60 protein-coding genes, 1 tRNA gene and 1 riboswitch (2 of these 62 running past the window's edge) are annotated in these 53390 nt (G+C 64.2%); of the genes, 33 read left to right on the forward strand and 28 right to left on the reverse strand.

Features of this window, described 5'->3' with window-relative positions; translation table 11 throughout:
* Positions 1-96, forward strand: the 3' portion of a protein-coding gene (locus V2I08_RS04770; protein ID WP_349634059.1) for a hypothetical protein. 207 nt of this gene lie to the left of the window's left edge; the window shows 96 of its 303 coding nt (coding positions 208-303); its start codon lies beyond the left edge, outside the window; it ends in the stop codon at positions 94-96.
* A 115-nt stretch (positions 97-211) separates the two neighbouring features.
* The gene (locus tag V2I08_RS04775; protein ID WP_349634060.1) at positions 212-664 is read left to right on the forward strand and encodes a MarR family transcriptional regulator; all 453 of its coding nucleotides are present in this window, start codon (positions 212-214) and stop codon (positions 662-664) included.
* A gap of 258 nt (positions 665-922) precedes the next feature.
* Here the strand turns inward: V2I08_RS04775 and pal are convergent, their stop codons facing one another.
* The 6 genes from pal to V2I08_RS04805 form a co-directional block, all read right to left on the reverse strand.
* A complete protein-coding gene (gene pal, locus V2I08_RS04780; RefSeq protein WP_349634061.1) occupies positions 923-1435 on the reverse strand; it encodes a peptidoglycan-associated lipoprotein Pal in 513 nt (170 codons plus the stop codon).
* A gap of 117 nt (positions 1436-1552) precedes the next feature.
* Positions 1553-2887, reverse strand: a complete 1335-nt coding sequence (gene tolB / locus V2I08_RS04785) for a Tol-Pal system beta propeller repeat protein TolB (RefSeq protein WP_349634062.1) — start codon at positions 2885-2887, stop codon at positions 1553-1555.
* The gene (locus tag V2I08_RS04790; protein ID WP_349634063.1) at positions 2884-3915 is read right to left on the reverse strand and encodes a cell envelope biogenesis protein TolA; all 1032 of its coding nucleotides are present in this window, start codon (positions 3913-3915) and stop codon (positions 2884-2886) included. The genes tolB and V2I08_RS04790 overlap by 4 nt, the downstream gene beginning before the upstream one ends.
* 19 nt (positions 3916-3934) lie before the next feature.
* Positions 3935-4390 (reverse strand): protein TolR, encoded by a 456-nt coding sequence (gene tolR, locus V2I08_RS04795; RefSeq protein WP_349634126.1) that lies wholly within the window; start codon positions 4388-4390, stop codon positions 3935-3937.
* A gap of 121 nt (positions 4391-4511) precedes the next feature.
* Positions 4512-5219, reverse strand: coding sequence for a protein TolQ (tolQ, locus tag V2I08_RS04800; protein WP_043152101.1), 708 nt, complete (start codon positions 5217-5219; stop codon positions 4512-4514).
* On the reverse strand, positions 5216-5686 hold the full coding sequence (locus V2I08_RS04805; protein ID WP_349634064.1) for a YbgC/FadM family acyl-CoA thioesterase: 471 nt from the start codon (positions 5684-5686) through the stop codon (positions 5216-5218). Before V2I08_RS04805 ends, tolQ begins: the two co-directional genes overlap by 4 nt.
* A gap of 169 nt (positions 5687-5855) precedes the next feature.
* On the opposite strand from V2I08_RS04805, the gene V2I08_RS04810 reads away from it, so the two are divergent.
* Positions 5856-6734 carry a 3-hydroxyacyl-CoA dehydrogenase NAD-binding domain-containing protein gene (locus V2I08_RS04810; protein ID WP_349634065.1) on the forward strand — a complete coding sequence of 293 codons (879 nt, stop codon included), beginning with the start codon at positions 5856-5858 and terminating at the stop codon, positions 6732-6734.
* Between the two features lie 199 nt (positions 6735-6933).
* Here V2I08_RS04810 and pspF read toward each other — a convergent pair whose 3' ends face one another.
* Positions 6934-7968: a phage shock protein operon transcriptional activator gene (gene pspF, locus V2I08_RS04815; protein WP_349634066.1), complete on the reverse strand. Its 1035-nt coding sequence runs from the start codon at positions 7966-7968 to the stop codon at positions 6934-6936.
* 185 nt (positions 7969-8153) lie between these two features.
* Here pspF and V2I08_RS04820 point away from each other — a divergent pair, with 185 nt between their 5' ends.
* From V2I08_RS04820 to metW, 10 genes are all read left to right on the forward strand, one after another.
* Positions 8154-8330 (forward strand): hypothetical protein, encoded by a 177-nt coding sequence (locus tag V2I08_RS04820; protein WP_349634067.1) that lies wholly within the window; start codon positions 8154-8156, stop codon positions 8328-8330.
* Positions 8331-8377: 47 nt separating this feature from the next.
* Positions 8378-9046: a phage shock protein PspA gene (gene pspA, locus V2I08_RS04825; protein WP_349634068.1), complete on the forward strand. Its 669-nt coding sequence runs from the start codon at positions 8378-8380 to the stop codon at positions 9044-9046.
* A gap of 4 nt (positions 9047-9050) precedes the next feature.
* A complete protein-coding gene (gene pspB / locus V2I08_RS04830; RefSeq protein WP_310224027.1) occupies positions 9051-9317 on the forward strand; it encodes an envelope stress response membrane protein PspB in 267 nt (88 codons plus the stop codon).
* 1 nt (position 9318) lies between these two features.
* Complete coding sequence (gene pspC, locus V2I08_RS04835) at positions 9319-9693, forward strand: envelope stress response membrane protein PspC (RefSeq protein WP_310224029.1); 375 nt, start codon at positions 9319-9321, stop codon at positions 9691-9693.
* A 30-nt stretch (positions 9694-9723) separates the two neighbouring features.
* Entirely contained in the window at positions 9724-10014 is a 291-nt protein-coding gene (locus V2I08_RS04840; RefSeq protein WP_310224031.1) for a hypothetical protein, read from the forward strand.
* A gap of 29 nt (positions 10015-10043) precedes the next feature.
* Entirely contained in the window at positions 10044-10355 is a 312-nt protein-coding gene (locus tag V2I08_RS04845) for a hypothetical protein (protein WP_349634069.1), read from the forward strand.
* Between the two features lie 38 nt (positions 10356-10393).
* Positions 10394-10645 (forward strand): hypothetical protein, encoded by a 252-nt coding sequence (locus tag V2I08_RS04850; RefSeq protein WP_349634070.1) that lies wholly within the window; start codon positions 10394-10396, stop codon positions 10643-10645.
* A 29-nt stretch (positions 10646-10674) separates the two neighbouring features.
* Complete coding sequence (locus V2I08_RS04855) at positions 10675-10908, forward strand: hypothetical protein (RefSeq protein WP_349634071.1); 234 nt, start codon at positions 10675-10677, stop codon at positions 10906-10908.
* 64 nt (positions 10909-10972) lie between these two features.
* Complete coding sequence (locus tag V2I08_RS04860; protein WP_349634072.1) at positions 10973-12109, forward strand: homoserine O-acetyltransferase; 1137 nt, start codon at positions 10973-10975, stop codon at positions 12107-12109.
* Positions 12106-12699 carry a methionine biosynthesis protein MetW gene (gene metW / locus V2I08_RS04865; protein WP_349634073.1) on the forward strand — a complete coding sequence of 198 codons (594 nt, stop codon included), beginning with the start codon at positions 12106-12108 and terminating at the stop codon, positions 12697-12699. The genes V2I08_RS04860 and metW overlap by 4 nt, the downstream gene beginning before the upstream one ends.
* Positions 12700-12705: 6 nt before the next feature.
* Here metW and V2I08_RS04870 read toward each other — a convergent pair whose 3' ends face one another.
* The gene (locus tag V2I08_RS04870; protein WP_349634074.1) at positions 12706-13863 is read right to left on the reverse strand and encodes a GGDEF domain-containing protein; all 1158 of its coding nucleotides are present in this window, start codon (positions 13861-13863) and stop codon (positions 12706-12708) included.
* 85 nt (positions 13864-13948) lie between these two features.
* Positions 13949-14833, reverse strand: a complete 885-nt coding sequence (locus V2I08_RS04875) for a LysR substrate-binding domain-containing protein (protein WP_349634075.1) — start codon at positions 14831-14833, stop codon at positions 13949-13951.
* 336 nt (positions 14834-15169) lie between these two features.
* On the opposite strand from V2I08_RS04875, the gene V2I08_RS04880 reads away from it, so the two are divergent.
* Positions 15170-17461 carry a CDC48 family AAA ATPase gene (locus V2I08_RS04880; protein ID WP_349634076.1) on the forward strand — a complete coding sequence of 764 codons (2292 nt, stop codon included), beginning with the start codon at positions 15170-15172 and terminating at the stop codon, positions 17459-17461.
* Between the two features lie 13 nt (positions 17462-17474).
* On the opposite strand, the gene V2I08_RS04885 is transcribed toward V2I08_RS04880, so the two are convergent.
* Complete coding sequence (locus V2I08_RS04885) at positions 17475-17615, reverse strand: hypothetical protein (protein ID WP_349634077.1); 141 nt, start codon at positions 17613-17615, stop codon at positions 17475-17477.
* Between V2I08_RS04885 and V2I08_RS04890 the strand changes: the two genes are divergently transcribed.
* Both V2I08_RS04890 and V2I08_RS04895 read left to right on the forward strand, forming a co-directional pair.
* Positions 17605-18240, forward strand: a complete 636-nt coding sequence (locus V2I08_RS04890) for a methyltransferase domain-containing protein (RefSeq protein ID WP_349634078.1) — start codon at positions 17605-17607, stop codon at positions 18238-18240. The genes V2I08_RS04885 and V2I08_RS04890 overlap by 11 nt on opposite strands.
* 73 nt (positions 18241-18313) lie before the next feature.
* Positions 18314-19579, forward strand: a complete 1266-nt coding sequence (locus V2I08_RS04895; protein WP_349634127.1) for a glutamate-5-semialdehyde dehydrogenase — start codon at positions 18314-18316, stop codon at positions 19577-19579.
* A 215-nt stretch (positions 19580-19794) separates the two neighbouring features.
* Here the strand turns inward: V2I08_RS04895 and kdsA are convergent, their stop codons facing one another.
* Together kdsA and V2I08_RS04905 are read right to left on the reverse strand one after the other, a co-directional pair.
* Positions 19795-20631, reverse strand: coding sequence for a 3-deoxy-8-phosphooctulonate synthase (kdsA, locus tag V2I08_RS04900; protein WP_405053621.1), 837 nt, complete (start codon positions 20629-20631; stop codon positions 19795-19797).
* Complete coding sequence (locus tag V2I08_RS04905) at positions 20628-20921, reverse strand: hypothetical protein (protein ID WP_349634080.1); 294 nt, start codon at positions 20919-20921, stop codon at positions 20628-20630. The genes kdsA and V2I08_RS04905 overlap by 4 nt, the downstream gene beginning before the upstream one ends.
* Positions 20922-20942: 21 nt before the next feature.
* Here V2I08_RS04905 and V2I08_RS04910 point away from each other — a divergent pair, with 21 nt between their 5' ends.
* On the forward strand, positions 20943-22076 hold the full coding sequence (locus V2I08_RS04910) for a hypothetical protein (protein WP_349634081.1): 1134 nt from the start codon (positions 20943-20945) through the stop codon (positions 22074-22076).
* Positions 22073-23449: a cytochrome P450 gene (locus V2I08_RS04915; protein ID WP_349634082.1), complete on the forward strand. Its 1377-nt coding sequence runs from the start codon at positions 22073-22075 to the stop codon at positions 23447-23449. Before V2I08_RS04910 ends, V2I08_RS04915 begins: the two co-directional genes overlap by 4 nt.
* Positions 23450-23456: 7 nt before the next feature.
* On the opposite strand, the gene V2I08_RS04920 is transcribed toward V2I08_RS04915, so the two are convergent.
* The 4 genes from V2I08_RS04920 to V2I08_RS04935 all read right to left on the reverse strand — a co-directional run bounded on the left by V2I08_RS04920 (position 23457) and on the right by V2I08_RS04935 (position 30531).
* Complete coding sequence (locus V2I08_RS04920; RefSeq protein WP_349634083.1) at positions 23457-24353, reverse strand: transglutaminase family protein; 897 nt, start codon at positions 24351-24353, stop codon at positions 23457-23459.
* Complete coding sequence (locus V2I08_RS04925) at positions 24350-26824, reverse strand: circularly permuted type 2 ATP-grasp protein (RefSeq protein WP_349634084.1); 2475 nt, start codon at positions 26822-26824, stop codon at positions 24350-24352. Before V2I08_RS04925 ends, V2I08_RS04920 begins: the two co-directional genes overlap by 4 nt.
* A complete protein-coding gene (locus tag V2I08_RS04930) occupies positions 26824-30186 on the reverse strand; it encodes a transglutaminase family protein (protein WP_349634085.1) in 3363 nt (1120 codons plus the stop codon). The genes V2I08_RS04925 and V2I08_RS04930 overlap by 1 nt, the downstream gene beginning before the upstream one ends.
* 63 nt (positions 30187-30249) lie before the next feature.
* A complete protein-coding gene (locus tag V2I08_RS04935) occupies positions 30250-30531 on the reverse strand; it encodes a hypothetical protein (protein ID WP_349634086.1) in 282 nt (93 codons plus the stop codon).
* A 36-nt stretch (positions 30532-30567) separates the two neighbouring features.
* A riboswitch (TPP riboswitch) is annotated at positions 30568-30677 on the forward strand.
* Positions 30678-30722: 45 nt separating this feature from the next.
* On the opposite strand from V2I08_RS04935, the gene thiC reads away from it, so the two are divergent.
* Positions 30723-32717, forward strand: a complete 1995-nt coding sequence (thiC, locus tag V2I08_RS04940; protein WP_349634087.1) for a phosphomethylpyrimidine synthase ThiC — start codon at positions 30723-30725, stop codon at positions 32715-32717.
* Positions 32718-33114: 397 nt separating this feature from the next.
* Here the strand turns inward: thiC and V2I08_RS04945 are convergent, their stop codons facing one another.
* The 3 genes from V2I08_RS04945 to V2I08_RS04955 form a co-directional block, all read right to left on the reverse strand.
* Entirely contained in the window at positions 33115-33528 is a 414-nt protein-coding gene (locus V2I08_RS04945) for a DUF2442 domain-containing protein (RefSeq protein ID WP_349634088.1), read from the reverse strand.
* Positions 33525-33773: a DUF4160 domain-containing protein gene (locus tag V2I08_RS04950; protein WP_349634089.1), complete on the reverse strand. Its 249-nt coding sequence runs from the start codon at positions 33771-33773 to the stop codon at positions 33525-33527. Before V2I08_RS04950 ends, V2I08_RS04945 begins: the two co-directional genes overlap by 4 nt.
* Positions 33774-33911: 138 nt before the next feature.
* On the reverse strand, positions 33912-34166 hold the full coding sequence (locus V2I08_RS04955) for a type II toxin-antitoxin system ParD family antitoxin (RefSeq protein ID WP_349634090.1): 255 nt from the start codon (positions 34164-34166) through the stop codon (positions 33912-33914).
* An 85-nt stretch (positions 34167-34251) separates the two neighbouring features.
* Here V2I08_RS04955 and V2I08_RS04960 point away from each other — a divergent pair, with 85 nt between their 5' ends.
* Together V2I08_RS04960 and V2I08_RS04965 are read left to right on the forward strand one after the other, a co-directional pair.
* The gene (locus tag V2I08_RS04960) at positions 34252-34479 is read left to right on the forward strand and encodes an AbrB/MazE/SpoVT family DNA-binding domain-containing protein (protein WP_081912942.1); all 228 of its coding nucleotides are present in this window, start codon (positions 34252-34254) and stop codon (positions 34477-34479) included.
* 6 nt (positions 34480-34485) lie between these two features.
* Positions 34486-34893: a type II toxin-antitoxin system death-on-curing family toxin gene (locus V2I08_RS04965; RefSeq protein ID WP_349634091.1), complete on the forward strand. Its 408-nt coding sequence runs from the start codon at positions 34486-34488 to the stop codon at positions 34891-34893.
* A gap of 12 nt (positions 34894-34905) precedes the next feature.
* Here V2I08_RS04965 and V2I08_RS04970 read toward each other — a convergent pair whose 3' ends face one another.
* Entirely contained in the window at positions 34906-35223 is a 318-nt protein-coding gene (locus V2I08_RS04970) for a hypothetical protein (protein ID WP_037476942.1), read from the reverse strand.
* 251 nt (positions 35224-35474) lie between these two features.
* Here V2I08_RS04970 and V2I08_RS04975 point away from each other — a divergent pair, with 251 nt between their 5' ends.
* Positions 35475-37319: an ABC transporter ATP-binding protein/permease gene (locus V2I08_RS04975; protein ID WP_349634092.1), complete on the forward strand. Its 1845-nt coding sequence runs from the start codon at positions 35475-35477 to the stop codon at positions 37317-37319.
* A 6-nt stretch (positions 37320-37325) separates the two neighbouring features.
* Here the strand turns inward: V2I08_RS04975 and V2I08_RS04980 are convergent, their stop codons facing one another.
* Both V2I08_RS04980 and V2I08_RS04985 read right to left on the reverse strand, forming a co-directional pair.
* Positions 37326-37721, reverse strand: coding sequence for an acyl-CoA thioesterase (locus V2I08_RS04980; protein WP_349634093.1), 396 nt, complete (start codon positions 37719-37721; stop codon positions 37326-37328).
* 102 nt (positions 37722-37823) lie between these two features.
* Positions 37824-39887 carry a S9 family peptidase gene (locus V2I08_RS04985; RefSeq protein ID WP_349634094.1) on the reverse strand — a complete coding sequence of 688 codons (2064 nt, stop codon included), beginning with the start codon at positions 39885-39887 and terminating at the stop codon, positions 37824-37826.
* 121 nt (positions 39888-40008) lie between these two features.
* Between V2I08_RS04985 and V2I08_RS04990 the strand changes: the two genes are divergently transcribed.
* Complete coding sequence (locus tag V2I08_RS04990) at positions 40009-41799, forward strand: aminopeptidase P family protein (protein WP_349634095.1); 1791 nt, start codon at positions 40009-40011, stop codon at positions 41797-41799.
* Here the strand turns inward: V2I08_RS04990 and V2I08_RS04995 are convergent.
* Positions 41796-41921, reverse strand: coding sequence for a hypothetical protein (locus tag V2I08_RS04995; protein ID WP_349634096.1), 126 nt, complete (start codon positions 41919-41921; stop codon positions 41796-41798). The two genes, V2I08_RS04990 and V2I08_RS04995, sit on opposite strands and share 4 nt — an antisense overlap.
* Positions 41922-42036: 115 nt before the next feature.
* On the opposite strand from V2I08_RS04995, the gene V2I08_RS05000 reads away from it, so the two are divergent.
* Positions 42037-42111 (forward strand) — tRNA-Thr (locus tag V2I08_RS05000).
* A 111-nt stretch (positions 42112-42222) separates the two neighbouring features.
* Here the strand turns inward: V2I08_RS05000 and V2I08_RS05005 are convergent.
* Complete coding sequence (locus V2I08_RS05005; RefSeq protein ID WP_349634097.1) at positions 42223-43113, reverse strand: LysR family transcriptional regulator; 891 nt, start codon at positions 43111-43113, stop codon at positions 42223-42225.
* A gap of 194 nt (positions 43114-43307) precedes the next feature.
* Here V2I08_RS05005 and bla point away from each other — a divergent pair, with 194 nt between their 5' ends.
* A complete protein-coding gene (gene bla, locus V2I08_RS05010) occupies positions 43308-44138 on the forward strand; it encodes a subclass B3 metallo-beta-lactamase (RefSeq protein ID WP_349634128.1) in 831 nt (276 codons plus the stop codon).
* Here the strand turns inward: bla and lepB are convergent, their stop codons facing one another.
* From lepB to pyrE, 4 genes are all read right to left on the reverse strand, one after another.
* A complete protein-coding gene (lepB, locus tag V2I08_RS05015; RefSeq protein WP_349634129.1) occupies positions 44139-45008 on the reverse strand; it encodes a signal peptidase I in 870 nt (289 codons plus the stop codon).
* Positions 45009-45025: 17 nt separating this feature from the next.
* Positions 45026-45427 carry a holo-ACP synthase gene (gene acpS / locus V2I08_RS05020; protein WP_349634098.1) on the reverse strand — a complete coding sequence of 134 codons (402 nt, stop codon included), beginning with the start codon at positions 45425-45427 and terminating at the stop codon, positions 45026-45028.
* Between the two features lie 160 nt (positions 45428-45587).
* Positions 45588-46325 (reverse strand): pyridoxine 5'-phosphate synthase, encoded by a 738-nt coding sequence (locus tag V2I08_RS05025; RefSeq protein WP_310226970.1) that lies wholly within the window; start codon positions 46323-46325, stop codon positions 45588-45590.
* 3 nt (positions 46326-46328) lie between these two features.
* Positions 46329-46910: an orotate phosphoribosyltransferase gene (gene pyrE, locus V2I08_RS05030; protein WP_310226968.1), complete on the reverse strand. Its 582-nt coding sequence runs from the start codon at positions 46908-46910 to the stop codon at positions 46329-46331.
* 284 nt (positions 46911-47194) lie between these two features.
* Between pyrE and coxB the strand changes: the two genes are divergently transcribed.
* The 8 genes from coxB to V2I08_RS05070 form a co-directional block, all read left to right on the forward strand.
* Positions 47195-48208, forward strand: a complete 1014-nt coding sequence (gene coxB / locus V2I08_RS05035) for a cytochrome c oxidase subunit II (RefSeq protein WP_349634099.1) — start codon at positions 47195-47197, stop codon at positions 48206-48208.
* Positions 48209-48223: 15 nt separating this feature from the next.
* The gene (gene ctaD, locus V2I08_RS05040) at positions 48224-49918 is read left to right on the forward strand and encodes a cytochrome c oxidase subunit I (protein WP_349634100.1); all 1695 of its coding nucleotides are present in this window, start codon (positions 48224-48226) and stop codon (positions 49916-49918) included.
* Positions 49919-50008: 90 nt separating this feature from the next.
* Entirely contained in the window at positions 50009-50917 is a 909-nt protein-coding gene (locus tag V2I08_RS05045; protein WP_349634101.1) for a heme o synthase, read from the forward strand.
* Positions 50914-51051 carry a hypothetical protein gene (locus tag V2I08_RS05050; protein WP_171899237.1) on the forward strand — a complete coding sequence of 46 codons (138 nt, stop codon included), beginning with the start codon at positions 50914-50916 and terminating at the stop codon, positions 51049-51051. Before V2I08_RS05045 ends, V2I08_RS05050 begins: the two co-directional genes overlap by 4 nt.
* Positions 51051-51626, forward strand: coding sequence for a cytochrome c oxidase assembly protein (locus tag V2I08_RS05055; protein ID WP_349634130.1), 576 nt, complete (start codon positions 51051-51053; stop codon positions 51624-51626). Before V2I08_RS05050 ends, V2I08_RS05055 begins: the two co-directional genes overlap by 1 nt.
* Positions 51627-51663: 37 nt before the next feature.
* Complete coding sequence (locus V2I08_RS05060; protein WP_349634102.1) at positions 51664-52491, forward strand: cytochrome c oxidase subunit 3; 828 nt, start codon at positions 51664-51666, stop codon at positions 52489-52491.
* An 88-nt stretch (positions 52492-52579) separates the two neighbouring features.
* A complete protein-coding gene (locus tag V2I08_RS05065; RefSeq protein ID WP_349634103.1) occupies positions 52580-52978 on the forward strand; it encodes a DUF983 domain-containing protein in 399 nt (132 codons plus the stop codon).
* Positions 52975-53390 carry the 5' portion of an SURF1 family protein gene (locus tag V2I08_RS05070; RefSeq protein ID WP_349634104.1) on the forward strand. It continues 220 nt past the right edge of the window, so 416 of the gene's 636 nt are visible here — the first part of the coding sequence; the start codon lies at positions 52975-52977; its stop codon lies beyond the right edge, outside the window. The genes V2I08_RS05065 and V2I08_RS05070 overlap by 4 nt, the downstream gene beginning before the upstream one ends.

Genomic DNA, 53390 nt, shown 5'->3' on the forward strand with positions numbered 1-53390 from the left:
GAATGCGAGGCGACGGTCAGCGGCGATGCGATTACGGGCACGATGCAGTTGGGCGCGTTCGGGGCTTCGGCCTTTACGGGGACGCGGCGGCCCTGACGGCGCAGGGGGTTCGGGTGCTTCCCGAACCCCCACGCCTTTTCCACAAAGCGGACAGCGAGGCGGACATAGGTTGCGACTTGTGCAAAATTGATTAGTTAGCTATCTAATCAACATGGCGGACGCGGAACAGGAATTGGCTTTGTTGCATCTGCTGGCCCCGGTCGCGCGGGGCTGGCGGCAGATGGGCGATGCGGCGCTGGCGCAGTTCGGCGTGTCGAGCAGCGCGGGATGGTGCCTGGTGCATCTCGATCAGCTTGGAGAACCACCGCGACAGGCGGAGCTGGCGCTGCTGCTGGATATCAGCCCGCCCTCGCTGGTGCGGACGCTGGACCAGTTGCAGATCGCCGGGTGGATCGAGCGGATCGCGGATACGGATGATAAACGCTCCAACCGGCTGGCGCTGACGGAGGCGGGCAAGACGCTTGCGGAGAAGATTGCGGCGCGGCTGGCGGAATTGCGCGCGGGGTTGCTGGGTGGGTTGCCCGATGGTGCGGTCGAGGTTGGGGTCGAACTGTTGGGATTGTTGAGTTTGCGGATGGCCGAGCAGCGGGCTGGGGTGGGGTGATCTCACCGTCTCTCCTGGGTTTTGGGTTGGGATGGTGCCGATCCCGCTCTCCTTGCAGGGCAGGATTTCAGAGTGTGCTGCCTTGAAATTCCTGCTCGTCATTGCGAGCGCAGCGAAGCAATCCATTGTAGCGCCGATGGATTGCTTCGCTGCGCTCGCAATGACGATTTGATTTCAGGTCATCCGGCGCTAGCAGTGCCCACAAAGAGGCCCGCCGGTCGGGGACGGGCGGGCCTCTTTATCAGCGCGTAGGGACGATCAATATTGAATCGTTACCGTCACCGCGCGGCGGTTTTGCGCCCAGGAGGCTTCGTCCGAGCCGAGGGCGGCAGGGCGTTCCTTGCCGTAGCTGACGGTGGTGATGCGGCCCGAATCGATGCCCAGCGAGGCGAGATAGTTTTTCGCGGCGTTGGCGCGGCGTTCGCCGAGCGCGATATTATAGTCGCGGGTGCCGCGTTCGTCGGCATGACCCTCGATCGTGACGCGGACGGCGGGGTTCTGCTGGAGCCAGGCGGCCTGGCTCTGGAGCGTCGCCTGATCCTGCGCGTCGATGTCATATTCATTGAGCGCGAAGAAGATGCGGTCGGAGGATACCGAGGCGACGAAATCTTCCTGGCTGCCCTTGACCGGGCCGCTCGATCCGATCGGACCGCTGGGCATTGTTGTGCCGGTGCCGCCGGGGGCGGGGGGCAGTTCGGCGGGTGGCTTTTTCGAGCAGGCGGCGAGCGCGATGATGGCGGTGGCCATCAAAAGGGTGCGGGACATTTTCATGACGTGTCTCCTTATTATAGCGCTGTCTGCTGGGGGTGGTTGGCAGACAGGGTCCGTGAAGTTCGTTACGCTGTCAAGACGAATGGGTTCCATCGGGACAGCGCGGTAGAAGAATTATCAGGGCAGCAACGGACCCCAAGCCGGATCGGAGCCGCTCAAAGGCGTCGGGATGCGCCGTTCGTTGACGCCGGTCAGATCGACCTGCCACACCTGGCTGGCCCCTTGCCGACCGGGCGTGGTGCGGAAGAATTGCAGCACGCGGCCATTGGGCGACCAGGTGGGCTGTTCATCCTGCCAGCCATTGGTCAAAATCCGTTCGTTACCGCCGCTGGGCGTCATCACCGCAATCTTGAAGTCGCCGGACATTTTGGTGAAGGCAATGAGGTCGCCACGCGGGCTCCATTCGGGCGTCGCATAGCGGCCGCCGCCATGGCTGATGCGGCGCTGGTTCGATCCGTCGGCATTCATGATATAGAGCTGCTGACCGCCCGACCGATCGCTTTCGAACACGATCTGGCTGCCGTCCGGCGAATAGCTGCCGCCGACATCGATGCCGGGCGAGGTGGTGAGGCGCACCGGCGTTCCGCCATTGGCCCCGATGCGGTAAATGTCGGTATTGCCCGCCACCGCCATCGAGAAGAGGATATAGCGGCCATCGGGCGACCAGCGCGGCGCGAAGGTCGGGTTGTTGCTTTCGGTCACCAGACGCTGCTGCCCGGCGCCGATGTCATAGACATAGAGGCGCACCCGGCTGCCCAGATAGCTGACATAGAGGATGGATTTATAGTCGGGCGAGAAGCGCGGGGTGAGCGCCATCGACTGGCCGTTGGTGATGAAGCGATGGTTTGCGCCATCGCTGTCCATGATGGCGAGGCGCTTGACCCGCGCGCCCTTGGGACCGCTTTCGGCGATATAGGCGATGCGGCTGTCGAAGAAGGGGCTTTCGCCCGACAGGCGGGCATAGATGGCGTCGGCGCATTTATGCGCGGCGCGCCGCCAGTCGCGCGGTGCAACGACGAAGCCCTGGCGGGTGAGTTCCTGCTTGAGCGCGACGTCGTAGAGATAACAGCCGACGGTAATGTCGGATTCGCCGCCGCTGGTGCGGACGAAGCCCTGGACCAGCGCCTGATAGGCACCCCATTTGTCGAACTGGGGGAAGGTGACTTCGGCAAAGGGAATGACCGGCAGGCCGCCCGGACCCGACGGGTCGAACAGGCCGGAGCCTTTGAGGTCGGCAGCGATGACTTCGGCGATCTTGCGGCCCAGTTCCGTGGCGGAGCCGGCGGGGGTCGCCACCTCCTGCTGCGCGGGCAAGGGCGGCACCGCGACCTTGACATTGCTGTCGATCTCGCCGGTGACATCGACCGACAACTGGGCCTGGGCAGGCAGGGCGGTGAAGGCGAGCAGCGCGGCGGTCGCCATGCCGATACGGTGGAGCAGGGTGGGTTTCATCGGTTCAGCCTCGCGTCAAAGCGGAGTGGCCGGAGCCATTTCCATTGGTCGTAAAATTCAGGTGGCATGTTGCGGAACGGGGAAGCAAGCTTCACCGCCTGGATCGCGCGTTCGGCATGAAGCTGCGCCTGTGGCCGGTTGCTGGCGTTGACGCCAAGCTGGTCGATTATCTGGGGCGTACCGATGACCGCGCCGTTCCTGTCGAGCCGCACTTCGAGCAGCGTCACAAGCTGATCGGCATCCGCGCCCGACGGCGGACGCCAATGCGGCTTCAACTGACGGCGCAATTCCGCGTCGAGCGCCGATTTCTGGGCCGGACCCATGGCGGCGGCCGGTTCCGGGGCAGGGGGACGACGCGGCGCGTCAGCGCTGGTGTCGATGCCCTTGAGGAAATCATTGCCGAGCAGCGAGCCTTTGGGCTTGTCCGCCTTGCCCTGGCCGGAGGCGCGCGCGGGGGCGTCGGCCTTGGTCGCGGGCTTGGCGGAGGGCTTGGCCGATGCGGTTGCGGCGGGCTTGGTCGGCTTGGCGTCCGCCTTGGCCTTGGCCGGTGCCGTCTTGGCGGGCGTGGGCTTGGCCGGTGTCGGTTTGGCCGCGGGCACCGGCTTTTCGGGCGCGGGCTTGGGCTTTGCCTTGGCCACTTCCTTCTTGGCGGGCGCGGGCTTGGGTTTGGCAGGCGCGGGTTTCGCGACCTCCTTGGGTGGGGTCGGTTTGGGCTGCGGCTTGGGTTGCGGTTTGGGCGGGGCGGGCACCGGCTGGGGCGTCGGTTCGGGCGCGGGTTCGGGTTCCGGTGCGGGCGCGGCGTCCTGCGTCGGTCCCTGTTCCGGCGCGATGCTGGGCGGCGGCGGCGCGGTCGAGATTTGCGGCGCAGTCGATTGCAGCGCGACTTCGTCCACCATGGAGACTTCCATCGGCGGGGTCTTGAGCTTCAACGGGTTGGGGGTCGTCAGGAATCCGGCCGACAACAGCCCGAACAGCAGCACATGCCCCGCCGTCGCGACACCCAGCCCAATCTTTTCCGCGCGTTCCATCCAGCCTGTCCTACGGACTCTAGTCTGAACCGTCGCTGGCTGCGTCAGGCGACGAGACCAGCGACACCTTGTTCAGGCCGGCGCGATTCAGTTCGGCCATGACTCGCATGACCCGGCCATAATCCAGCCCTTTGTCCGCGCGCAGGAAGATTTGCGGCGCGTCCGGATTGCCGGCATTGGCGGCGACGATTTCAGCGAGCCGGTCGGGCAGGTCGGCATCGGCCACGGCATCTTCATCGACATAGGTTGCGCCGTCGCGGTCGATGGAGACGACGGTGGGCTTGGCGTCCTGGTCCAGCCCCTTGGCGCGGGTTTCGGGCAGGTTGACCGGCACGCCGGTCACCAGCAACGGCGCGGTGACCATGAAGATGATCAGCAGCACCAGCATGACATCGACCAGCGGGGTGACGTTGATGTCGGCCATGGGCGCGCGGCCGCGACCCCGGCGGGCGGAGGGAGGGCCGGACATGGCCATTAGCGGGGGACTCCCGTCCCGGTCGCCGTTCGGTTCGAGCTTGTCGAGAACGAAGCGCGCCGTTCTCGACAAGCTCGAACCGAACGGGGTTGGGAATGTGCGGTGAAAAGGACGGAAGCGCTCATCGCTGGGCCTCCAGTTCGCGGCTCAGGGTCGCGTAGAAGCTGTCGGCGAAGCGGGTGAGGGCGGATTCGAGGCGGTTTATGCCGTGGCTGAAGCGGTTATAGGCGATGACCGCCGGGATCGCGGCAAAAAGGCCGATGGCAGTGGCGAACAAGGCCTCGGCAATGCCCGGCGCGACCACGGCGAGCGAACTATTCTGTTCGGCGGCGATCGCGGTAAAGGCGCGCATGATGCCCCAGACGGTGCCGAACAGGCCGACAAAAGGCGCGACCGAACCGACCGTGGCCAATATGTTGAGCCGGTCCGACAGGCGATCAATTTCCGCCGCGATGGTGCTGGACATGGCGGTGGCGAGCCGGTCGCGCGTGCCGTCGCGATCGACGACCTTTTGCGCGGTCGAGCGCCGCCATTCGGTGACGCCGGCCGCCATCACCTTGGCGGCGGGATGCTCCACCTTGCCACGGGTCTCGTAGAAGCGGTCAATATCCTCCGCCTTCCAGAAATCCGCCTCGAACTTGCGGCTTTCCTTGCTGGCACGGCGCAGGCTGACCGAAAAGCCGATGATGATCGCCCAGGTCCAGATGCTGGCCAGCAACAGGCCCAGCATCACCCCCTTCACGACGATGTCGGCCTGAAGGAACAGGGCCAGCGGGGAAATGGTGGCGGCGTCGGCCACCGCGGCGACGTCTGGCAGGTTGAGGGTCATGGGTGGAGGTCTTCCCCTTGGCAAAGGCGGCTAAAAATTTCGGTCCAGGCTTTGGGTTGCCGTTGCGGGCGGCCCTGTGGCGTCAGCCATGCAACGCAAATGCTGGCGTCGGTCAACTGTTCGTCGCCGCGCATGACTGACTGATGAATGGTGCAGGTCGCTGCGCTCACCTGAGCCACGCGGCTGACCACCATCAGGTCGTCATCCAGCCGGGCGGGACGGCGATAGCGGATCTGCAGGTCGGTGACGGCATAGACGCCGGTGCCGCCTTCATGCGCGGCGCGCTGGTCGATCTGCGCCAGGCGCAGCATGTCGGACCGGGCGCGCTCCATATAGCGCAGATAATTGGCGTGATAGACGAGGCCCGACAGGTCGGTATCCTCGAAATAGATGCGTAGCGGGAAATGATGCACGGCCGCAATGAAGCGTCCGGTCGCGGGAGAGGGCATCATTTCGGCAACAGTCATGGCGGGCTTTTAACCATGGCGCGCGGTTGAGGCAAAGGCCGAAACGTCCTTCCCCCGCGCAACAGGCGCATTTTGTCGCCTGCGCTTTTTGAGGAGTGGGCCGCTCTGGCCCCCGGACGGGGGGAAGGCTAGGAAGGGCGCACGGAATCAAGCCAGGGAGAGAAGGCGCATGACGGATATTCGCACGGTAGGCGTGATCGGCGCGGGGCAGATGGGCGCAGGGATAGCGCAGGTGGCGGCGCAGGCGGGCTATGACGTGATCCTGTCGGACATCGACCTGCCCCGCGCGGAGAAAGGGCTGGCGGGGATCGCCAAACTGCTGGCGCGGGCGGTGGAGAAGGAGAAGATTACCCAAGCCGATGCCGATGCGGCGCTGGCGCGCATCCGGCCGGTGGGGGAGATCGCGCCGTTGGCCGACGCGCAACTGGTGATCGAAGCGGCGACCGAGCGCGAGGAAGTGAAGCGCGCGATCTTCGCCAATGTCGGGCCGTTGCTGGCGGCTGATGCGATCCTGGCGACCAATACATCGTCCATCCCGATCACCCGGCTGGCGCAGGCGGCACCCGATGCGGGGCGGTTCGTCGGCGTACATTTCTTCAACCCGGTGCCGGTGATGGTGTTGGTCGAGGTCATTCGCGGGCTCGCCACGACGCCGGAGACGGTGGCGGCGGTCGAGGGCTTTGCAGGCCGGATCGGCAAGACGGTGGTGCAGGCGTTCGACGCGCCGGGCTTCGTCGTCAACCGCATCCTGCTGCCGATGCTGAACGAAGCGGTGTTCGTTCTGGGTGAGGGCGTGGGTAGCGTGGTTGATATCGACATGGGCTGCAAGCTGGGGCTGAACCACCCGATGGGGCCGCTGACGCTGCTCGATTTCGTCGGGCTGGATACGGCGCTGGAAATTCTCAACGTGTTCCTGAGCACCACCGGCGACCCCAAATATCGCCCCGCGCCGCTGCTGGTGAAATATGTCGAAGCGGGCTGGTATGGCCGCAAGACCGGCCGGGGCTTCTACGATTATTCGGGCGCGGAGCCTGTGCCGACGCGGTGATCTGACCTTTTTGGACCGTCATCCCAGCGAAAGCTGGGATCCATGGGCGCAACGCTTTGCGCGTCAGGGCGACGTAGCGGCTCATGGATCCTGACTTTCGTCAGGATGACGGGTTGAGGGGTGGGCGAGGATGTGCGCCCTGTTGCACGCCCCCTCCACCACCGCTGCGCGGCGGTCCCCCTCCCCGTGCCGGGGAGGATTAGCCCGCGCTCAGGCTGTGTTTCTTCATGCAGTGGCGGAGTTGGTCGTAGGTGAGGCCGAGGCCCTTGGCGGTGGCGCGCTGGTTGAAGCGGTAGCGGTCGAGGGCGGCGGTGATGATCGCGGATTCATAGGCATCGACGGCGGCGCGCAGGTCGCAAATGTCATCGACCGACGCAGCGGCGGAGGCAGCGCTGGATTGGGCGGTCGGCACCGGCGGGTCGCAGGGGTCGGCGGCGCGGGGCATGAGCGGCTTGGGCTTCCAGGGGGAGGCGAAGGGGTCGAAGGTGATGCGGCTGATCGGGCGGTTCGGCATATCCCAGCGATAGACGGCGCGCTCGATCACGTTGCGCAATTCGCGGACATTGCCGGGCCAGGCATAGGCTTCGAGTTCCGCCAGCGTCGCCGCGTCGAAGCCCGGCCATTGCGGCCAGCCAAGTTCGGCGGCCATGCGTCGCCCGAAATGATCGACCAGCACCGGCACATCGCCTTCGCGCGCGCGCAGCGGTGGCAAGGTGATGACTTCAAAGCTCAAACGGTCGAGCAGATCGGGGCGGAAGCGCCCGGCATCGGCGGCGGCGGGCAGATCGTCATTGGTCGCAGCGACAATGCGGACATCGACGCGCAGCGGCTTGGACGCGCCGATGCGGGTGACTTCGCCATATTCGACCACGCGCAGCAGCCGTTCCTGCGCCGCCATCGACAGGGTGCCCAGTTCATCGAGGAACAGCGTGCCGCCATCGGCTTCCTCGAACCGGCCGGGCCGCGCGCGGTTGGCGCCGGTGAAGGCACCCTGTTCATGGCCGAACAATTCGGCTTCGATCAGGGTTTCGGGCAGCGCCGCGCAGTTCATGACGATCAAGGGTTCGCCCCAGCGCGGCGACAAGTGATGCAGCCGCTCGGCGATCAGTTCCTTGCCGGTCCCGCGCTCGCCGATCACCAGCACCGGGCGGTTGAGTTCGGCCGCCCGGCCCGCCAGTTCGACGGCGTCGAGAAAGGCCAATGACTGGCCGACGAAATGGGTCGTTTTCTCCATACCCCAACTTATGGTGAAATTTCCCACCTTGTCGCAAGCGAAATTCCGCACTCGACCGAAAGGGATGGGCAAAAATGACGGAAATCCGTGCCTTTCGGCAAATTGGCACGGCCCCTGCAGAGCTAGGGGCAATCCGCAAATAATCGCGGAAATCGATGAAGGCCAAGGTTCAGGGAGTGTATAAGATGGAAGACAACAGCAACAGCGTTCGCGAAATCGGCCAACTGATGACGGTCGCCATCGCCGCCCTGCTGGTAGGATCGACCCTGATCCTGGCAGCGATCGGCCCGGCCCGTGCCAGCGAAACACCGATCCTCGCCAGCGAAACCCACAATTCGGCGACCCTGCGCTATCTCGCATAAGGTCATCGAAGGCACCAAGACAAGCCAAGACCAGGAGTGACGTTAAAATGGGTATTTTTTCCCGCACCCGCGACATCATCGCCGCCAATGTGACCGATCTGCTCGACAAGGCGGAAGATCCGGCGAAGATGATCCGCATGATCATCCTCGAAATGGAGGAAACCCTGGTCGAAGTGCGCGCGTCCGCCGCCCGCACCATCGCCGACCAGAAGGAAATGCGCCGCCACATCACCAAGCTGACCGCTTTGCAGGATAGCTGGACCGAAAAGGCGCAGCTTGCCCTGTCCAAGGATCGCGAAGACCTGGCCAAGGCGGCGCTCGTCGAACGGCAGAAGGCGACCGACATGGCCGAGCATCTCGCCCATGAGATCGAGACGCTGGACGAGGCGCTGCGCGCCGCCGAAGAGGATATTGCCAAATTGCAGGCCAAGCTGCGCGAGGCGCGGGCGCGCCAGAACAGCCTGGTGACCCGGATGCAGAGCGCGGAAAACCGCCTGCGGGTGCGCGAAGCCTATGCCGGCGAGAAGGTCAACGAGGCCTTTGCCCGCTTCGACATGCTGGAGCGCCGGGTCGACATGGCCGAAGGCCGCGCCGACGCGATGGACCTGGGCAGCCAGCCCAAAACGCTGGAAGAAGAGATTGCCGAACTGCGTTCCGCCGACAAGGTGGATGCCGACCTCGCCGCGCTCAAGGCCAGCATGAACAGGGAAGGCTGATCCGATGGAAGATGTCTTTCTGCCCATCATGGTGTGCGGCATGTTGTTCATCGGCATGCCGTGGCTGATCTTCCACTATGTCACCAAGTGGAAGCAGGCCCCCAAGATCACCGACGAGGATGAGAAGCTGCTGGATGAACTCCACCTTCTTGCCCGCCGGATGGAGGAGCGGCTGCAGACGGTCGAACGGATCGTCGCCGCCGACAATCCCGATTTCCGCCCGCATCGTCCGCAGGAGCCGGACGAATTCACCTTCGACCGGAGAAACTGACATGACCGCCCGCCGCACCAAATTCTACCTCGACAAGCAAAATGGCAAGTTCATGGGCGTGTGCTCCGGCATCGCGGATTATACCGGGATCGACGTGGTCTGGGTTCGGGTCGCCATGGTCCTGTCCTTCTTCATCATCGGCTGGACGCTGCTGGGCTATTTCGTGATCGGCTTCGTCGCCGACAAGAAACCCACCGGCCTTTATTGCGACCGGGATGACGAGAAATTCTGGCAGGGCGTGCGCGCCAACCCGGCGCGCTCCACCCGCGACGTCCGGTCCAAATTCCGCGACATCGACCGCCGCCTCGCAGACATCGAAATCTATTATACCAGCCGCAATACGCGCCTGGCCGATGAGATCGACAGCCTGCGCTAAACAGCCTGGGGCAAAACAGGGAGACTAATCATGAATGTCGGTGGACCTTTCTTTGTCCTGGCCATCATCGCGATGTCGACTTTGGGCTGGATGTTCACCACCTGGGTCCGTGCCCGTCACGGATATCCGGTGGAAAATGAATGGACCGGCACCGTTGATCGAACCGACGCCGACGCTGGTCGAAAAATCGACCTTCTTTCCAATGAAAACGAAAAGCTGGTGGGCCGGATCAGCCGCCTGGAGGAACGCATCGCCGTGCTGGAACGGATCGCCACCGATCCTGCCACCCGCACCGCGCGCGATATCGAGGCGCTGCGCTGAGGCGCGGCCGACAAAGGGAGTAGATTATCATGTTTCCATTTGAGGCATTTGCGCCGGTCGCGGCGGGATTGGGCATGTTGGCGATTGGCGGCTGGATATTTACCACCTGGTTGCGGGTGAAAAACGGTTATCCGCTGGAAAATAGCTGGGGCAAGCCCGTCTATCCGCAGCGCAATGCGGAAATGGCCGAGCGGATCACGCTGCTGAGCCAGGAAAATGCGCAACTGCGCGCCGAGATCGGGTCGATGAAGGACAGGCTGGCCGTGGTCGAGCGGATCGTCACCGATGAAAGCCATCAATTGACGCGCGAGATCGAGCAATTGCGCGGCGTGGCCAACTGAAGGCCGACATAACGCGCCAAACAGGGAGTTAAAGCGCCATGAATCCTTTTGAGATGGTGGTTGCCATCATTGCCATCACCGCTATCGCCAGCGTGTTACGGGCCAAATATGGCGTCGTGCGCCGCGACAAGGGCGAAGACGTCATCCAGCGCGGCCCGGACCCCGATACCGAGCGGCTGCGCGCCGAGGTGAGGGCGCTCAAAGAGCGGGTCGCGGTGCTGGAACGGCTGGCGACCGATGGCTCCAGTGCGCTGGAGCGGGAATTCGAAAAGCTGCGGGACCGCGACTGAGCGCGGTTCCTTTCGACAGGGAGGCACATATGCAGGACCCCTATCTTTATCTGGCCATGGCGCTGACCACGCTGGCAGGCGTGGCGATCATCGCGGTGACGACCTTGCGCGGCTGGAATGGCTGGCTGGCCTTGAAGCGCGCCGAACTGAACCGCCGCGCCGACGACGCCGCGCCGCCATCGGCGGTAGCGCGGATCGAGGTCGCCGACCTCAAGGAACGTATCCGCAAGCTGGAGGCGATTGCCGCCGGGGTGGATTTATAAGCTATTGCGCTACCTGTCGCTGGCGATTGACAGGAACAGGCGGCGGTCCTAGCGCGGCGGCACCATGGCCAGCATCATCGCGACTGAAGACAGCCGTTTCGGCCTGCGCCGCCAGGTCCGCCTGACCGGGCCGCTCAACCTGTCGAGCGGCGCGCGGCTGGGGCCGGTCGATATCGCTTATGAAACCTATGGGCAGTTGGATGCCGATGGGTCCAACGCCATCCTGATCTGCCATGCGCTGACCGGCGACCAATATGTCGCGTCGGAGCATCCGGGCACGGGCAAGCCCGGCTGGTGGTGGCGGATGGTGGGCGATGGCAAGCCGGTCGATCCCGCGCGCCACTTCATCGTCTGCGCCAATGTCATCGGCAGTTGCATGGGGTCGAGCGGCCCGGCCAGTATCGATCCTGTGACGGGCGACCCCTATGCGATGCGCTTTCCGGTGCTGACCATTGCCGACATGGTGCGGGCGCAGGCGTTGCTGCTCGACCATCTGGGCGTCGCGCGGCTGTCCGCCGTGATCGGCGGGTCGATGGGGGGGATGCAGGCGCTGACCTGGCCGACCCTCTTCCCCGACCGGGTCGAAAGCTGTGTCGTCATCGCCTCGACCGCACGGCACAGCGCGCAGAATATCGCCTTTCATGAAGTGGGACGCCAAGCGATCATGGCCGATCCGCAATGGCGTGGCGGCGACTATTATGCCGATGGGCAGGTGCCGAGCGCGGGCCTCGCCGTCGCACGGATGGCGGCGCATATCACCTATCTGTCCGAAGCCGGACTGACCGAGAAATTCGGGCGGCGCTTGCAGGGGCGCGACGCCAAGACGTTCGGTTTCGACGCGGATTTCCAGGTAGAAAGCTATTTGCGGCACCAGGGATTGAGCTTCGTCGATCGGTTCGACGCCAACTCCTATCTCTACATCACCCGCGCGATGGACTATTATGACATTGCCGAGGATCATGGCGGGTCGCTGGCGCACGCCTTTACCGCGAGCAAGGCGCGCTTCTGCCTCGTCAGCTTCGATACCGACTGGCTCTATCCCACGACCGAATCGCGGATCATCGTCCATGCGCTGAACGCGAGCGGCGCGCAGGCGAGCTTTGTCGAACTGTCCAGCCCGTTCGGCCATGACGCCTTCCTGCTGGAATGCCCCGAACTCAACCGGGTGGTCGACGGCTTCCTGAAGGGCGGGCGGGCATGATCGCGGCCTTGCGTCCCGACCTGGCGCTGATCGCGCGGACCGTGCGGCAGGGTACGCGGGTGCTGGATGTCGGCTGTGGCGAAGGCGCGCTGATGGCGGCGCTGCGCGACAATGCCGGGGTCGATGCGCGCGGGCTGGAGATTGACGGGTCGAATGTCGCAGCGGCGGTGGCGCGCGGCCTGTCGGTGGTGCAGGGGGATGCGGATACGGACCTGCGTTACTATCCCGACGCCAGTTTCGACTATGCGATATTGAGCCAGACGCTCCAGACGACGCGGCGGCCCGACCTGGTGGTGGAGGAATTGCTGCGCATCGGCGGGCAGGCCTTTGTATCCTTCCCCAATTTCGCGCATTGGCGCGGGCGGCTGTCGCTGCTGTGGGGCGGGCGGATGCCGGTGACGCGGCTGTTGCCCGACACCTGGTACGATACGCTTAACATCCACCATGTCACCGTCGATGATTTCCGCGCGCTGGTGAAGGAGCGCGGCTGGACCATCGACGGGCAATGGTTTTTGAAGGGCGACCGGGAAACCACCCATGCGAACGCCAATCTGTTCGCGGAACATGCGGTGTTTTTGCTGCGCAAATAGCGCCGATCAGTCGGTTTCGGCGGCGATATAGACGCGGTTGCGGCCATGTTCCTTGGCCAGATAGAGCGCGCGGTCGGCGGCTTTGAGCGCGGAGCGGGCGTCTTCATAGGCCAGCACATTGGCAACCCCGGCGGAAAAGCTCACCCGGTCCATCCGCTCGCCGGTCGCGCGGTTGACGAGGCTGCGGTTGGCCAGATCCTCGCGCACGCCATCGACCACTTCGCAGGCCTCGCCAGCGCCCTTGCCCCGGAACAGCATGACGAATTCCTCGCCGCCATGACGGGCGACATGGCAGCGGTCGTTGGAGGCCTTGGCCAGCAGGCCGGCGACGAATTTCAGCACCCGGTCGCCGGTGTCATGGCCATGGGTGTCGTTGACATGCTTGAAATGGTCGATGTCGCAAAAGGCGACCGACAGTTGCTCGCCCTGCGCCTGCGCCAGCGCGACTTCCTCACGCAGGACATTTTCGAAGGCGCGGCGGTTGGGCAGGCCGGTCAGATGGTCATGTTCGGCCGCGCGACGGGCATTTTCGAGGCTGGATTTGAGCGCCTTGGTCTGTTTCTGATTTTCGCGGAGCTGGGTTTCGACGAGGCGGGTCTTTTCGACCATCGAGCGGGTGAGGCCGACGAGGCGCGCCAGCACCGGCTCGCTGTCGCCGCCTTCGACCAGATCCTTGGCCTGTTCCTGCAGCGCTGCGCCATAATCCTTCGCCGAATTGCGCGATTCGTGCATCAGGCCCGTAAACTGGGTCAGATTTTCCTCGACCTTGTCCAGCATCATGGCCAGCGAATCGGGCGTGACCTCATCGGCGCGCTGTTCGGCCGCGATCGTCTCGATCCAGCCATTGGTGATCTTGCCCCGCTCCATCATCACGGCACGGATCGCCTTTTCCACGCCGATATTCGCGCCGGTCAGATAATCGAGCGCGACGCTGAAATTGATGGGCGTCAGGTCCAGATCATGGGCGAAGAGAAAATCACCAATATCTTCATAAAGTTGGCGGCGGCGGTTGATTTCGCGGCTGGACGAGGAGCCTGGCCGAGGCCGGGATTCACTGGGAGCATTATCCTCTTCCGCCTTGCCCGACAGGCCTTTGGCCCAGCGCGCCAGTCGATCGGTCAGCCCATGTTGCGAGCTTGCGGAAGAAGAGAGTGCCCCGGTCATGTCCCTCATAACGGCGCAGGTGAAACAAGGTTAAGAGTATAGCGGGAAAGAATCGATCCGTCTCCCCTTGCGGTCCTGCGCCGGGTCAGATGTCGGCGGCGACGAGCCAGTCGCGGAAGATGCGCACCGCCCGCGTCTGGAGCGCGCGGGGGCGGCAGACGAAGAAATAGCGATAGGGGCTGTCGACATGGGTGTCGGGGAAGAGCCGCACCAGCCGGGTATCGCCCGACTGGTTGAAATGGCTGGCATGCATGACGGCCACGCCCAGCCCCTGCGCCGCGGCCTCCAGCATCAACTGGCCCGAATCATAATTGTCGATCGCCAGCGGTTGCAGGTCGGGGATGCCGACTGCTTCCTTCCAGGCGTCGAAGGACAGGGCCATGTCGCGGTGGATCAGCACGGTATGTTGCGCCAGTTCCTGCGGCGATGTCAGCGCATGGGGCGGTTCGAGCAGTTCGCGCCGCCCGATCAGATAGACTTCGTCATGGTCCAGCTCATGCGCGTAGAGCGCCGGGTCGATATCCTTGGCCAGCAGCACGATCGCCGCGTCAAGCCCTTCGCCCAGACGCGCTACCGCATGAGGCGTCGTTTCGATGTCGATATGCAATTGGGGGTGAAGCGCGCGCAGGGCGCCCAGATGCGGGAAGAGGCGCTGGGTTGCAAACAGCGGCAGCACCGCGAGCCGCAACCGCAACTGGTTGCCGCCGCTCTGGATATTTTCCAGCGCCTGCGCCAGCGAATCGAGGGCAGGGGCGATGTCGTCGAGCAGCCTCTGCCCCTCGGCATTGATTTCCAGTGCCTGATGCTTGCGGTCGAACAGGGGGCGGCCGATGAAGCGTTCCAGCGCCTGCACCCGGCGACTGAGCGCGGGAGTCGAGAGCGCAAGCTCCTCCGCCGCCGCCTTGACCGAACCAAGACGTGCAACCTGCACAAAGGCCTCAAGGGCCGTAAGAGGCGGTAATCTCCGCATTGTCTTTCACTATTCCATCGCCGGTGCGCTGCGCCGCGTCATCACTTATTGTCAGGCGGGCTGCTTCCGGTCTCAAGCATCCTCGCCCTACAGAGCAGGAAAATCAGGTCGATGGCAAGATGCATTTTTTGCAACCGGAACTTTTACGTTCGCACTTGCAATATCGCGTTTAACGCTACATATAGAGCAGGCCTTTCAGGCATCCTCTCCTAAAACTTTACGGGCTGGCCCTTGTGGCCGGCCCTTTTTTTATGCCCTGGGCACGGTGCATGGCCCCCTTTTCGCGGCGGCCGACGTTTCCTATCTCGTTACGGAACAAGAAGGACGGGGTGCCCGATGGCCGATGAGGAAATGACTGGACGCCGCATCCAGGTCGCCAATGCGCGGCCCGAAGATGCGGGACGCGGGCTTGCGCGGCTGCCCTTGACGGTAATGGCGGCGTTGCAGCTAAGCGAAGGCGATGTGATCGAGATCGTCGGCAAGCGATCGACGCCCGCGCGCGTGGTGCGTCCGTACAAGGAAGATGAGGGGCTGGACGTGTTGCGCCTCGACGGGTTGCAGCGGGCCAATGCCGGTGCCGGGTCGGGCGATTTCGTGCATATCGAGAAGGTCGAGCCGCGCCCGGCCCAGCGCGTCGTGTTCGCGCCTGCACAAAATAATTTGCGGCTGCAGGGGCATCCTGAAGCGTTGAAGCGGGTCTTCTTTCAGCGGCCGTTGACCGCAGGCGATGTCGTCGCGACGGCGGGGCAGCAGCAAGTGCCGACCGGCGACATGCCGCCGCAGTTGCGCCAGATGCTGGCCGCGCCCGCCTATGCCTTGCAGGAAATTCGTCTGGTGGTCGTATCGACCATGCCCAAGGGTGTGGTGCAGATCGACGCGGAAACCGAAGTCGAACTGCGCCCCGAATATGAGGAGCCGAAGGAAGCGCGGCGCGCGGACGTGACCTATGACGATGTCGGCGGCATGGCCGATACGATCGACCAGTTGCGCGAAATGGTCGAACTGCCGCTGCGTTACCCTGAGCTGTTCCAGCGGCTGGGCGTCGATCCGCCGCGTGGCGTGTTGCTGCATGGCCCGCCGGGCACGGGCAAGACGCGGCTCGCCCGCGCCGTCGCCAACGAATCGGAAGCCGAATTCTTCCTGATCAACGGGCCGGAGATCATGGGGTCGGCCTATGGCGAATCCGAAAAGAAGCTGCGCGAGATATTCGAGGCAGCGGCCAAGGCTGCGCCCTCGATCCTGTTCATCGACGAGATTGATTCGATCGCGCCGAAGCGCGGACAAGTGACCGGCGAGACGGAGAAGCGGCTGGTCGCGCAATTGCTGACGCTGATGGACGGATTGGAGCCGCGCACCAATCTGGTGGTGATCGCCGCGACCAACCGCCCGGAGGCGATTGACGAAGCGCTGCGGCGGCCGGGCCGCTTCGACCGCGAAATCGTGGTCGGCGTCCCCGACGAGCGCGGACGGCGCGAGATATTGGGTATCCATACCCGTGGCATGCCGTTGGGCGACAAGGTGGATCTGTCCGAACTGGCGCGCACCACCTATGGCTTTGTCGGCGCGGACCTGGCGGCGCTGTGTCGCGAGGCGGCGATCGAGACGGTACGCCGCTTCATGCCGCGCCTCAATCTGGAGGACGGGACGATCCCGGCCGACGTGCTGGAGGAATTGTGCGTCACACGCGAGGATTTCCTGTCGGCGATCAAGCGGGTGCAGCCGTCCGCCATGCGCGAGGTGATGGTGCAGGCGCCCAATATCGGCTGGTCCGACATTGGCGGGCTGGACGATGCGCAGATGCGGTTGAAGGAAGGGGTCGAGCTGCCGCTCAAGAACCCCGACGCCTTCCGCCGTATCGGCATCCGCCCGGCCAAGGGCTTCCTGCTCTATGGCCCGCCCGGCACCGGCAAGACGCTGCTGGCCAAGGCGGTCGCGCGTGAGGCGCAGGCGAACTTCATCGCCACCAAATCGAGCGACCTCTTGTCCAAATGGTATGGCGAGAGCGAGCAGCAGATCGCCCGACTGTTCGCCCGCGCGCGGCAGGTGGCCCCGACTGTCATCTTCATCGACGAACTGGACAGTCTGGTCCCCGCGCGCGGGGGTGGCCTCGGCGAACCGGCGGTGACGGAACGGGTGGTGAACACCATATTGGCCGAGATGGACGGGCTGGAGGAATTGCAGTCGGTGGTGGTGATCGGCGCAACCAACCGGCCGACGCTGGTGGACCCGGCGTTGCTGCGGCCCGGCCGGTTCGACGAACTGATCTACGTCCCCGTGCCGGACGAGGCGGGGCGCGCGCGCATCCTGTCGATCCATACGGGCAAGATGCCGCTGGCCGACGATGTCGATCTCGCCTCGCTGGCGGCGCGGACGCAGCGCTTTACCGGCGCGGATCTGGAGGATCTGTCGCGTCGCGCAGGCCTGTTCGCGCTGCGCCAGTCGATGACCGTCGAGAAGGTGACGATGGCGCATTTCGAGGCTGCGCTGCTGGAAACCCGCGCATCGGTGACGCCCGAAATGGAGCGGGAATATGAGCAGATCCAGGCGACGTTGAAACAAAGCGCGATGCAGATCGACCCGATCGGCTTTGTGTCGCCCGGCATGTTGCGCGGGCGCGAGCGGGGCTGATCAAGCCTCACCGCTAGGGTGACGCGCAGGCGGCGGGGAAACCAATCGCCGCCTGCGCGTTCCTGCCCGATGCGCGCAAAGCAGCTTGCAAGGTTTGCCGATTTTTGCGACGCCCGACCGTAATGACAAACAGGCGGATATTGATGGCCTCCATTCCCTTGAAAAAGAACGACAATCGCGCTCGCAAGGGCACGTTCCTGAGCCAGTGGAGGCTGTTTTTCCGGCAGTTCGTCAAGCATCCTGGCATGATCGGGTCGATCATCCCCTCGTCCGCGACGTTGGTGAAGCGCATGCTCGACCCCGTCGATTGGCAGCGCACACGCCTGTTCGTGGAATATGGGCCGGGCGTCGGCACTTTCACGCAGGCGATCCTCGACCGGATGCACCCGGACGCGACGCTGTTGGCGATCGACCTCAATGTCGATTTCGTTGCCTATCTGGAGGCGCAGATCGATGATCCGCGCTTGAGGGTCGTGCATGGATCGGCCGCCGATGTGCGGCGCTTCATTCGGGAAGCGGGCCATGTTCAGGCCGACTATATCCTGTCGGGCATCCCCTTTTCCACCCTGCCCGACGGTGTGGGGGAAGCTATTGCGGCGGAAACCCGTGCGGCGCTGCGGCCCGGCGGCGCATTCCTCATCTATCAATATTCGCGCTTCGTGCGCCGTCTGATCGATCCCCTGTTCGGCGAGGTGCAGGATGCGCTGGAATGGCGCAATATTCCGCCCTGCCGCCTGTTTCGCGCAGTCAAGGACGAAGGGTTGGCCAAGGCCGCCTGACGCCGGTCCTATCGCCTTCGCAACGGTCGGCTTTCATGCTAAGCCGCCGCGCATCCGAATGGCGAGAGTGATGATGAACGACCTGACCCAGACCCCCGAAATGCTGATCGCGACGATGGGCGCGCGCGCGCGCCGCGCCGCTGCCGTGATCGCGCAGGCGAGCGACACGCAAAAGGCCGATGCGCTGCGCCGTGCGGCCCAGGCATTGCGGGATCAGGCACCGTCGATCATCGCCGCCAATGCGCGCGACATGGACAATGCGGTCGCGAACGGCCTGTCGCCTGCGCTGCTCGACCGCTTGCGGCTGGACGAGGGGCGGGTCGCGGCGACGGCGGCGGGGGTGGAACAGGTCGCGGGTCTGCCCAATCCGCTGGGCAGCGTGATCGACCAGAGCGTGCGCCCCAACGGGCTGGACCTGCGCCGGGTGCGGGTGCCGCTGGGCGTGATCGGCATCATCTATGAAAGCCGCCCCAATGTGACCGCCGATGCGGCAGCGCTCTGCCTGCGCGCGGGCAATGCGGTGATCCTGCGCGGCGGCAGCGAGGCGAAGGAGAGCAACCGCGCGATCCACGCCGCGATCGTCGAGGGGATCGTCACCGCTGGTCTGCCCGCCGATGTCGTGCAACTGGTGCCCACCACTGATCGCGCAGCGGTCGGCGCGCTGCTCAAGGCGGCCGAATTTGTCGACCTGATCGTGCCGCGCGGTGGCAAGAGCCTGGTCGCGCGGGTGCAGGACGAAGCGCGCGTGCCCGTGCTGGCGCATCTCGACGGCATCAACCACAGCTATGTCGACGGCGCGGCCGATCCGGCGATGGCGCAGCAACTGGTGGTCAACGCCAAGATGCGCCGCACCGGCATTTGCGGCGCGACCGAAACCGTGCTGATCGATAGCGCCTATGCTTATGCGCCCGCGCTGGTCAGGGCACTGCTCGACGCGCAATGCGAAGTGCGCGGCGACGAAGCGGTGCAGGCGATGGACGCACGGGTGAAGCCCGCCGACGAGGCGGACTGGGACACCGAATATCTCGACGCGATCGTGTCGATCCGGCTGGTCGATGGCGTGGAGGAGGCGATCGCCCATATCGCCGCCCATGCCAGCCACCATACCGACGCGATCATCACCGACGATGCCGCGACAGCCGAGCGCTTCCTCAACGCGGTGGATAGCGCCATCGTGATGTGGAACGCCTCGACCCAGTTTGCCGATGGTGGCGAGTTCGGGCTGGGCGCGGAAATCGGCATTTCCACAGGGCGTTTGCACGCGCGGGGTCCGGTGGCGCTGGAGGGGCTGACGACGTACAAGTGGATCGTGCGGGGGACGGGGCAGGTCCGGCCGTGACCGCATAGAGGGCGACGCAAGGGCGACCTTCACACCTCTCCCGCCTTCGCGGGAGAGGGAGGGGCCCGCGCCGCAGGCGTGGGAGGGTGAGGGTCTTGCGGACTGCTGCAAGGAAGACCCTCACCGACATCGACTAGGCAGCAAGCTGCCAAGTCTCCGTAGCCTCTCCCGCGAAGGCGGGAGAGGGCAAGGCGGGGCTTCTCCTGATGGTCGCCTTACGCCTTCACCACTTCATCAATCGCTTTCAGCTTCGCCAGCATCGGCGCGACCCAGTCTAGCGGGAGCATGACCGGGCCGTCGGAGGGGGCGTTGTCGGGGTCTTGGTGGGCTTCGGCGAAGATGGCGGCCACGCCCGCTGCTATCGCGCTGCGGGCCAGCAAAGGCGCATATTCGCGCTGGCCGCCCGACGCTGAGCCGAGGCCGCCGGGTTGTTGCACCGAATGGGTCGCATCGAAGACCGCCGGATAGCCGGTCTGCGCCATCACGGGCAGCGCGCGCATGTCGCTGACCAATGTGTTGTAGCCGAAACTCGCGCCGCGTTCGGTCAGCAGGATGCGGTCATTGCCGGTCGAGGCGACTTTCTGCGCCACGGCCGCCATGTCCCAGGGGGCCATGAACTGGCCTTTCTTGACGTTGATGACCGCGCCGGTGCGACCGGCGGCGAGCAGCAGGTCGGTCTGGCGGCACAGGAACGCCGGGATTTGCAGGATATCCACCGCCTGAGCGGCGGCCGCCACCTGGCCTGCATCATGCACGTCGGTCAGCACCGGGCAGCCGAGCGTCGCCTTGACCTCCGCCAATATCGCCAGCCCTGCGTCGATGCCGACGCCGCGCTGGCCCGACACGGATGTCCGGTTCGCCTTGTCGAAACTGCTCTTGAAGATGAAGGGCACGCCCGCTTGCCGCGCGATCTGCGCCAGCGCATCAGCCATGAACAGTGCATGGTCGCGGCTTTCGATCTGGCAGGGGCCGGAGATGAGGACGAAGGGCAGGTCGTTGCCGAAGGTGACGGAACCGACAGAGATATGGTTTGGGCTGGTCATGGCGCTCATTTGGGCGCTTTGGCGAAGCGGCGCAACAATTGCCCGCGCCACAGTCCCTTGCCCGGATGATAGTTCCAGCAGAACCAGCCAAAGGCGAGGCAGGCGATGAGGGACGGCAAAGCCATCGGATCGCCCTCTCCCTTCATATGGCGGTAAAAGGCCATGTCGGCGCGCCAGCGGTCGCGCTCGCTGCCGCCGCCATTAATGCCATAGGCATTGTCATGTTTGCGACAACCGATGTTTCGGTTGTATTTGCGATGGTCTATGAAATAGCAGTAGTCGCGTTCGGGTGTGCTCATGCCCCGATTAGGGCTGGGTCAGTGCAAAAGTTCAAGCGTAAAGTCTTCTACCTCGGCGGTTTCGATCCGCGCGGCGTGCGTTTCTATCATCAGCTCTACCGCGAACAGGCGGCGCGCTATCACAAGCTGACGGGGCAGGATGTGACCGACGGTGCCCGGCGCGCCGGGCCGGACGGGTCGCTGGTGTCGGTGCAATGGGACGTCGTGAACGCGCAGGCGGGCGTCGCGGTCGATTATGAATATCTGCGCTGGGAAGATTTGATCGCCAAGGTGTGGATTCGCAATCCGTTGCCGCTGGCACTGCGGGCGGCGCGGGCCTATTTCGGCCATGCGCGCTTCATGCAGTTCGGGCGGATGCGCAAGCTGCGCTCCGGGCCGGTCATTACGATCCTCTATCCGCCGGTTTTTGCCGTGCTGATCCCGCTGTTGCTGGCCTTGGTGCCCGCACTCTTGCTGTCGCTGCTGTTGCCCTTCTGGGTGAGTGCGCTCATCGGCATCGGCATCAGCGCGCTGCTGTCGGGGCGCTTGCTGGCCAAGCTGGTCGTCCCCTGGCTGCTGCGCTTCATGACCTATCATCATGCGCTGGCCGCCGATGGGCCGGGCGCGGAACTGGACGCGCGGCTCGACCAGTTTGCCAAGCGAATCGCGGCGGAACTGGAGGGCGACTGGGACGAAGTGCAGATCGTCACGCACAGCGCGGGCACCATATTGGGCATGAGCATATTGCGCCGGGTGTTTGCATTGCGGAATGCGCCGCTGCCCGATCATGCCGTCATGGTCGGCCTGGGGCAGGTGGTGCCGGTGATCGGGCTGCGCCGCGATGCACGCTGGTATCATGCTGATCTGGCGGCGCTGGCGGACAAGGCGTTCCGCTATGTCGATATTTCCTCGCCGCCCGATGGCGCGGCCTATTATAATGTCAATCCGCTGCACCTTGTCGCAGACAATCATGCGGCGCGGGTGGACATGCTATCGCCGCGCTTCCATCTCTTCTATGAGCCGGACAATTATCATGGTGGCTGGTCGAATAAATATGAGGCGCATTTCGACTATCTGCGCGTGGGCGACCGGCTTTCGCCGCTCGATTTCATCAGCCTGACCGCTGGCCCCCGCACCGTGGACGAAGCCGTCGCCGCCTTCAGGACGATCCCGTGACCGACCCGCTCTTCACCCCGCCCTATCCGCAACCGCCGCGCAGCAAGCGCGGGCTGGTCAAACGCTTTCTGCGCGGCTGGCATAGCTGGATCCATGTACTGTTCGACAAAAGCTATACGATGAAGATGGGCGAGATCCGCCTGCCGCGCCGGACCATGTATATCGCCAATGAGCTGAGCCTGGTGGACCAGATATTGCGCGGCGGCACCGCATTCCCCAAGCATAGCGAACTGGTCCGCAACCTTGATCCGCTGATCGGCAACAGTGTCTTTTCCGCCAATGGCGCGGATTGGGAAAGCCAGCGGGCGATGGTCAATCCCGCCTTTGCCCATACCGCGCTGGGGCGGACGATGCCGCTGATGGTGGCGGCGGCCGATGACCTGCTGGCGCGGCTGGAGGCGGCCGACCGCGGCCAGCCGGTCGATATCGACCCGATGATGACGCATGTGGCGGCCGACATCATCTTCCGCACGCTGTTTTCGCAGACGCTGGACGCGGCGCGGTCGAACATCATCCACACCGCCTTCGGCAAGTTCCAGCGGCTGGCGCACAGCGCGTCGATGCTGCGCCTGTACGGCATTCCCGCCGGTTGGTTCGAGACACGCTCGAAAGGCCCGGCGCGCGCCATCCATGACGTGTTCCGCCCGATCGTCGAGGCGCGCTATGAAGGCTGGCATGCGCGTGGCGAAGCCCCGCATCGCGACATTCTCCAGTCGCTGATCGAGGCGAAACATCCTGACACCGGGGAATCCTTCACCTGCAACCAGGTGATGGAGCAGGTATCGACCATCTTCCTCGCGGGGCATGAGACATCGGCCAGCACCATGACCTGGGCGCTCTATATGCTTGCCGAATGTCGGCATATTCAGGACCGGGTGCGCGCGGAAATCAGTGCGGTGGCGGGCGACGCGCCGCTGACGGCCGCGATGCTCAAGGAAATGGGGCAGCTCCGCAATATCTTCCGCGAGACGCTGCGCCTCTATCCGCCCGTCTCCTTCCTGCCGCGCGAAGTCACCTGTCCGATGGACATGCGCGACAAGCATCTGGAGACCGGATCGATGCTGGTGGTCGCCCCTTGGCTGACCCAGCGCAACAAGGATAATTGGGCCTGCCCCCATGCCTTCAATCCCGATCGCTTCGACGATCCCGCCAATGCCGACATGGTGAAACAGGCCTGGTTCCCGTTCGGCCGGGGACCGCGCGTCTGCGTTGGGGCGGGTTTTGCCCAGCAGGAGGTGATGACGGTGATCGCGGCGGTCGTGCGGCGCTTTGCCCTGAGTGTGCCGCCGGGGTTCAAGCCCGAACCGATCAGCCGCCTCACCATCCGGCCAAGGACGGGGATGCCGCTGTTGTTCGGGGATGTGGGCGATTAAGTGAGGGCTACGCCCCTCCCGCCATCTCCTCCTCCGGCACCACATCGACCATCAGGTGCAGGCTTTGCCCGCCGCCGCCCACGAACAGCCCGTCCATCGGCGCGACATCGGCATAGTCGCGGCCCATGGCGACGAAGAGATGCCCCTCGCCGGTGATGACACCATTGGTGGGATCAAAGCCGATCCAGCCGCGCGTCCGTCCGCACCACAGCATGACCCAGGCATGCATCGCATCCGCCCCGATCAGGCGCGGCTTGCCGGGCGGCGGGTAGGTGCGCAGATAGCCGCTGACATAGGCGGCGGGCAGCCCCGCGAGCCGCAGCGCCACGACCATGACATGGGCGAAATCCTGGCACACGCCATGGCGCGCGGCAAAGGCGTCGGCGACTGGGGTGGCTGCGTCGGTGCTGCCCGGTTCGTAGCGAAATTCGGCGCGGATGCGCTGCGCCAGTTCCAGCGCGGCGGCGACGATCGGCCGGTCGGGGGAGAGGCCATCGCCGACCCAGGCACCGATGTCAGCCAACAGCGGCGCGCGCACCGAGGCGTAGAGATAATGGGCAGGCGCGGCCGGGCCCATGTCGCGTTCGGCCAGCGCGGCCTGCGCCACCGCGCCGATGGTCGGATCATCCGCCTGCGGCACGATCGCCCCGCCCTGCACGCCGATGCGGAAGCGGCTTTCGATGGTGAGCTGGCGGATCGGGCTTTCGATCACCAGCCGGGCGACCTGCACCGGCCAGGCACCGGGCCGCGAATCGATGGCCGAGGGCAGCGGATCGACCTCCAGCACATAGTCGGACGTCCATTGGCCCGGCCACGGCGCTGGCCGCAGCCGCAGGTTGAAGCGGGCCAGCCGCATCGGGCTGGCATAGCGCAGGATGGTGCGGTGCCGGACATGGTAGATCATGACAGCAGGTCCATCGTCTCGGTCTTGCGCACTTGCAGGAAATAGCGCTGGCCGATCGCGTCGGACAGGCCAAGCAGCCGGGTTTCGACATCGGCGATATCGGCCATGGTCAGCATGTCGCCGGTCAGCGGCGCGAGCCGCGCGACCAGCGCATCGGCCAGCCGCCTGGGTTCTTCCGGCATGCCATCGGCGCGCAGGGTCGGTAGGGCGGCGACATGGTCGGCGAGCATCGCCGCCTGATAGACGATCGCGCGCGGATTATGCGGTTCCAGCGCGACGAGGTCACGCACCGGCGGCAGCGCGGGGCCAGTCAGGTATCGGGTGCGATAGCTGATCTGGCTGTCCTGCAAATCGAGCAGCACGGTCAGGTCGTCGGCGCTGGCCCCATCGCTGCCGAACAGGCTGACGAGGCGACAGCCATTGATCGCCCGTTCCATGCGGCGGCCCATATCATGGAAGCGCCAGGCTTCGGTGCGCGCCATATTCTCCGCCGCCAGCCCCGACAGCGCGGAAATCCGTTCGATCATGCGGGATGTGGCGTCGAGCAGCGTCTCGGTGACAGCGCCGTCGAAGCGGGGCAGCGGCAGGCGCACCAGCCGCCACACGTCGCTCGCCAGCCGGTCGCGCAGCCCTTCGCCGATATTGGCGACCCGGCCCATCAGCGTCCGCACGCTGCCATCCTGGCTGTTATCGCCCAGTGCGATGGCGCAGAGCGGGCCGACCGCGCCGCGACTGCCGGGGATCGCGCCCCACAGCGCCAGTTGCCCGACCAGCCGCGCCATGGTGGGCGAGGCGAGCGAGGGGCCGATGTCCGCCTCGATCGATCCGCCGACGATGGCGCGGATCAACCGCAGCGTCATTTCAGTGCGCTCGATATAGCGGCCCAGCCAGAAGAGATTGTCCGCCGCCTTGGCCGGCAGCATGCCGCCCACCCGCCGGATCGCGGGCGCGCCGCCCGATCCGAGCAGCGTGTCGGGCGGCACGGGCTGGCTGTCGATGACGCACATGTCGGCCGACATATCGCCCCGGCCCATCAGCGCGGCGCGAATGTCGCCATGGCCCGCAAGGCGCGCGAAAGCGCCCGGCATCACCCGCCATTGGCCGAGCGCATCGCGCGCCACGAACACGCGCAGGGTGAAGGGCAGCGGGGTCAATTGCCCGTCGACGATGGCGGGGGTGGTCGATAATTTCACCACTTCCTGCCCGACATAGTCCATCGGCCGTCGCGCCATCGCGTCGAGCAGGGCGGCGCGCTGATCCTTGTCCAGCGCCGATCCGGGGATGAAATGCGCGTCGGGCAGGCCCGCCACGGTCTGATCGAAGGCGGAACCGACGACCAGTTCGTCCAGTCGCTCGCGCACATAGGCGCGCTCCTTGCCCTGTCCGCACCACCAGGTCGCGATATTGGGCAGGATCAGCTCCTCGCCCAGCACCGCGCGCGCCAGTTGCGGCAGGAAGGCGGCGAAGGCGCGCGATTCGATCACGCCTGCGCCCGGCCAGTTGCTGACCATCAGGCCGCCGCGCGCGCAGGCATCATAAAGGTCGGGCACGCCGATGCGCGACTTGCTGTCGAAGGCGAGCGGGTCGAGGAAGCGGCTGTCCAGCCAGCGCCACAGCCCGTCGATCCGCTTCAACCCCTGGATGGTGCGGACGAACAATTGCCCGTCAGTGACGATCAGATCCTCGCCCTCGACCAGCAACAGGCCAAGATAACGGGCGAGATGCGCCTGTTCGGCATAGCTTTGGTTGAAGCGGCCGGGGGTCAGCAGGCCGATGCGCGGGTCCGACCGGGCGCAATCGGCGGCCAGCCCCCGGCGCAATTCGTCGAAAAAGGGCGCGAGCCGCCGCGTGTTCATCGCGCCCAGCAGATCGCCGGTGGCGCGCGAGAGAGCGAGGCGGTTTTCCAGCGCATAGCCCACCCCCACCGGGGTCCGCACCCGGTCGGACAGCACGCGCCATTCGCCCGCCGGGCCGCGCCCGATGTCGGCGGCGTAGAAATGAAGCTGATGCCCCTGCGGCGGCGGCGCGCCGTTCATGACGCGCCAATAATGGGCGCTGCCGGTCACGATGCTGGCGGGCAGATTGCCGTCGGTGACCAGCGACTGGGTGGAATAAATGTCCGCGATCACCCGTTCGAGCAGGTCGGCGCGCTGGGCGAGGCCGCGTTCGATATGTGCCCATTCGTCCGCGCCGATCAGCAGTGGCACCGGGCCAAGCGGCCAGGCGCGTTCCTGCTCGTCGCCGGTCAGGCGGAACGCCATGCCAAGCTCGATCGCCTGCCGCCCGACATGATCGGCGAGCGTCGCGGGGTCGCCCTGCGCCTGCGCCGACAGCCGTTCCAGCATCGCCCGCCAGCGCGGGGCCATGGCGGGCGATGCATCGGCGAACAAATCCCCCGCCGGTGCGGCGGCGAGATAGGCGTCGGCCCATCCCCCCGCCGCGCCGGGCGGGGCCGCGGCATCGGCGGCCATCACAGCCCCGGTTGTTTGAAGCGCAGGTCCAGCGTCATCGGAAATTCGCTGGCCGTTTCGGCGGCGGGCATGTCGACTTGGCCGGGCGTATGGCCATAATCCTGAAACCGCGCCTTGCGCCGGGCTTCTGCTTCATAGCCGTTGATCGGCAGCGTGTCGTAATTGCGGCCGCCCGGATGCGCGACATGATAGACGCAGCCGCCCAGCGACCGCCCGCTCCAACTGTCCAGCACGTCGAAGGTCAGCGGCGCATTGGCGGGCAGATGGGGGTGGAGGCAATTGGCTGGTGCCCATGCCTTGTAGCGCACGCCGCCGACCGCTTCGCCCGGAACGCCGGTGGCGGTCATCGGTACCTGCCGCCCGTTGCACGCGACGATATGCCGCCCGGCGACCAGACCCGTGGCGCGCACCTGCAATCGTTCGGTCGAACTGTCGACATAGCGTACCGTGCCGCCGATCGCCCCGGTTTCGCCCAGCACGTTCCACGGTTCGAGCGCATGGCTGATCTCTAGGCCGACGCCACCCGCATCGACCGTGCCATGGACGGGGAAGCGGAACTGGCGCTGCGCCTCGAACCAGTTGGGGTCGAAATCATAACCCGCGCCGCGCAGGTCGGACAGGATCTCCAGAAAATCGGCCCAGACGAAATGGGGCAGCATGAAGCGGTCATGCAGCGTCGTACCCCAGCGGACCAGATGGCCCTGCTGCGGTTGCCGCCAGAACCAGGCGGTCAGCGCTCGGAGCAGCAATTGCTGCGCCAGGCTCATGCGCGCTTCGGGCGGCATTTCGAACCCGCGAAACTCCAGCAGGCCGAGCCGCCCGGTGGGACCATCGGGTGAGAACATCTTGTCGATGCAAATCTCGGTGCGATGGGTGTTGCCCGTCACATCGACCAGCAGGTTGCGGAACAGCCGATCGACCAGCCAGGGCGGCGGCAGCTTGTCTTCCCCCTCCCGGATCGGGTCGGGCACCTGCGCCAGCGCAATCTCCAACTCGTACAGGCCATCATGCCGCGCCTCGTCGATGCGCGGCGCCTGGCTCGTCGGGCCGATGCAGAGGCCCGAAAACAGGTAAGAGAGCGAGGGGTGGCGCTGCCAATAGAGGACGAAACTCTTGAGCAGGTCGGGGCGGCGGATGAAGGGCGAGTCATTGAGCGTCGGCCCGCCCAGCACGATATGATTGCCCCCGCCGGTGCCGACCGAGCGGCCGTCGACCATGAATTTGTCGGCGGTCAACTGACATTCGCGGGCATGGTCATAGACCTGCTGGGTGATGTGAACCGTCTCGTCCCAACTGGCGGCGGGCTGGACATTCACTTCGATCACGCCGGGGTCGGGCGTGGCCTTCAGCACGTCGATGCGCGGGTCTGGCGGCGGCGAATAGCCCTCGATCCGCACCGGGATGCGCAGCGCCTCGGCCGCCGCCTCGACCTCGGCGATCAGCTCCAGATAATCTTCCAGCGCCTGCACCGGGGGCAGGAAGACCGAGAGATAATGGCCGCGCGGTTCGACCGTCACGGCGGTCCGCACCGCGCCTTCGATGATGACCTGCTCGACCCGTTCCTGCGCCGCCATGCCGCCTTCGGGACCGGCCACCCGCTGCGACTGTTGCGCGCGCACTTCCTCGACGCTCGCCTGCTCTACGATCTGGGTGCGGAAGTCGGGCAGCGGTTCGCGCGGCTCGCTGGTGTCGCGGGGGTGGATATAGGGATAGTCGGAGGGCGGCACATAGGGCAGCGACCCCAGCGGCAGGCGATAGCCCAGCGCCGAATCGCCCGGCACCGCGAACAGCTTGCCGCGCCGCAACTGCCAGATTTCGCTCTGCCAGCGGGGCTTTGCCACCTGGCTTTGCCAGCGCTGCACCGGCAGCACATAGCCGACCGGCTGGTCGAGGCCGCGCTCGAACGTTTTGACCATCCGCGCGCGCGCTTCGGGATCGCTGATCTTGGGATCATCGGGGCTGGCGTTGATCGGCAGGTCGGCTTCCTTGACCGCCCAGACCGCCGGATCTTCATAGACCGCATGGGTATATTCGTCGGTAAAGCCCATATTCCCGGCCATATGGCTCAGGAACGCGCGGGCATCTTCAGCCGTCACCATGCGCGCGCCATCGGGCGCATCGTCGGGCGCGATCAGACTTTCGTCACGCCAGATCGGCGTGCCATCCTTGCGCCAATAGACCGCATAGGCCCAGCGCGGCAGGCTTTCGCCCGGATACCATTTGCCCTGCCCATGATGCAGCAGACCGCCCGGCGCAAAGGTCGCACGCAGCTTGCGGATCAGCCGGTCGGCATAGGCCGCCTTGGTCGGCCCCACCGCATCGCCATTCCATTCGCCCGCATCGCCGCCGTCGACCGCCACGAAGGTCGGCTCGCCCCCGGTGGTCAGGCGCACATCTTGGCGCTTCAAATCGGCATCGACTTGTGCGCCCAGCGCCATCACCGCGTCCCAGCGGCTGTCGGTAAAGGGCTTGGTGATCCGCACCGCTTCGGCAATGCGGCTGACGTTCATTGCAAATTCGAAATCGACTTCGGCGGGTTCGGCCATGCCGCTGATCGGCGCGGCGGACTTGTAATGCGGCGTCGCGCAGAGCGGGATATGCCCTTCGCCCGCGAACATGCCGCTGGTGGCGTCCAGCGCCACCCAGCCTGCGCCCGGCACATAGGCCTCCGCCCAGGCGTGGAGGTCGACGACATCCTGCGTCACGCCCTTTGGCCCTTCGATCGGCTCGACATCGGCGACGAGCTGGATCGAATAGCCCGACACGAAACGCGCGGCAAAGCCGAGGCGGCGTAGCAATTGCACCAGCAACCAGGCGGAATCGCGGCACGACCCGGTGCCGATTTCCAGCGTCTCTTCCGGCGTCTGGACGCCCGCTTCCATGCGGATGACATAGCCGACCTGTTGTTGCAGGCGGCGGTTCACCTCCACCAGGAAATCGACCGTCCGGCTTTGAAAACCATCATATTGCGCCACCATCGCGTCGAATATCGGCCCCTGCGGTTCGATGTCGAAATAGGCGGCAAGGTCGGTCTTTAGCTGATCGTCATAGGCGAAGGGGTAGGTCTCCGCATAAGGCTCCACGAAGAAATCGAACGGATTGATGATGTCGAGGTCCGCGAGCAGATCGACCTGGATGCGGAAATGGTCGACCGGATCGGGAAACACCACGCGCGCCAGCCAGTTGCCGTGCGGGTCTTGCTGCCAGTTCAGAAAATGGTTCGCCGGTTCGATCTTCAGCGCATAATTGGGGACTTTGGTCCGGCTATGCGGCGCGGGGCGCAGGCGGATGACCTGTGGCCCCAGGCGGATCGGGCGATTGTAACGATAGGCGGTGAGGTGGTGGAGTGCGGCTTTGAGCATGGCCGCGATCAAACGCTACCCCCTGCTGCAATGCAACAGCCAATCGCGCGGGCCGTGCAGATTCTAGCCGGTGCCCAACCGTCCGCGCCGATAACGCCGCCGCAGCACCGCCCCCGCGATCAGCAACGGCGTCGCCATCAGCATCAACGCCATGCCGATCAGGCTGGGCGACCAGCCCAGGATGCTGTGCAGACCAAAGGCGGACGGCGCGAGCCACAGCAGAAATCCGCCGGTCAGCAGCCACAGGCCCCAGCGACGCGGCCGCACCGCGACCATGCGATATTCATGCCGCCAAGCCTTGCGGCCTTCCTTGGTCGACAGATCGGGGGCGGGGTGAATGGACATAGGGGCTGGACTCATGCCGCGAACAGCTTACCCTGTCCAGCATCCCCGGGGGACCGTCCGCAGACGGTTGAGAGGCAGCTATGTGGCTGCGACCCGTTGAACCTGATCCGGCTAACACCGGCGTAGGGAGGGTCAGCGCGCCGTCACACCGCCCGCCGTCACTCTCTTTCGCCCATGAAGGAGAGACAATTATGGCAGATGTTCCCGCCCGCACCGAAATCGGCGTCACCACTGGCCCCATCAGGGGATCACGCAAGATCCATGTCGGTCCGCTCAACGTCGCGATGCGCGAAATCACGCTGGAGCCGGGCAGCGGCGAAGCGCCGGTGCGCGTCTATGACACGTCCGGCCCCTATACCGATCCCGCCGCGCAGATCGACATTCGCGCGGGACTGCCGACGCTGCGTCACGACTGGATCGTCGGGCGGGGCGATGTGGAGGAATATGCCGCGCGGGAGGTGCGGCCGGAAGATAATGGACTGAAAGGCCCGGATCGTAGCGGCGGCGTCGCCCAATTCCCGCTCGGCACCCGTCGCCCCCTGCGCGCCAAGGCGGGCGCCAATGTCAGCCAGATGCATTATGCCCGACGCGGCATCATCACGCCGGAAATGGAATATGTCGCGGAGCGCGAAAATCTGGGCCGCGCGCGCCTTTCCGAATATGTCCGCGACGGGCAGGATTGGGGCGCGGACATCCCCGACTATGTGACGCCCGAATTTGTGCGCGACGAAGTGGCGCGCGGCCGGGCGATCATCCCCAGCAACATCAACCATCCCGAATCCGAACCGATGGCGATCGGCCGCAATTTCCTGGTCAAGATCAACGCCAATATCGGCAACAGCGCGGTCGCGTCCGACGTCGCCGCCGAAGTCGACAAGCTGGTCTGGTCGATCCGCTGGGGCGCGGACACGGTGATGGACCTGTCCACCGGCCGCAACATCCACGACACGCGCGAATGGATCATCCGCAATTCGCCCGTGCCGATCGGCACCGTGCCCATCTATCAAGCGCTCGAAAAGGTCGGCGGCGTCGCCGAAGATCTGAATTGGGAGATTTTCCGCGACACGCTGATCGAACAGGCCGAACAGGGCGTCGATTATTTCACCATCCATGCAGGCGTGCGCCTCCCCTATATCCCGATGACCGCCAAGCGCGTGACCGGCATCGTGTCGCGCGGCGGGTCGATCATGGCGAAATGGTGCCTCGCCCATCATCGCGAGAGCTTCCTCTACGAGCGGTTCGACGAAATCAGCGAGATCATGAAGGCCTATGACATCGCCTATTCGCTGGGCGATGGCCTGCGTCCCGGTTCGATCGCCGACGCCAATGACGAAGCGCAATTTGCCGAACTTTATACGCTGGGCGAACTGACCAAGCGCGCCTGGGAACAGGATGTGCAGGTTATGATCGAGGGGCCGGGCCATGTGCCCATGCACAAGATCAAGCAGAATATGGAAAAGCAGCTCGAAGCCTGCGGCGAAGCGCCTTTCTATACATTGGGGCCGCTCACCACCGACATCGCGCCGGGCTATGACCATATCACCTCAGGCATCGGCGCGGCCATGATCGGCTGGTACGGCACGGCGATGCTTTGCTATGTCACGCCCAAGGAGCATCTGGGCCTGCCCGACCGCGATGACGTGAAGGTCGGCGTGGTGACCTACAAACTCGCCGCCCATGCCGCTGACCTCGCCAAGGGGCATCCGGCGGCGAAGGTGCGCGATGATGCGCTCAGCCGCGCGCGGTTCGAGTTCCGTTGGAGGGACCAGTTCAACCTGAGTTTGGACCCCGACACGGCGGAGCAATATCACGACCAGACGCTCCCCGCGGAAGGCGCGAAAAGCGCGCATTTCTGCTCGATGTGCGGCCCCAAATTCTGCTCGATGAAGATCACGCAGGAGGTCCGCGATTTCGCGGCGAAGCAGAATCAGGAAGCTGATGCGTTTATCGCCGCCAATCCTCCCCGGAACGGGGAGGGGGGCGTAGCGGCGACCAGCGACTTGCCGGGGGCAAGTCGCAGCCGCGAAGCCGGCTCGCAAGGCGAGCCGTTGGCGCAGCCAACTGGTGGAGGGGGTGTGCCCCTGGACCCCGCCTCCGCCGAACAGGGCATGGCGGAGATGAGCAAGGTGTTCAGGGAAACGGGGAGTGAACTGTATATGGGCGCTGGGGATCGGGAGCGGGATTAATACCCCGCCTTCTAATTATTTGGAGGTGCAGTAACAGTACAAATTTCCGCTCAATGCGGCCAAATTTTCAGCCTAACCAATCGTCAATCTGTTTCCCGGAAATGTACACTTTGTCAAAAGTGCCATTTTCATAGATGTGAATTACTTTTTCGACCTTAAATAGATGGTGATCTTGCTCATATGTATAGTCTATTATATCACCTATTCTTGGTATAATTTCCATTTCAGTTTTAATGTCGTGAGAAATTCCACTGTGTCGCATCTCTACATACGTCATGATAAATTTCACCCTTAAAATTCATGCTTGAAATGTCATGATCAATTCCGTCAATATTCGATTATCCAATCATTGGCGAGAATTTTTGGATTGCAGGGGTAGCGCTATCCTCATCAATTCTCACCCCACCTTCTTCGGCCGCCCACCCTTCGCCCCATTTGCCCGCGCCGCCGCTGCCTTGGCAGGCGATGTCACGCTGCCCGCACGCCGCGCCAGCTCGCGCATCCAGGCCTTGGTGCCGAAGGATCCGGCCATCAGCGCCGGGACGGAAAGGTCCACGTCCAGCGCTTCCCAATGCAGGCCAAAGCCCGCGCCCGCAATCTCCACCTCTGCCAGTTGATCGGGCGTGGCCGCTTCCAACCCTTGCCCCAGGCCGGGCGGAAAGGCGAAGGTTGCGCCGCTGGCTAGGTCGACGATGATGCGCGCCGCCTTGCGGTCATAGCGCGCGGCCAGCGCGCGGGGTTCGTTGGCCAGCGCGTCCCGGCCCCGCGCCTCTGCCGCCTCGATCTGCGTATCGGACCAGTGATCCGTCATTCCTCATCTCCATGTATCGCCCGCCAGGCCGACATAAATTCGGCCTGCCGCTCCAGCACCACATCCATCGCCCGCCTGCGATCCGCCGCTTTCATGCCGATCGCATATATGAGTTGGGGCAGTGCGCCATCCGGCGACAGCGCGACCTTCAACTCGCCATTGCCCAGCACATGGACATGCGGCGGCTCATGATCGTGCGTGTAGATGACGAAGCGCATGCCATGCGCACGATGGATCGTGACCATGGCGATAAATAACCTATCTGTTGGGTTATTTCAAGCAGGTAGGGAGATCATCGAGCTACTACCCGCCGTTACGCAACTCGCGCCGCGATGATCCCCAATCAAAAATGCCGCGCCGGGTCTTCGCCCTGATACGCAGTATCATCCCGCGCGTGATTGGGCGGCCCGCCGGGCGCGACCGTCAGCGATGATGTCGGCGATGGTCGCGTCGGTTTCCGGCGACGCCAGCCCCTCTTCGATCGCGGCGCGCAGAGCGCGGCGCCTTTCCTCCGCCTCCTGCTCGCGCCGAACCAGATCGCGGACATAATCGCTGCTGCTGCTGTAGCGGCCTTCGGCGACGCGGGCCTCTATCCAGCTTTTGAGGCCATCGGGCAGGGAGATATTCATCTGTGCCATGGCTATAATAGCTACAATATTGCGCTAATATTGACAAGAAGCGTGGCCATTGCACCCCTGCTGCCAGCCATGTTATAACGCCCGTATGAACATGCCCCTCAAAATCACCAAGATCGGCAACAGCGCCGGAGTCATCCTGCCCAAGGAATTGCTGGCGCAGTTGCGCGTCGGGCCGGGGGATATGCTCTATGTTACCGAGTCGCCCGACGGCGTGCGCCTGACCGCGGCCAATCCGGACTTTGAATCGAAGATGGACCTGGCCGAGCAGATCATGCGCGAGGATCGCGACATATTGCGCGTGCTGGCGAAGTAGACGGCCATGGTGGAAAGCGGCGAGCAGCGCCGCGAGCCGGTGTGGATCGAAAAGCCCGTCGCGCTCGCCATCCATGACCGCCAACTGGCCGAACATGGCGGTGGCACCGGCGTTCGCGATGACGGTTTGCTTGAGTCCGCCCTGGCGCGGCCGCTTAACCAATGGACTTATGGCGAAGAGGATCGCTGCCAACTGGCCGCCGCTTATGCTTTCGGCGTCGTTCGCAACCACCCTTTCGTCGATGGCAACAAGCGCACCGGCTGGGTGCTGGCGCGCTTGTTTCTGGCGCTCAACGGCGTTGCCCTAAGTTTCGACGCGAGCGACGCGACCCGCACCATGCTGGACTTCGCCGCCGGCGATCTGGGCGAAGCGGACCTTGCCGACTGGTTCCGCCAGCACCTCGCCCCCGCCTGACCGCGCCTGCCCTTACCCCCGCTCGCGCGCCTTGATCTTGCGCACGTCGGCGAGCTGCCCCATCAAAATCGCCAGCGCGTCGCGTTCCGGCTGGGGCAGGTCCGTCGTGTCGAAATGGCGGATCAATATTTCGAGCGCGTCGCCGATGCGGCCGATCTGGCGGCCATAGCTGCCGACTTCGTCCAGCACCGTGCGTTCGATGTCGGGGCGCGCCGTCTGCCCCAGGGTGATGTTGACGAGGCCGATCTGCCCGCCATTTTGCGTCCAATAAAGCGGGTTGATCGCCTGCCACAATTTTTCGGGTGCCAGCGCCATGGTGAAGGGTTGCATCGGGCCGTCCTTCGCTCGTTCGAGACGAACCGAAAGCTGCCATGACGAACGCGCCCGCGCAAGCGCGCTGTCCTACCGGCCGCGACGCTGCTATGCTCCCGTCTTACCTTTGCGATAGGATCAAGGCGGCGCAACATACTATCGCAATGTGCGGGAAAAGTGCGAAGTTAAGGAATTGAAGCCGCCTGTCCTTCGGCCCGCTCCCCCCTTGCCACTGGACCGCCCGGCCATAAGCCCTACATAGCAGGCCCATGCCTCCCGAAACGCCCGAAACCGCTCCCTTGCCGCCCGTCTGGGCGACCTTCCGCCGCTTCCTGCCCTATTTGTGGCCGGCCGATGCGCCCGCGCTGCGTCGCCGCGTCGCCATCGCCATGCTGCTGGTGCTGCTGGCCAAGCTCATCAGCATCGCCATGCCCTTTGCCTATAAGGGCGTGATCGACCGGATGGCACCGGGCATGGAACCAGCGGTGGGCCTCGCGATGGCGCTGGTGCTGGTCTATGCCGGTGCGCGGTTCAGCGCGGTGCTGTTCGACAATCTGCGCAATGCCGTGTTCGAAAAGGTCGGGCAGGAGGCGAGCCGTCGCTTGGCCGATGACGTGTTCGTCCATCTCCACCGCCTGTCGCTGCGCTTCCACCTCGATCGGCGCACCGGCGCGGTCACCAAGATCGTCGAGCGCGGCACGAAGAGCATCGACACGATGCTCTATTTCCTGCTGTTCAACATCGCCCCCACCATCATCGAGCTGGTCGCGGTCTGTGCGATCTTCCTGTTCAAATTCGGCTGGGGGCTGGTCGCCGCGACGCTCGTCATGGTGGTCGCCTATATCTGGTTCACCCGTACCGTGACCGAATGGCGCAACCAGCTGCGCCGCGACATGGTGGACATGGACACCAGCGCCGTCGCCCACGCGGTCGACAGCCTGCTGAATTTCGAAACGGTCAAATATTTCGGCGCAGAACAGCGCGAGGCCGACCGCTATAGCGGGGCGATGCGCCGTTATGCCAAGGCCGCGATCAAGAGCGAGAACAGCCTTGCCTGGCTCAATGTCGGCCAGTCGCTGATCACCAACCTGATGATGGCAGGCGCGATGGCCTATAGCGTCTGGGGCTGGAGCGTCGGCCAGTTCACCACCGGCGACGTGGTGCTGGTCAATACGCTGCTCGCCCAGCTTTTCCGCCCGCTCGACCTGCTCGGCATGGTCTATCGCACCATCCGTCAGGGGCTGATCGACATGGAGGCGATGTACACGCTGATCGACACCCAGGCCGAAGTCGCCGATGTGCCGGACGCGACCGTGCTACGGGCACCAGGCGGCGCGGTGCGGTTCGATCATGTCCGCTTCGGCTATGACCCGGAGCGGGAGATATTGCATGACGTCAGCTTCGAGGTGCCCGCCGGGCATACGCTGGCGATCGTCGGGCCTTCGGGCGCGGGCAAGTCCACCATCGCGCGCATCCTGTTCCGATTCTACGATATCCAGTCGGGCCAGGTGACGATCGACGGGCAGGATATCGCCAAGGTGACCCAGGCCTCGCTGCGCGCCGCGATCGGCATCGTGCCGCAGGACATGGTGCTGTTCAACGACACGGTCGGCTACAACATCGGCTATGGCCGCGAAGGCGCGAGCCAGGACGAGATCGAAGCCGCCGCCAAGGCCGCGTCGATCCACGACTTCATCCTCAGCCTGCCCAAAGGCTATGACACCCGCGTCGGCGAACGCGGCCTCAAGCTGTCGGGCGGCGAAAAGCAGCGCGTGGCGATCGCGCGGACATTGCTCAAAGACCCACCCTTGCTGGTGCTGGACGAAGCGACCAGCGCGCTCGACAGCCGCACGGAGACGGAAATCCAGACCGTGCTGCGCGACATCAGCCGCAAGCGCACGACGCTGGTGGTGGCGCATCGCCTGTCCACCGTGGTCGATGCCGAAGAGATTATCGTGCTGGACCAGGGCCGCATCGTGGAGCGCGGCCGCCACGCTGATCTGGTGCGCGCCGACGGCCTCTACGCGCTGATGTGGAACCGGCAGGCGAGCGAACGGGAAGCGCAGCCGGGCGAGGCGGGGATTGGCGATGTGTTTGAGGTGGTGGTGCCTTAAGGCGGCTCAATCCACGAAGTTCGCCGCCACCTCCGGCGGCACGCGCAGGATGCGGCCGGTGGCCTTGTCGATGATCGCCCATGTGGATTTGGCCGCGACCTTCACCTTGCCGTCGGCACCTGTAAATTCCATCATCCGGTCGAAGCGCGCGCCGCGCGGCGCTTGGGGAATCCAGGTGCGCGCGGTGACGCTTTCGCCCGCCGTCACATTGCCGCGATAGTCGATCTCGTGCCGGGTCACGACCCAGATATAGGCATTGACATGGGCCGGGTCGGCATCGCGGTTCCAATGCTCGACCGACACCCGCTCCATCCACTGGACCCAGACCGCGTTGTTCACATGGCCAAGGATGTCGATGTCGTCGGGGGTGGCGGTGATCTGGCAGGTGTAGCTGGATGGCATGATTCTATCCCCCGTTCGCCCTGAGCTTGTCGAAGGGGCTTTCTTGGAAGAAAGAAAGAGGCTTCGACAGGCTCAGCCCGAACGGGTGAGAGTTTGGCCCTTTCACGCCTCGACCACCCCCAATTGCCACAGCAGAAACGCAAATTCCTCTGCCGTCTCGTGCAGGCTCTCGAACCGGCCCGACTTGCCGCCATGGCCTGCGCCCATATTGGTCTTGAGCAGCAGGATATTGTCGTCGGTCTTGTTCGCGCGCAGCTTCGCCACCCATTTGGCCGGTTCCCAATAGGTGACGCGCGGATCGTTGAGGCCCGCCGTCACCATCAAGGGTGGATAAGCCTGCGCCGTCACATTATTATAGGGATCATAGCCCAAAATCGTTTCGAACGCCGCCTTGTCCGTAATCGGATTGCCCCATTCGGGCCATTCGCCCGGCGTCAGCGGCAGCGTTTCGTCCAGCATCGTGTTGAGCACATCGACAAAGGGCACATGCGCCACCACCGCCCCCCACAGGTCGGGGTCGGAGTTGATCACCGCGCCCATCAGCTCGCCGCCGGCCGATCCGCCCGAAATGCCGATCTTGCCCGCCGCCGTATAGCCAAGGTCGATCAGCCCCTTCGCGACATCCACGAAATCGGTGAAGGTGTTGGTGCGTTTGTCGAGCTTGCCGTCCAGATACCATTGTTGGCCAAGGTCATCGCCGCCGCGAATATGCGCCAGAGCAAACACCATGCCGCGATCCAGCAGCGACAGCCGCCCGGTCGAAAAGCCCGGCTCCATCGCCAGCCCATAGGCGCCATAGCCGTAGAGATGCAGCGGTGCGCTGCTATCACGGGGCAGTTCCTTGGGGTAGACGATCGACACCGGGATCGCGGTGCCGTCGCGCGCCGGGATCATCAGCCGTTCGGTCGTGTAGCGGCTGGCATCATAGCCCGACGGAATGGCCTGCACCTTCAACTCTTCGAGCCGTCCGTCGTCGAGATGATAATCATAGATGGTGTCGGGCGTGACCATCGATTCATAGCCGATGCGCAGCTTCGTCACATCATATTCGGGATTATCGTCCAACCCCGCGCAATAGCTGGCTTCGGGGAAGGGGATACGCTTGGGCGTGTGGGTGGCGTAATCGCGCAGTTCGATCTGGTCGAGGCCATCCTGCCGCCCTTCGGTGACGTAGAAACGCTGGAACAGGGTGAAGTCGGTCAGGTAGAAATGATCGTCGGGCGCAATCACCTGCGTCCACTGGTCCGGCGCGTCGAGCGAGGCCGTCACCAGCCGGAAATTGGGGTGGGCATCGTTGGTGCGGATGTAGAGCGTGCCCTCATGCTCATCGACATCATATTCGCGGCCCGGTTGGCGAGGGGCGACCAGGATCGGGTCGGCCAAAGGATTGTCGGCAGGGATCAGCCAGGCTTCGGTCGTCACATGGTCGCCGGTGGCGATGACGATCCATTTTTCCGACGACGTGAGGCCGACCGAGACGCGGAAGCCCTCATCATCTTCATGGAAAAGTTCGACATCGCTTGTCACGCTCTGGCCCAGCCAGTGGAGCCGCGTATTGTCCGTGCGCCAATTATCATTGGCGATGCCGTAGAGCAGCCCCTTGCTGTCGCTGGTCCACACCAAAGATGATAGCGTGTCGGGGATGATTTCGGGCAGAATCTCGCCGTTCAGCAGATCCTTGATCCGCGCTTCGAACCGTTCGGAGCCGTTGGTGTCGATCGCATAGGCGAGATAGCGGCCATCGGGGCTGACCGACATCGCGCCCAGCCGGAAATAGTCATGCCCCTGCGCCAGCGCGGTTTCGTCCAGGATCAGCTGATCCGGCCCGCCCGCCACGGGCTTGCGATACCATTTGCGATATTGCGCGCCGATTTCGAAGGCGCGCCAATAGATATAGTCGCCATCCTTCTGCGGCACCGACTGGTCGTCTTCCTTGATCCGCCCCTTCATCTCGGCGAACAGCGTGTCGGTCAGCGCCTTGTGCGGGGCCATCGCCGCTTCGAAATAGCGGTTCTCCTGCTCCAGATAGTCCAGCACTTGTTTGTCCGTCACCTCCGGATAGCCGGGGTCGCGCAGCCAGGCATAATCGTCGGTCAGGGTGATGCCATGATGGGTGAAGCTGTGCGGACGACGGGCGGCAACGGGCGGCTGGGAAAGATCGGTCATTCAGTGTCCATATATGATCGGGTCGATGTGATCTGGTCGGCGGCGCTGGCATAAGCGCCTTTGCCTGCTTATGTTGTCGCCTTTGCGGCCTGCGCAAGGGCCGATAGACAAGGAAGCATGAATGTCCACCTATGAAGACCGGCTGAAGGCGCTGCGCGCGCAGTTGGTGCGGGACCGGCTCGATGGTTTCGTCGTGCCACTGACCGACGAGCATATGAGCGAATATGTCGGCGCCTATGCGCAGCGGTTGGCGTGGCTGACCGGGTTTCAGGGGTCGGCGGGCAGCGCGGTGGTGTTGCCGGAACAGGCGGCGATCTTCACCGACGGCCGCTATACGCTCCAGGTTCGCGAGCAGGTGGACGGAGCGCATTGGGCCTATGAAAGCGTGCCGCAGACCTCGATCGCCGACTGGCTGGGCACGCATGCGCCCAAGGGCGGCCGGATCGGCTATGATCCCTGGCTGCATACCAGCGCCTGGGTGAAAGCGGCGAGCGCTGCACTAGCGAAGAAGGGCGCGACATTGGTCGCGGTCGACACCAACCCGATCGACGCGGTCTGGCCCGACCGGCCCGCGCCCAGCGCCGCACGGCTGGTGGTGCATGAGGATCGCTTTGCCGGTCGCAGCGCCGCCGACAAAAGGCAGGCGATCGCCGACTGGCTGGTCGAGACGGGCGCGGACGCCGCGGTGCTGTCCGCACTCGATTCGATCGCCTGGGCTTTCAACATCCGAGGCAAGGATGTCGATCGTACGCCCGTAGCGCTCGCCTATGCGATCATCCATGCCGATGCGACCGCCGACCTCTATGTCGCGCCCGAAAAGATGGACGAAGCCGTGACCCAGCATCTGGGCAATGCGGTGCGGGTCAGCGACGGTGTGAACTTCGCCGGTGCGTTGCGGGATTTTGCCGGAAAGACGGTGGTCGCCGACCCCGAACGGGCGGTCGCCGCGATCTTCGACGCGCTGGAACAGGGCGGCGCAACCGTGCTGCCGCTGCGCGACCCGGCAGTGCTGCCCAAGGCGATCAAGAACGACGTGGAGATTGCCGGGCACAAGGCCGCGCAGGCGCGCGATGGTGCTGCGCTCAGCCGCTTCCTCCATTGGGTGTCTGTCGAAGCGCCCAAGGGTGGCCTCACGGAGATGTCCGCCGCCGACCGGCTGGAAGCCTTCCGCAAAGACACCGGCCTGCTCGAAGACCTCTCGTTCGACACGATCAGCGGCGCGGGACCGAACGGCGCGGTGGTCCATTACCGGGTCGAGGACAAAACCAACCGCCCGATCGAGACGGGCACGCTCTATCTGGTCGATTCGGGCGGCCAATATTGCGACGGCACCACCGACGTCACCCGCACGCTGGCAATCGGCACGCCGACCCGCGAGATGCAGGAACGGTTTACGCTGGTGTTGAAGGGCCATGTGGCTTTGGCGCGGGCGGTGTTCCCGGTGGGGACGCGCGGCGGCCAGCTCGACGTGCTTGCGCGGCAATATCTGTGGGCACAGGGGCTGGATTATGCCCATGGCACCGGCCATGGCGTCGGCAGCTTCCTGTCGGTGCATGAAGGGCCGCAGCGGATCGCGACCTTCGGCGGCGGCGACGAGCCGTTGCAGGCGGGGATGATCCTGTCCAACGAGCCGGGCTATTACAAGACCGGCGCATATGGCATCCGCATCGAAAATCTGGTGCTGGTCGAGGAACGCGCCGTGCCGGGCGCGGAAAAGCCGATGCTGGGGTTCGAAACACTGACCTTCGCGCCGATCGACCGGGCGCTGATCGCTACGGACATGCTGAGCGTGGAAGAGCAGGCGTGGATCGACCGCTATCATGCCCAGGTGCTGGACGTGGTCGGGCCGCAATTGGAGGGCGATGCGCTGGCGTGGCTCAAGGCGGCCTGCGCGCCGCTGACGGCGGGTTAATCCTTGGCGGGATCGGGCGCGAGGGCAGGTGGCGTCTCCCGCGCCTGCGCCTTGCGACGGCGCAGATTGTCGCGCAACGCCTGCGCCAGTCGCGCCTTTTTGTCATCCTGTGTCTCGGCCATGCCGACGTCCTAAGCAAATTGCATCTTCCGCCGCAACCCGCCTTGACAAGGGCACCGCACGCAGCCATAGGCCCGGCTCCCAGCGCGATGAGCGCTTGCGGATGAGAAACAGAGTGCTGCTGTAGCTCAGTGGTAGAGCGCGTCATTGGTAATGACGAGGTCGGGAGTTCAATCCTCCCCAGCAGCACCATTTTTATCCCCTAAAACAGTGTTTAATCGAGATATCCCCACCAGGCGCGTAGCCGGGGATGAAAGAGGACATGGCACAGGTCGGTCGTCGCGATCCCGTTGAACCGTTCCGCTATGAAGATGGCTGGGGAGGCGTGGCTGCGCTGTCTTCCATCAGCCAGTCGCGAAACCGGCGCATCGCATCACTTTCGGGACGCGATATCAGGCGCGTCAGCCAGTAGCGGCCAGCGTCGATCGTGATTTTGAACGGCTGGACGAGGTGCTCCGACGCAAGCGCCTGGGTGAACATGGCGAGCGGCACGAGGGCGACACCAAGCCCGGCAGTTGCAGCCGAGGCCATCAGCGCCGAACTGTCGAAAATGGGACCGCGAAATACAGGTACGGGCACGGCCGCAGCGTCGAACCACAGCGCCCATTCGTCGGGACGGTAGGAACGCAATAGCTGTTCGTGGACGAGGTCGGCAGGCGACTTGAGCCGTGCGGCGATGACTGGTGCGCAGACCGGAGCCATCGGCGCTGCAAGCAATGGCTCCGCATGCGTTCCGTGCCAGGCGCCATCGCCGAAGCGTATCGCAAAATCGAGCGCTTCGCCCGCCAGATCGACGCGATTATTGTTGGTCGAGATGCGCAGGTCGATTGATGGATGCGCGCGCGCGAACGTGTCGAGGCGCGGCAGGAGCCAACCGATTGCGAAAGTGCCGACAACACCAACTTTCAGCGTCTCGCGGAAACGACCATCGGCATATTGGTCAAGCGTCGCGCCGACGCGATCGAAGGCATCGGCGAGCACCGGCACGAGTGCCTGGCCCTCATCGGTGAGCGCCAGTCCGCGCGGCAGGCGGTGGAAAAGGCGGGTGCCAAGGCGACGTTCGAGCTGCGCGACCTGATGGCTGACGGCACCCTGGCTGACGCACAGTTCGATCGCTGCGCGGGTGAAGTTGAGATGGCGCGCAGCCGCCTCGAATGCGCGCAGGGCGTTGAGCGGGAGTTGGGCACGATCCATGGCCCTGACATCGATTAATCTCATGGCTTTGTCGAGAAATCATGCTTTGTCACGCACGGTCTCGATTGGCATCCCGTTAGCGAAGGGAGACTGAAATGATCGTAATTATGGCAATCGCCATCATGGCCGCAGGTGGGGGCCACGCGCTGCAACCCAAGGTGATTACAGCCCAGGCGCACGGAGGCGTGACGAAAATGCGCGACCCGGCACCGGGCGCGACCGACCCGTTGACCCGCCCGATGGCCGTAGACCAGGCCAAAGAATGGCTTACGCCGTTGCCACCGGAAAAAATCTTCGGAAACAGCTATCTCGTCGGTTTTGGTGGGCTGAGCGTCGCGCTGATCGATACAGGGGCGGGCCTGATACTGATCGACGGTGCGCTGCCACAAGCGGCACCAGCGATACTGAACAATGTCCGCAAACTGGGGTTCGACCCGAAAGACATTAAATTTATTCTGAGCACGGAGCCGCATTTTGACCATAGCGGCGGGCTGGCCGCGCTTGCCCGTGATACCGGCGCGACGGTGATCGCAAGCGCGCGCGGTGCTGAAGGGTTACGGTCGGGAGTCCATGCCAAGGACGATCCGCAATTGGGCTATGGTGGCCGCTGGCCGCGCGTGACGCATGTGCGCGTGGTCAAGGACCGGGAGGTGTTGAGGCTGGGCCGCACGGCCATCACCGCGCACGCGACGCCGGGGCATACGATGGGCAGCATGAGCTGGAGCTGGCGGGCCTGCGACAAGAAGGCCTGCAAGACGATGTTGTTCGCTTCCAGCCTCAATCCGGTATCGGCCGATGGCTATCGCTATACCGCAGCATCAAATGCCGCGATCCTTAACGGCTTTGCGGCGAGCTATGCGCGTATGAACAAGTTGCCATGCGACATGTTGATATCCGCCCACCCCGACAATGCCGGCGAAGGGCGATATGACGACAAGCCGGGAGCGTGCCGTCGCTATGCCGACCGATCCCGGCAACTGCTGGCTAAGCGACTTGCCCGCGAACGCGGCGAAGCTGTGAAATAGCTATTGCGGGTTGGTAACGCTCGCCGGCCGCAGGCTGCTCCCCGCCCGCCCGCTGCGGAAGGCGTGGAACCAGGTCATCGGGTTCCAGCTTGAATCGCCGTCCAGGCTGAAAGTGATGAACTCGGCGCGGCCGCCGATCGCTTCCCAGGGCACGGGACCGCCCAGGCCATTTTCTTCCAGCGGCGCGCGGCTGTCGGCGCTGTTGTCGCGATTGTCGCCCATCAGGAAGACGTGGTTTTCCGGTACGCGCACCGGGCCATACCAATCGAGCGCGCTTGGCCCCATGTCGATGGTGAGATAGGTCTTGCCATTGGGCAGGATTTCCTGCCGCACCGGCAATTCGCAATAATCCCGGCCGTCTGCGCCCTGCTTGCGCGCACCGGGAAACTGCATGGGCGGGCAGGGGGCGTTGCCATCCACGGGCAAGCGCAAGGGCTTCAATATCCGCTGCTTTACCGCCACGCCGTTGAGCAGCACCTGCCCACCGCGCACTTCGATGATGTCGCCGGGCAGGCCGATCACCCGCTTGATATAATCTTCGCGCCTATTTTGCGGCGACACGATGACGATGTCGCCGCGCACCGGCAGCCGCCCGAAGATCCGGCCCTTCATAAAGGGGAGCGGATGGAAGCTGGGGGAGACATAGGACCAGCCATAGGGGAATTTGCTCACCACCAGCCGATCGCCGGTCAGCAGCACCGGCATCATCGATTCGGACGGGATATAAAAGGGTTTGGCGACGAAGCTGTGGAACGCCAGCACCGCCAGGATCAGCAGCGTGATGCTTTTGATCTCCTGCCACCAGTTGACGTCCGACTTGGGCGTCGCGGCCTGGGGTGGGCTATGCGCGTCGGTGGTCGTGTCGTGCAGGCTGGTGGGATCGGTCGTCACAGGGGAAGCGCCTCGATAATGACAAAGGCCTGCGCCCAGGGATGATCGTCGGTCAGGGTCAGGTGGATGACGGGTCTATGCCCCGCCGGCACCAGGCTGTCGAGCCGGGCTAGCGCGCCTCCGGTAAGGTTGAGCGTCGGCGCGCCCGATGGCGCATTGACTACGCCGATATCCTTCATGAACACGCCTGCCTTGAACCCGGTGCCGACCGCCTTGGAAAAAGCCTCCTTGGCGGCGAAGCGCTTGGCCAGCGTTCCCGCCTTGGTAAAGGGGCGGCGATTGGCCTTGGCCTGCTCGACATCGGTGAAGACGCGGCTCTCAAATCGCGCGCCGAAACGGTCGAGCGAATTGGCGATCCGCTCGATATTGCAGAGGTCGGAGCCTAAACCGATGATCATTATTCCTCCCCGGCACGGGGAGGGGGACCGCCGCGCAGCGGTGGTGGAGGGGGCAGGATGAGCGCGCGCTCCTTCGAGATGTCGCACCAAGAGGCACTCCCCCTCCACCAGCCTTTGGCTGGTCCCCCTCCCCGTGCCGGGGAGGAATGCGCACAACCCATCACCGCGCCAGATCCATCTGCCGCCGCATTTCGCGAATGCTGCCTTCCAGCCCGCCGAAGATCGCCTCGCCGATCAGGAAATGGCCGATGTTGAGTTCAGCGACCTGCGGGATGGCGGCGATCGGCGCGACATTGTCGAAGGTCAGGCCATGGCCCGCATGAGGCTCGATGCCGTTCTTGGCCGCCAGCGCAGCAGCATCGGCCAGCTTGCGCAATTCCACCGCGCGCGCTTCGCCGCTCAGATGCGCATAGGCGCCGGTATGAAATTCCACCACCGGGGCACCCAGCCGGATCGCCGCGTCAATCTGTGCTGCGTCGGCCTCGATGAACAGGCTGACGCGAATGCCCGCATCATTGAGCGCCGCGACGATCGGCCGTAGCGTCTCGAACTGCCCCGCCGCGTCCAGCCCGCCCTCGGTCGTGCGCTCCTCGCGCTTTTCCGGGACGATGCAGGCAGCGTGCGGCTTGTAGCGCAGAGCGATGTCCAGCATCTCCGCCGTCGCTGCCATTTCCAGATTGAGCGGCACGCTGAGCGCCGCCATCAGCGTCGCGACATCTTCGTCGCGAATATGCCGCCGGTCCTCGCGCAGATGGGCCGTGATGCCGTCGGCCCCCGCCTTCACCGCCAGCAGCGCCGCCTTGACCGGATCGGGATGATCCCCGCCGCGCGCATTGCGGATGGTCGCCACATGGTCGATATTGACGCCCAGGCGCAGCGGTGCGGGGGAATGGGGCATCGGCTAGACCTTCCGGCTGCCCGGCTTGATTGCCGGGATCGCCGCCAGTTCGGGCGGCAGGGCATCGGCGTCATAGACCGGGAAATTGATCGACACGAGTGGATAGAAGGGCACACCGAGATCCACCTCACCCGCCGAGCGGTCGACCAGCGCGGCTTCGGCGATGACGACGCCGCCTTCGGCCGCGACCGCTTCAATCGCCTGGCGCGAAGACAGGCCGGTGGTGACGACATCCTCCACCATCAATATTTTCTGTCCCGGCGATATGGCAAAGCCCCGGCGCAGTTCGAACGTCCCTTCGGGCCGTTCGAGAAATACCGCGTCCTTGCCCAGTGCGCGGCCGACTTCATGACCGATGATGAGGCCGCCCATGGCTGGCGAAACCACCAGGTCGATCTCCTGTCGCAATTCGCGTGGCAGCTTCTGCACCACGGCCAACGCCAGCCTGCCCGCCCGCTCGGCGCTCATCAGCACGCGGGCGCATTGCAGGTAATTGGCGCTGCGGCGGCCCGAAGACAGGATGAAATGTCCTTCGAGCAACGCCCCCGCCGCCCGGAATTCCGCCAAAACTTCTTCGTCCGTCATGCCGTTTATCTATCCTGTCGCGCGGTCCGGCCCCTGTTTGACGCGGCCCGCTTCCCTGTCGGCATGGCGCGCACAGGCGCGCCATGATCGCGCCCCTGTGCGCGCAGCAGCGAAATAGGGGCCGGAAGGGAACGTTGCAACAGCGAAGAAAATCTGCTCCTGCTAGCTTGAGGCATCAAAAAACCATGCCTATAAGCCGCGGCAGAACCGACCGGGCGGGGACGATGCGCATTCGCGCGTCTTCGTTGCAGCGGCGCCAAGGGGTTACGGGGTAAGAAGACGCTATGAAACAGGTCAAATCGCTCGTTCTCGCAGGATTGTTGGCTTTCGCGCCGACAATGGCGATGAACGGTCCGGCGTTCGCGCAGGACAATGCCGCCGTCGCCGCACCGGCGGCGGAGACTGTCGCCGCGCCTGCTGATTCGGCTGCGCCCGCAGCGACGGTCGCCGCGCCGCCGCGCATGAAGCCGACCGAAGGCATCGGCATGCCCAAGCCGGGCGAGATCACCCTGCAGGAACAATTTACCTCGACAGGCAAGAGCGCGCGCTGGCTGCATGACGTTATGCTGCTGCCGCTGATCACGCTGATCTCCATCCTCGTGCTGGTGCTGATGCTTTATGTGATGGTGCGCTATCGCCGCAGCGCCAACCCCGTGCCATCCAAAACGTCGCACAACACCTTCATCGAAGTGATCTGGACGGTCGTCCCGGTCATCATCCTGCTGGTGATTGCGGTGCCCTCGATCGGTTTGCTCGCCGACCAGTATAAGCCTGCGCCCAAGGATGCGCTGACCGTCAAGGTTACGGGCTATCAATGGTATTGGGGCTATGAATATCCTGATGCCGGCATCCCCGAATTTGTATCGAACATGCTGACCAAGGAGCAGGCGAAGGCCGGTGGCGAACCGTTTCAACTGGCCGTCGACAATCGCCTGGTGCTGCCCGCCGGTCGTCCGGTCAAGCTGATCATCACTGCCGCTGATGTGATTCACAGCTTTGCGGTGCCGTCGCTCTGGGTGAAGATGGATGCCGTTCCCGGCCGCCTGAACGAAAAGAGCTTCACCATCGAAGAGCCTGGCGTCTATTATGGCCAATGTTCGGAACTGTGCGGCGCGCGCCATGGCTTCATGCCAATCGCGATAGAAGCCTTGCCGCCCGAACAATTTGACCAGTGGGTGCTGTCGCAAGGTGGCAAGCTGCAGAATGGCACGGCTGCGCCCGATGGGCCGATGGGCCCGCAGCAGGGTAGCTCGCTGCCCGCACCGCCGTCCGGCGACATCGGCAACAACGCGCTTTAAGAGGGCAGATACGCCATGACCACTATCACCGCAGATCATCACGGCGATCATGCTCATGATCATCATGACGCCGATCACAAGCCGGCCTTCTTCCAGCGCTGGTTCATGTCCACGAACCACAAGGACATCGGCACCCTCTATCTGATCTTCGCGATCTTCGCCGGCGTCGTCGGTGGCGCGATTTCGGGCCTGATGCGTATCGAACTGGCAGAGCCGGGCATCCAGTATCTGCAGGGCTGGGCCAACATCCAGCACGCCATGCTGGGCGCGGAGCCTGCCTCGCTCGATCAGGCCTATCATCTGTGGAACGCGCTGATCACGGCGCACGGCCTCATCATGGTCTTCTTCATGGTGATGCCCGCGATAATCGGCGGCTTTGGCAACTGGTTCGTGCCGATCATGATCGGCGCGCCGGACATGGCCTTCCCGCGGATGAACAATATCAGCTTCTGGCTGCTCATCCCTGCCTTTGCGCTGCTGCTCGGCTCGGCCTTCGTGCCCGGTGGCACCGGCTATGGCGCGGGCACTGGCTGGACGGTCTATGCCCCGCTGTCGACCAGCGGTTCGGCTGGCCCGGCCGTCGACATGGCGATCCTGTCGTTGCACATCGCGGGCGCTGGCTCGATCCTGGGTGCCGTCAACTTCATCACGACCATCCTCAACATGCGCGCGCCAGGCATGACCCTGCACAAAATGCCGCTGTTCGTGTGGTCGGTGCTGGTCACCGCCTTCCTGCTGCTGCTCGCGCTGCCGGTCCTCGCTGCCGCGATCACCATGCTGCTGACTGACCGCAACTTCGGCACCACCTTCTATGATGCAGCCGGTGGCGGCGATCCTGAACTCTACCAGCATCTCTTCTGGTTCTTCGGTCACCCCGAAGTCTACATCATGATCCTGCCCGGTTTCGGCATCGTCAGCCAGATCATCTCGACCTTCAGCCGCAAGCCGGTGTTCGGCTATCTCGGCATGGCCTATGCCATGGTCGCGATCGGCGTCGTCGGCTTCGTCGTGTGGGCGCACCACATGTTCACCACCGGCATGTCGGTGAATGTGAAGATGTATTTCACCGCCGCCACCATGGTCATCGCGGTGCCTACGGGCATCAAGATCTTCTCGTGGATCGCCACGATCTGGGGTGGGTCTATCAGCTTCAAGACCCCCATGGTCTGGGCGCTGGGCTTCATCTTCCTCTTCACCGTGGGCGGCGTGACCGGCGTTGTGCTGGCCAATGGCGGCGTGGACGACGTGCTGCACGACACCTATTATGTTGTGGCGCACTTCCACTACGTCCTTTCGCTGGGTGCCGTGTTCGGCCTGTTCGCAGGCTTCTACTACTGGTTCCCGAAAATGTCGGGCCGCATGTATAATGAGTTCCTCGGCCACCTGCATTTCTGGGTGTTCTTCGTGGGCGTGAACCTGCTGTTTTTCCCGATGCACTTCTTGGGCCTGTCGGGCATGCCGCGTCGCTATCCCGATTATCCGGAAGCCTTCGCCTATTGGAACAAGATCGCCAGCCATGGTTATGAAATCATGGCCGTCGGCATCCTGATCTTCTTCATCAACATCTTCTGGTCGCTGGCGGCCGGTAAGAAGGCCGCAGGCAATCCCTGGGGTGAGGGCGCAACGACGCTGGAATGGACCTTGTCCAGCCCGCCGCCCTTCCACCAGTTCGAAACCCTGCCCGTGATCGACGATGCCGCGCATCACTGATCGCAGCACGGACTGACATGATCGGGGGCGGGTGATGGTCGCCCGCCCCCCTTATGCTATATGCCCCCAAATGGTGGGGCCGGAACCGATATGACGACCGCGACGATGACATCGACCCCGATTACGGCCCATTGGCGCGACTTCCTCGCGCTGACCAAGCCGCGCGTCATGACGCTGGTGGTGTTCACGGGTCTGTGCGGGCTTCTCGCCGCGCCTGGTTCCATCCATCCGGTCCTCGCCTTTACGGCCATCCTCTGCATCGCGCTTGGCGCAGGGGCGGCCGCCAGCCTCAACCAATGGTATGAGGCGGATATCGACGCGAAGATGAAGCGCACCGCCAATCGGCCGCTGCCCGCCGGGCGGATGGATCGCCAGTCGGCACTCCATTTCGGCGTTGGCCTGTCCTTCTTCTCGGTCATCCTGATGGGCATGGCGACCAACTGGCTCGCCGCCACGGTGCTGGCCGTCTCGATCCTTTTCTACGTCTTCGTCTACACCATCTGGCTCAAGCCCCGTACGGCGCAGAATATCGTCATCGGCGGCGCGGCAGGCGCATTTCCGCCGGTCATCGGCTGGGCGGCTGTTACTGGCGATATCACCGCGCTGCCGGTCGCGCTGTTCATGCTGATCTTCTTCTGGACGCCGCCCCATTTCTGGGCGCTGGCGCTGTTCGTGAAGACCGATTATGCGGCCGCTGGCATTCCGATGCTGCCCGTGGTGTCGGGCGAAGTCGTCACCCGCCGCCAGATCTGGTTCTACACTGCGATCATGGCGGTTGCGGCCATGGCCCCGGTGCTGCTGCGCCTGACCGGGCCGATCTACGGCACCGTTGCGCTGCTCGGCACAGCATTGTTCGCCGTCTTTGCCTTCCAGGTCTATCGCCGCCGCGAAAGCGATCAGACGCGGATGCAACCGGAGCGGCGCTTGTTCAAATATTCTATCCTCTATCTTTTCCTTCTCTTTGGAGCAGTGGTCGTCGACCGCTGGGTAATGGCATGACCCCCGAAGAAGAAGACATCATCCGCGCCCGGCAGAAGTCCCGCTCGCTCGTCACGGGCCTGCTACTCGGCTTTTTCGTCATCCTCTTCTTTGCCATCACCCTGGCGAAGATCGGCACGAGCGATACGCTATGATGGCCACACTACCGCCGTCCCCCTTCGATCGCGACCGGCGCAACCGCCGGACGATGCTCACCATGGCGGGCGTCGGCCTGTCGATGCTGGCGCTCGGTTTCGCGTCGGTCCCGCTCTATCGCATCTTTTGCGAGCAGACGGGCTTCGGCGGCACCACCAAGCGCGCCGATGCTAATGTGACGGTGCAGGAGGCGGTCGGTCATACCATGTCGATCCGCTTCGATTCGAACGTCCAGCCGGGCATGCCCTGGCAATTCTACCCCGAACATCGGACCGATACCGTCACCGTCGGACGCAAGGATATGGCGATCTTCATCGCGAAGAACATGTCCGACAAGCCGGTGACCGGCACGGCTAGCTTCAACGTCACGCCGACCCAGGCGGGCGCCTATTTCACCAAGATCCAGTGTTTCTGCTTCACCGAGCAGACCTTGCAGCCGGGGCAGGAGGTGCGGATGCCCGTCCTCTATTTCGTCGATCCCAAGATCCTCGACGATCCCGACAACAAGGACACGCAACAGATTACGCTGAGCTACACATTCTACCCGGTTGAGCCGGGCAAGAAGGCAAGCTAAGGCAAGCAACGATAACGCGAACAGGGAAGAGCACGTCATGGCAGGCGCCAAGAATCACGATTATCATATTCTCCCGCCCAGCATCTGGCCGTTGTTCGGTTCGATGTCGGTGCTGATCATGGCGTTCGGCGCGATCATGTGGATGCATCCCGATGCGCTGCCCGCTGGCGGCGGCTGGGTGTTCATGCTTGGCCTGGCCGGCGTCCTCTTCACCTTCTATAGCTGGTGGGCGCATGTCGTCGCCGAAGCCCATGCGGGCGACCATACCCCGGTCGTGCAACTCCATCTGCGCTACGGCATGATCCTGTTCATCGCGTCAGAAGTGATGTTCTTCGTCGGCTGGTTCTGGGCGTTTTTCGATTTCGCCCTGTTCCCCAGCGAACTTCCCCCGATCGACGGCCTGTTCCCGTCCAAGGGCGTGGAAGTGATGAATGCGTTCGAACTGCCTCTGCTCAACACGCTGATCCTGCTCTGTTCGGGCACGACCATCACCTGGTCGCACCATGCGCTGATCCACGGCGATCGCGATGGCATGATCAAGGGTCTGTGGTGCACCATCATCCTGGGCGCGGTCTTCTCCTGCGTGCAGGCCTATGAATATGCCCACGCCCCGTTCGACTTCGGCGGCAACCCCTATAGCTCGGCCTTCTACATGGCGACCGGCTTCCATGGCTTCCACGTTCTGGTCGGCACGATCTTCCTGATCGTCAACCTGGCGCGCGCCTATAAGGGCCACTTCACCCCACGCCAGCATTTCGGCTTCGAAGCGGCCGCCTGGTACTGGCACTTCGTCGACGTGGTGTGGCTGTTCCTCTTCGTCGCCATCTATGTCTGGGGTGGCTGGGGCGCGCCGGTTCACGGCTGATCGGCGTCATAGCGTAAAACAACTATCGGCCGGGGATGCGCTCCCCGGCCATTTTCTTTTATGCGCTCGGTCGCTATGCCGTGGAGCGATGATCACGCCCACCGAACCCGCTCGACCCACCACGCCGCTGCTGATCGATGCGGCGCGCGGTGCCTGTCCGCAATGTGGCGCGACCGGGATGTTCGAGGGTCCAGTACGATTCGCGCCGATGTGCGAGGGGTGCGGCCTCGACTATGACCAGTTCAACGTGGGGGATGGCCCGGCGGCGTTCCTGACGTTGATCGTCGGTACGCTGATGGTCATTCTGGCGCTGACATTCGAGTTGAACCTGCATCCGCCGCTGTGGGTTCATGTGCTGCTATGGACGCCGCTGACCACATTGGCCGTCATCGCCTGTCTCCGTCTCGCAAAGGGGTTGCTGCTGACCCTTGAATATCGCAATCGTGCTCGCGAAGGGCGTGTGGCACCAAAAGGCCCCGACGCATGACTCGGACGCGCATTCCCTTGATTCCCACGATCATCGTCGCGCTGGCGGTGTTGGTGATGATTGGCCTGGGCATCTGGCAGATTGACCGTCGCGGGGAAAAGGAAGCGGCGCTGAATCTGGCGGCCAGCAATCCCGGCAAGCCGCCCGTCGCTTTTCCGGCGATGCCCCCGGTCGGACCCGACCTGCTTTTTCGCCCTTCATCGCTCCATTGTCTGCGCGTCATTGGCTGGCAGGTGGAGGCCGGTCGTGCCGCCGATGGCAGCACCGGCTATCGCCATATCGCCCAATGCGCGACTGGCGCGGAAGGACCGGGCGCGCTCGTCGCGGTCGGCGTGACGCAGCGGCCCGATGCCAAGCCCGATTGGACCGGCGGACAGATCGCGGGATGGATCAGCGAAGAGCCGGACCATCG

This window comes from Sphingobium sp. MK2 (assembly GCF_040170545.1).
Taxonomy (GTDB): domain Bacteria; phylum Pseudomonadota; class Alphaproteobacteria; order Sphingomonadales; family Sphingomonadaceae; genus Sphingobium.

Excerpts from the sequence above, each read along its gene's own strand:
- V2I08_RS05055 (WP_349634130.1), top strand. The coding sequence starts at position 51,051 with ATGGCCACACTACCGCCGTCCCCCTTCGATCGCGACCGGCGCAACCGC.
- V2I08_RS04955 (WP_349634090.1), bottom strand. The coding sequence starts at position 34,166 with ATGGCACAGATGAATATCTCCCTGCCCGATGGCCTCAAAAGCTGGATA.
- V2I08_RS04995 (WP_349634096.1), bottom strand. The coding sequence starts at position 41,921 with ATGGCCGAGACACAGGATGACAAAAAGGCGCGACTGGCGCAGGCGTTG.
- V2I08_RS04970 (WP_037476942.1), bottom strand. The coding sequence starts at position 35,223 with ATGCAACCCTTCACCATGGCGCTGGCACCCGAAAAATTGTGGCAGGCG.
- acpS (WP_349634098.1), bottom strand. The coding sequence starts at position 45,427 with ATGATCATCGGTTTAGGCTCCGACCTCTGCAATATCGAGCGGATCGCC.
- V2I08_RS04895 (WP_349634127.1), top strand. The coding sequence starts at position 18,314 with ATGAACGACCTGACCCAGACCCCCGAAATGCTGATCGCGACGATGGGC.
- tolQ (WP_043152101.1), bottom strand. The coding sequence starts at position 5,219 with ATGACCCTCAACCTGCCAGACGTCGCCGCGGTGGCCGACGCCGCCACC.
- V2I08_RS04875 (WP_349634075.1), bottom strand. The coding sequence starts at position 14,833 with ATGCGGAGATTACCGCCTCTTACGGCCCTTGAGGCCTTTGTGCAGGTT.
- V2I08_RS04935 (WP_349634086.1), bottom strand. The coding sequence starts at position 30,531 with ATGTCCATTCACCCCGCCCCCGATCTGTCGACCAAGGAAGGCCGCAAG.
- V2I08_RS04790 (WP_349634063.1), bottom strand. The coding sequence starts at position 3,915 with ATGGAACGCGCGGAAAAGATTGGGCTGGGTGTCGCGACGGCGGGGCAT.
- V2I08_RS04885 (WP_349634077.1), bottom strand. The coding sequence starts at position 17,615 with ATGGAGGCCATCAATATCCGCCTGTTTGTCATTACGGTCGGGCGTCGC.
- kdsA (WP_405053621.1), bottom strand. The coding sequence starts at position 20,631 with ATGAGCGCCATGACCAGCCCAAACCATATCTCTGTCGGTTCCGTCACC.
- V2I08_RS04810 (WP_349634065.1), top strand. The coding sequence starts at position 5,856 with ATGACGGATATTCGCACGGTAGGCGTGATCGGCGCGGGGCAGATGGGC.
- V2I08_RS04870 (WP_349634074.1), bottom strand. The coding sequence starts at position 13,863 with ATGACCGGGGCACTCTCTTCTTCCGCAAGCTCGCAACATGGGCTGACC.
- V2I08_RS04920 (WP_349634083.1), bottom strand. The coding sequence starts at position 24,353 with ATGATCTACCATGTCCGGCACCGCACCATCCTGCGCTATGCCAGCCCG.
- V2I08_RS04925 (WP_349634084.1), bottom strand. The coding sequence starts at position 26,824 with ATGGCCGCCGATGCCGCGGCCCCGCCCGGCGCGGCGGGGGGATGGGCC.
- tolB (WP_349634062.1), bottom strand. The coding sequence starts at position 2,887 with ATGAAACCCACCCTGCTCCACCGTATCGGCATGGCGACCGCCGCGCTG.
- V2I08_RS04990 (WP_349634095.1), top strand. The coding sequence starts at position 40,009 with ATGTCCACCTATGAAGACCGGCTGAAGGCGCTGCGCGCGCAGTTGGTG.
- V2I08_RS04840 (WP_310224031.1), top strand. The coding sequence starts at position 9,724 with ATGAATGTCGGTGGACCTTTCTTTGTCCTGGCCATCATCGCGATGTCG.
- V2I08_RS05025 (WP_310226970.1), bottom strand. The coding sequence starts at position 46,325 with ATGCCCCATTCCCCCGCACCGCTGCGCCTGGGCGTCAATATCGACCAT.
- V2I08_RS04880 (WP_349634076.1), top strand. The coding sequence starts at position 15,170 with ATGGCCGATGAGGAAATGACTGGACGCCGCATCCAGGTCGCCAATGCG.
- pspC (WP_310224029.1), top strand. The coding sequence starts at position 9,319 with ATGACCGCCCGCCGCACCAAATTCTACCTCGACAAGCAAAATGGCAAG.
- thiC (WP_349634087.1), top strand. The coding sequence starts at position 30,723 with ATGGCAGATGTTCCCGCCCGCACCGAAATCGGCGTCACCACTGGCCCC.
- V2I08_RS04890 (WP_349634078.1), top strand. The coding sequence starts at position 17,605 with ATGGCCTCCATTCCCTTGAAAAAGAACGACAATCGCGCTCGCAAGGGC.
- V2I08_RS04975 (WP_349634092.1), top strand. The coding sequence starts at position 35,475 with ATGCCTCCCGAAACGCCCGAAACCGCTCCCTTGCCGCCCGTCTGGGCG.
- V2I08_RS04805 (WP_349634064.1), bottom strand. The coding sequence starts at position 5,686 with ATGACTGTTGCCGAAATGATGCCCTCTCCCGCGACCGGACGCTTCATT.
- metW (WP_349634073.1), top strand. The coding sequence starts at position 12,106 with ATGATCGCGGCCTTGCGTCCCGACCTGGCGCTGATCGCGCGGACCGTG.
- V2I08_RS04985 (WP_349634094.1), bottom strand. The coding sequence starts at position 39,887 with ATGACCGATCTTTCCCAGCCGCCCGTTGCCGCCCGTCGTCCGCACAGC.
- coxB (WP_349634099.1), top strand. The coding sequence starts at position 47,195 with ATGAAACAGGTCAAATCGCTCGTTCTCGCAGGATTGTTGGCTTTCGCG.
- V2I08_RS04855 (WP_349634071.1), top strand. The coding sequence starts at position 10,675 with ATGCAGGACCCCTATCTTTATCTGGCCATGGCGCTGACCACGCTGGCA.
- V2I08_RS05005 (WP_349634097.1), bottom strand. The coding sequence starts at position 43,113 with ATGGATCGTGCCCAACTCCCGCTCAACGCCCTGCGCGCATTCGAGGCG.
- pyrE (WP_310226968.1), bottom strand. The coding sequence starts at position 46,910 with ATGACGGACGAAGAAGTTTTGGCGGAATTCCGGGCGGCGGGGGCGTTG.
- V2I08_RS04965 (WP_349634091.1), top strand. The coding sequence starts at position 34,486 with ATGGTGGAAAGCGGCGAGCAGCGCCGCGAGCCGGTGTGGATCGAAAAG.
- V2I08_RS04820 (WP_349634067.1), top strand. The coding sequence starts at position 8,154 with ATGGAAGACAACAGCAACAGCGTTCGCGAAATCGGCCAACTGATGACG.
- pal (WP_349634061.1), bottom strand. The coding sequence starts at position 1,435 with ATGAAAATGTCCCGCACCCTTTTGATGGCCACCGCCATCATCGCGCTC.
- V2I08_RS04980 (WP_349634093.1), bottom strand. The coding sequence starts at position 37,721 with ATGCCATCCAGCTACACCTGCCAGATCACCGCCACCCCCGACGACATC.
- V2I08_RS05050 (WP_171899237.1), top strand. The coding sequence starts at position 50,914 with ATGACCCCCGAAGAAGAAGACATCATCCGCGCCCGGCAGAAGTCCCGC.
- V2I08_RS04945 (WP_349634088.1), bottom strand. The coding sequence starts at position 33,528 with ATGACGGATCACTGGTCCGATACGCAGATCGAGGCGGCAGAGGCGCGG.
- V2I08_RS05065 (WP_349634103.1), top strand. The coding sequence starts at position 52,580 with ATGATCACGCCCACCGAACCCGCTCGACCCACCACGCCGCTGCTGATC.
- V2I08_RS04905 (WP_349634080.1), bottom strand. The coding sequence starts at position 20,921 with ATGAGCACACCCGAACGCGACTACTGCTATTTCATAGACCATCGCAAA.
- pspF (WP_349634066.1), bottom strand. The coding sequence starts at position 7,968 with ATGGAGAAAACGACCCATTTCGTCGGCCAGTCATTGGCCTTTCTCGAC.
- V2I08_RS04845 (WP_349634069.1), top strand. The coding sequence starts at position 10,044 with ATGTTTCCATTTGAGGCATTTGCGCCGGTCGCGGCGGGATTGGGCATG.
- V2I08_RS04775 (WP_349634060.1), top strand. The coding sequence starts at position 212 with ATGGCGGACGCGGAACAGGAATTGGCTTTGTTGCATCTGCTGGCCCCG.
- pspA (WP_349634068.1), top strand. The coding sequence starts at position 8,378 with ATGGGTATTTTTTCCCGCACCCGCGACATCATCGCCGCCAATGTGACC.
- tolR (WP_349634126.1), bottom strand. The coding sequence starts at position 4,390 with ATGGCCATGTCCGGCCCTCCCTCCGCCCGCCGGGGTCGCGGCCGCGCG.
- pspB (WP_310224027.1), top strand. The coding sequence starts at position 9,051 with ATGGAAGATGTCTTTCTGCCCATCATGGTGTGCGGCATGTTGTTCATC.
- V2I08_RS05060 (WP_349634102.1), top strand. The coding sequence starts at position 51,664 with ATGGCAGGCGCCAAGAATCACGATTATCATATTCTCCCGCCCAGCATC.
- V2I08_RS04950 (WP_349634089.1), bottom strand. The coding sequence starts at position 33,773 with ATGGTCACGATCCATCGTGCGCATGGCATGCGCTTCGTCATCTACACG.
- V2I08_RS04930 (WP_349634085.1), bottom strand. The coding sequence starts at position 30,186 with ATGCTCAAAGCCGCACTCCACCACCTCACCGCCTATCGTTACAATCGC.
- ctaD (WP_349634100.1), top strand. The coding sequence starts at position 48,224 with ATGACCACTATCACCGCAGATCATCACGGCGATCATGCTCATGATCAT.
- V2I08_RS04960 (WP_081912942.1), top strand. The coding sequence starts at position 34,252 with ATGAACATGCCCCTCAAAATCACCAAGATCGGCAACAGCGCCGGAGTC.
- V2I08_RS04860 (WP_349634072.1), top strand. The coding sequence starts at position 10,973 with ATGGCCAGCATCATCGCGACTGAAGACAGCCGTTTCGGCCTGCGCCGC.
- V2I08_RS04850 (WP_349634070.1), top strand. The coding sequence starts at position 10,394 with ATGAATCCTTTTGAGATGGTGGTTGCCATCATTGCCATCACCGCTATC.
- V2I08_RS05045 (WP_349634101.1), top strand. The coding sequence starts at position 50,009 with ATGACGACCGCGACGATGACATCGACCCCGATTACGGCCCATTGGCGC.
- bla (WP_349634128.1), top strand. The coding sequence starts at position 43,308 with ATGCGCGACCCGGCACCGGGCGCGACCGACCCGTTGACCCGCCCGATG.